Here is a 57,671-nt window from a genome sequence, read left to right as displayed (position 1 = left end):
AAACATGAAAATTATTGTAGCGTCCCGGTAAATAGGTGGGGTTGATAGAAGAGTTATAGCTATAACCAGCCTTTTCTACTTCGCGTTCATCAACGGGCATCATCCTCGCCATGCGGTAACCGATAATTTCCTGTCCCGAAAGTTCTTCGAGTTTTAATTTCGATTGCAATAAATGTTCAGGCTTAAAATCAGAGTGGTAATAACCATGCGAAGCCAACTCATGACCGGTATCAACAATTCTTTTGATCAGGTCGGGAATATTTTCTGCAAAGGTTACGGTGCAGAAAAATGTAGCTTTTACCTGGTGTTTATCCAAAAGATCTAAAATAGCAATGGTCCCTACCCTCGAAATGGAGATCTGATCTTCAAAAGAAATCGTTTTTCCATATTCAAAAGGCATATCGAACTCTTCGATATCGAAACTTAACAGAACCATTTATTATTGCTTAATATTAGTTGAACGGATAATGTAATTGGGACGGTTTTTAGCCTGCATAAACATCTTACCTACATATATGCCTATAATGCCCAAAATAATAAGTTGTAGCCCCCCGAAAAATACTATGGTCATAATTACCGATGCCCAGCCCGAAACCTCAACATGGTTAACGAATGCGTAAATAATATAGGGTACGTAGAGCACAGAGGCAAAAGACAGGATAAAACCGAGATAAACTGCTGTGTAAAGCGGCTTGATGCTGAAAGAGGTAACACCATGCAAGGCCAGCCTAAGCATCTTTTTTAAGGTGTATTTACTTTGCCCCGAGAAACGTGCTGCAGGATTATATTTAATGGCATATTGCTTAAAGCCCAGCCATTTTACCAGGCCGCGGAGGAAAGGTTCATTTTCGTGAAAATTACGGAAAACATTAACCACTCGCTGATCGAGCAGACGGAAATCTGCAGCTCCGGGTTCCAGATCGATATCTGAAAGCCAGTTTAAAACTTTATAGAACAGACTCGATGAGCTTCTTTTACCTTTAGATAAATTTTTATCTTCTTCGCGGATGGTGTACACTACCTCATAACCGGCTTCCCATTTGGCAATCATCTCCGGAATCAGTTCCGGCGGATGCTGCATATCGCAATCCATAGAAATTACACAATCTCCAAAAGCATGGTCCATACCCGCCTTAACTGCTAGCTGGTGACCAAAGTTTTTAGAAAATTCGAGAAAGAATACATTTTCGGCCGTGGCTGCATATTCTTTTATTTTTTCGAGCGTATGGTCGGCACTGCCATCATCAACCAAAATGATTTCGTAATTGTAACTAAGCGTAGCAAAAACCTTTTTAATACTTTCGGCTATTACAAAAATATTATCGGCCTCGTTATACGCTGGGATGACTATAGAAACTAATTTCTTCATTTATCGGCAATCAGATAAGACTCAAAATCTTCCTTCATCATTTGGTAAACAATGGTAAACCAAATCAACACGCAAGGTAGGGCTTTAAGTGAATATAGACGAATAAATTCTTTAACTGGCCTTGGGAAAATATCGGTTGGCGACAAGCTGGTAAGGATAAAAGCGAAGACAAACAATGCAATTATCCAGCCTTTTTTCTCTTTCTGAATGCTAAACCAGATGGCTACACCAGCAAAGGCAATAACATAGGTAGGCGATTCTGATCCGCTGCTGAAAATAACGGTAAAGATTAATGTAGATGCCAGAAGCATCAACCTGAAACCGGTATGTTTAAACTGAGCAATCCTTAAATAAGGTAAGCCAAACAAAATTACCCCACCCAATAAAAAGGGCATGTTCGGAATAGTTACATCACCCGTTATCCTTCTGGCCATGCCCATCAGCGAAATATCCTGAAAAGAAGTTAACGATGCATTTAGCTCATTTTTATGGGCGAGCGATTGATACCAATCGCTGTAAGATTGTATAATGAATGCCGGCGAGGAAATAAGCATAGGCAATGCAAAGAGTAAAGCGAATGCTGCCAAGCCTGCCAAAATAAATTTCAACTTGTTTTTGGTAAAGAAGAAGAAAGCTAAGCCAACAATGCCGTACAACTTAACTAAAGTACCTAAAACAATAAAAAAGGCCGATTGTATTTCTTTCCTTTTAACGAGATAGGAAAAACTCAGCAATATAATTCCGGTCAGCGCAATGTTAAACTGAAAGCTAAACAGTGCCGTAAGTGTTTCGTGGGCGCAAATCCAGGCGATAACCGATCTCGTTTTAAGATTAAGTGGCAAACTGTAAATACCCCAAAGTAATACCGCTACGTTGGCTATGTTCCAGAGGATAGAACCTACGCCATCGGGTAATAAAGCAAAAGGAGCAATGAGTACCGAAAATACAGGGCCATAATGGTTACTGTCGTTATATTCGGGGTAGTTGAGGTATAAGTTTTGTAAATCGGTAGTATGCCAATACACATATTTAAAAATAAGGTAATTGTTATACGAGTGATGATGGTATTGTTTATACCCCGCTACAATAGCCAGAATAAGGTAAATAGCAATCAGGCATTCCTTTTTTAGCAGGAATGAGATTAGTTTTTGACGTTTAACGTTTTGAGCAGGAATCATTGTTTTTGGCGCTGCAATATAACTATTTTAACAGTTCCGCCGATAATATATTCTGTTTAGGGTTGGGTTGATAAGAGAGATTGTCAGGGAATCATCTTTATGGTTTAAATTTAATCACGGTAAACGAATAAGCCGGTATTTCGAGCGGTTGCCCGGCGGTAAGTGTGATGTTGCTGCTTACAGGCAAAACTTTTTTATCGGCAGGGTTTCCAGATAGGACTGTTTTGGTGGCCTTAAAGCTTTGTTGTTTCAAATTTAAATCCAAGGTGGTATTTACTGCTACCGGAAGCAGGTTAACCAGTTTAACGGTAATTTCGCCGCTTGTTGCATCTTTAACCATTGAGCAGGCTACCCTTTTCTTAGCTGCTTCCTGATTTGCGGAAAGTACTACAGTAGAGGGTATATAAGTATCGCCACCATTCTGTCCATATAATTGTTGTACATAATAGCCAATAGTAGGCTTCACCTCGGTATTGTTAAAATAAATTAAATCCGGATTCCATTGCGTGTGGCCCTCTTTGGCAATCAATGGTGCGTAAGAAGCCATACTCACCACATCGCCATTCCGCTCAAGCGAAATCAGGTATAATGCTTCGGATAAGGAGGTTTCCAGATTGGTTTTATTTCCGCCGGGAAGACTTGCTGCATATTCGCCCAGATAAACTTTTGATTTATTGCGATCGTAATTATCGTAATAATCCTGATTGTTAATAAACCAACCCGGCGATTGATAATAGTGTTCATCAATAATCGGAACGTTTAGATGAGAAGCAATTTGCCAGCCTGCATCGTAATCGCTGCCTTCAAAAAATGGTCCGGCAGTGCCGATAACGGTAATCTCAGGATGAGCTTTTCTCAGTGCTTTATAAATCATGGCAAATCGCTCGGCAAATACTTCGGTAATCTGATCTTCGTTACCTATGCCAATGTACTTTAAATTAAAAGGTTTTGGGTGACCGGCCTCCGCCCGTTTTTTGCCCCATTTGGTTTTAATATCGCCATTGGCATATTCAACCAGGTCAATAATATCCTGGATGTAAGCATCCATCTCACTCATTGGAATACCGCCCTGTTGTCCGCCACCACCTGTTGATGAATTCTGGCAAGGTACGCCTGCTGCAATAACCGGAACAGGAGCGGCACCTATATCTTCGCAAAACTGAAAGTATTCAAAATACCCCAGTCCCATGGTTTGGTGGTAGCCCCAAAGGTTACGGTCGGGTTTGCGCGATTCGAGCGGACCGATGGAGTTTTTCCATTTGTAAATATTGGCAATGCCATCGCCATGGGCCAGACAACCGCCTGGGAAACGCACGAAACGTGGCCTGATGCCAGCAATTGTTTCGGCCAGGTCGGTCCGCAAACCATTTTTACGGTTTTTAAAGGTGTTTTGCGGAAATAAAGAAACCATGTCAACTGCAAAACGGCCCGGAGTTTCGATTACCAGCTCAAGTTTGGCATCTGCAACATCAGCACCAGGTGTGAGGGTGACTGCTTGTTTTTGCCAGTTTGCAGCACCAATTTTTAAGGTAGCCTGTGCAATAATACCAGCTTTGGCGCTGGTAAGCCTTATTTTAAGGTTTAACTTTTGTTTATCCAGCAATTTTGTAAACATCGAAAAAAGATAAGCCTCGCCTTTTTTTAGGGCTATACCGTCAAAACCACTGTTACTTAAAGTAGCACCTGCAGCAGTAGCATTTATCGCTGCGTAGTGTGGATTGTTAGGGTGAATTGGCGAAACCGAATCGATTTTCAAACTGGCACCTGTTATTGTCCAGGCATAAGTACTGTTCCAGTTTTTGTCGTTAAAACCTTTGTCGAGCGGGTGATATTCAAAATCACGGTTTTGGATCAGTTCTGCATAAAGTCCGCCGTCGGCAGCATAGTTTAAATCTTCGAAAAAAACACCCGTAAGCATATTACTGATGGCTTTTGCTTTTTCAGGCTCGAAAGCTATTTTGGCCGTCACCTGCTTTAAGCCACTGAAACGGAAAGCATCATCTTTAGCTTGCTCTGCATTCTGTTTACTTTTATAGTCCTGCAGTTCGAAGGCTTTTTTCAAGGCTAAAATATCGCTCCAGGGCAGATAGAACATTTGTCCATCCTGTTTACCATCCATATTAATTGCAGTACTTGCATTACGATAGGCCGATGCGGTTACAGGCTTTGCGGAGGTGTAATGACTTAAATCTTTAGATTTTACTTCGAAATATTTTCCTTCAGCATCGGTATATATGAGGGTATATTCATCAGTACCCGCATTATAGCTAATTACTGGTCGCAATACATTTTTGCCACCTGCTACGTATGGATAGCTTTGTGGTTTCCAGTTAATCAGATTAGCCGATTGGGCAGTGGCAAACTGCATGGCTTGGTTATTTAAGCTCCAGGCACAAATCCATTGTTTATTTTTCCCCTGGATGAGATAGGGACTGATCATTTTCTTTTCGCTACCCCAACGCCCGTAATCGCTTTTTAAAAAGATGTAATTATTGCCAACCGGCGTCCAGTGTTGCTTATCCAAACTCCAGGCAAAGCGTAACCCATTTGTATTGTATGCAAAAAGGTATGCAGAGTCCGGTTCATTTTTTTTCAGTGCGAATACATTTACGGCAAGGAGTAAAAGAATGGCGAGTGGCAATAATCGTTTATTCATCTGTTTGAGCTGATTCGTTAAAATTTCATGTCTAAATTCCAGTTGCGGGCCAGTGCTGTGGCTTCTTTTTTGGTGAGGTGTATTACTGCACCGTGTTTGGGCGAAGAGAAATTGGTCGATTTCATTACGCCTTCGTTAAAACGCCCCAGGTTGGTGAAATTGGTAAAGTCGCTGGTTTCGCTAAAGCCAAAATTGTGTGGTGTAATGCGGTAGATATCGTAAATGAGCACCCATTTGTTTTCGCCAATGCGTTTGTAAACCGTCGGGGCTTCACAGCCTACTTTTTCGGGATCATACCAGCGATCGTCGTACTCATAATCTTTATTGATAGATGAGGAAACCGCTTGTTTAACACCCGAGGTGCCATCATGCGGAACATAAAACATGTGGAAACGATCGCCAACTTTGGTAATATCGGCATCGATATAAGATACATCTTTAGGGTATTGAAAAAGTAGCTTAGGTTGCGATTCGAATTTGGTAAAATCTTTATCCATGTAAGCATAATAAAGCTTGTCTTTACCATTGGCAAAACGCATGGTAAAATAAATCATCAGCTTATTTTCTTTTTCGTCGAAAATGAGTTCAGGAGCCCAGGCACAGCCAATATCGGCCAATTCGGGGAAAGATTGGTCTACGCGTAAAACCCGGTGCGACCAATGGATGAGATCTTTCGATTTCATGAGCACCAGCCCGCGGTTATTGCCCCAGCCATAAGCTTTGCCATCGCGTTCCCATTCAGTGTTGCGGTAACCGGCCTTTTGGCCGTAAATGTGTAAATCGGTTAAAGCCATGTAAAACATACCATCCGGACCGCGGTAAATGTGCGGATCGCGAATACCTTTTTGCTCAGCTATAGTATCGCCGGCAATAACGGGTTTGGCCTGGTTTACATCGGTAAAGCTGTAGCCATCTTTACTCAGGGCCATGTACAAACCATGTGTATCGTCTTTAAAATACACCATCAGGTAGGCAGCCATGTCTTTTTCGCGGGGTTGCCGTTTTTGTTGCGCACAAAGACCGATGGAGAGGAGCATGCAGATGAGACAGGCCGCCGTACGGTAAAAAATAATCATTGGCTTTTATATTTGGTTTAGCAGATTGATTCCACTAAAATAATAAATAATCGTCATTATAACGATTATTTATTTCCAACAATAAAAGGTCTTTTAAATTCCTTCTGCCAGGGGAGTGGGAACAACCTGAGTTTCCTTATGCAGTTCTTTGCTCCTGATGCGGCTCAGGGTTTCGAGGCGCATACCCAGATAACTGGCCAGGTAACGTTGCGGAATCCTGCTCATGTCTATTTTTTTGCTTTCTTCGAGCGTGCGGTAGCGCCGTAATGCATTTGGAATTCTGGCCAGGATCGATCTTTCTGAAGCTGCATAATAATGTAAGGCCAAAAGTTTGCGGCCAATTACGTTGGCTTCTTCGTATTTGGCGTAGGTGGCATCAATTAAAGTATAAGGTATCCGGATCAGTTCGCATTCTTCCAGTGCCTGAAGATATTCTACCGAATGATAGGCTTTGTGATCGGGATGGCGGATGGCGCCAACAATGTTATTACCGAAACTGAACCAGGTGGTAATATCTTTCGTGCCGTCTTTAACAAATCCGCGAACGATCCCGCTTTTTACAAAATATAGGGCCGCGTTACTGTCAATCGGCGAAACAATGTGTTTGTTTTTTCTAACCGTAACCAGCGAACAATGTTTTTCATAGTCGGCAATCAATGGTTCAGAAACAGGATAATACTGTTCAAAGAATTGAATCAGTGGCTGTACAAAAGAGCTGTTTTTGGGATGGAGCATCATATTGTAACTTTTTTTATTGAATAAATTTTTACAAAAGCAAGCATTTAAAGTTGCTAATGGGTTAAGAAGGCTGGTTTATAAACCAGATGGCTGCGATTCATCCATTAGAAAATGATGTTTTTGCTGTGTTTGGTTAATTAGATCTTACCTACGAAAAATATAGCCAAGAGGTTTTTTTAAATAGGATTATTTATACAAAAAATGTTGTAATAATAAAGTTACGTAATTTATCTGGTAAAAAAATATGTGCAGTAAAATTCGCTTTCTGAATTTAACTAAAACTATCTGTCGGCGATCAGGTTAGAAATAATAAGACAAATGAAAGATATGGAAAAAAAAGATACTCAAAGACACGTGATTACCGAACTTACCACTACCGGATTACAAGCTGCAACAAAAAAACTGGGTGCTACAGCGAGCCGCAGGCAGATTAGAAAAGGTGTTTCCGAAAATATTGGTTTTATAGATCAGTTATTGCGGTTAACTTTAATGAAAAACAATGATCCTGAAAAAAAAATGCAGCGGAACATTGAATTGGGTGCATTGGGGGTAATTGCCCTGAATAGTTTTTATAAAGGCTTTAAGCGAAAAAAGAAATTATGGGTGCTAGAGGGCGTTTTTTTAACGACCGCTTTGGCTGGGGTAATTTTAATGCTGGAATTGCGCTATAATCAGAACCAGACCGGAAAAACCAATTAAGCCATTTGTTTTAACCTGGATGTTTTAGCTTGTTTAATATGGTTCTCCAGAAACTGGCCAATACCTGTTGTCGCATAGCCCATCAATCGTGAATTTTCACCCAGTTCTGACGATACAATGGTTGTTTTTTCTCTGATTTGGGTCATACAATAGGTATTAATGGCCTGTTGCATGGGTAAGGTTATGTATTGCTTTGCTTCTGCAATTTTTCCGCTTAAGATAATCAGTTCGGGATTAAACAGTTGAATAAGCATGGCAATACCTTTGCCCATATGTGTACCAATATTGGAAAGCAACTGAATTGCATATTGATCGCCTTTGTTTGCAGCAGCAATGATAACGGCAGGTTCTATCCTTTCGAGTTCTTCGTTACTGAGTTTATTCAGCATGGAGTTTTTGCCCGATAAAATCCCTTTTTTGGCCATTTCTGATAGGGCATTGCCAGATGCAATGGTTTCCAGGCAGCCGTGTTTGCCACAGTAGCACAGATCGCCATTTTCTACAAAGGGGATATGTCCCAGTTCGCCGGAAAAGCCACAGGCCCCGGGCCTCAATTTACCATCCATGATGATGCCCAACCCAACGCCCCAATCCATCAGTAAAATAAGTGCGTTTTTTTTTCCTTTGGCCATGCCATGCGTAGATTCGGCCATGGTAGAGCCGTTTACATCATTCTGTATCACTACCGGCAACTTCAGCATATTTTCAAAAGCAGCAGTTAACGAAATGTTTTCTACATCGTTTAGAAAATAGCTGTAATTCTCTCCCCGTACAGCATCAATCAGGCCAGGCATACCCACACTGCAGCCAATCAGTTCATTTGTAGAGATATTTTGCGATTCAAGAATTTCCTGTAAATGTGTATTTAAAATGTGGAAGAAATCGGCCCGGCTTTTTGAGATGGGGAGTGCGATGGTTCTGGGGCCAAATATGAAATTGTAATTGTTATCCATGATGGCTATTTTAGTGTGGAAAAGCTCGATATCGATACAAACAATCAGGATTTTTTTATCCTTTAAACGATAAAGATCCGGTTTCCTGCCACCCATTGATACGCCATAACCTTTCTTCTCTATCCAGCCTTCATCTGTTAAACTGCCAATGAGTTTCAAAATACTGGGTGTACTCATATTCATCATATCGCATAATGCCGAAACCGGCGAAGGGCCCATGCTGAAAAGGTATTTAATCAGCTCATATTTCTGAATTAGCCTTTTATTCCCTTCATGGTTAGATATGTTATTTAATAGGTTAAGATTCATGGATATTTGGTTCAGTTTGGCTAAATATATAGAACTTCTATTAAAATTTTATAAAAGTTTTTTTCATACGTAAAGAAATAAACGATGTTTTGTCTTTTTAACAATTTCTTCCTAACATTAACTAACCAAATATGCTAGTTAGTGCCCCCTATACCCTGTTTTGAAAAAAGTATAATGCATTGCTACTAATTTTAAACTGAACCGTCAGATAAGTTTATTTCTACACAACAACCAAAATGAAAACTAAAGAAGAACCACAAACAAACTCCAGAAGAGATTTTATTAAAAAAACGGCAGTTGGCCTTGCTGCCTTTACCATTGTGCCCCGTTATGTATTGGGCGGACAAGGCTTTATTGCGCCCAGCGATAAGTTAACCAAAGCGGTTATAGGTGTTGGGAGCATGGGAAGAGGGCATTTTACTTACGATGGCACGCAGGTAGTTGCTATTTGTGATGTGGATACAAGGCATATTGCCAAGTCGTTGCCAATGCTGGATAAAGGCGTAAAAACCTTTAGCGATTACCGCGAATTATTGAAACTACCCGAAGTAGATATCGTACATATTGCTACCCCGCCGCACTGGCACGGTACCATGGCTATTGATGCGGCCAATGCCGGCAAAGATATCTGGTGCGAAAAACCCATGACCCATACCATCGGCGAAGGTAAAAGGGTAATGGAAGCCGTACAGCAACATGGCCGTATGTTCCGTTTAAATACCTGGTTCAGGTTTAAAGATACTTTTTATGGAATGGGGACTACCGTAAAACCCATTAAAAAACTGGTAGATAGTGGCTTGTTAGGCTGGCCTTTAAAAGTTACTGTAAGTAAGCATACCGGTTACGATTGGAAATTTTACTGGGTAGGTAAAGAAAATTTACCTGTAGAGCCTGTACCGGCTGAATTGGATTACAATTCCTGGTTAGGCCCGGCGCCATTTAAACCGTACAGCACCCACCGTGTACATGGTACTTTCCGTGGATATTGGGATTACGATGGTGGTGGTTTAAGTGATATGGGCCAGCATTATATCGACCCGATTCAATACTTTTTGGGTAAAGACGATACCAGCCCGATTTCGGTTGAGGTTGATGCCCCACAGCAGCATAGTGATGCAGTAGGTACCTGGAGAAGGATTACCTATACCTATGCAGATGGTTGTCAGATTATTTTAGATGGCGAAGGTAAAGATGCCAATGTGCCTTATATAGAAGGACCAAAAGGAAAGCTATATCCAGGCTTTAAATCCGATATTCCGGATTTGGAACGTAAACTGGCTGCATTCCCTGATCCGGCACCACAAATGACGGATTTTGTTACCTCGGTAAAAACCAGACAGCAATTTGCCCTGAATGAACAGAACGGACACCGCTCTTGTAATATCGTAAATATTGGTTTGGCAGCACTCCGCCTGGGGCGCTCGTTAAAATTCGATCCGGTAAAACAGGAGTTTATTGACGATGAAGCAGCTAATAAACTGATTAACCCGGTTATGCGCGCACCATTCACCATATAGTTCACCTCAACCAAATTCTACAACAATTTTTAATTGATAACAATGATCAAGAAATTAATATTTGCGCTGTTGGCTATTGTGATGTTGCAACAGGCGATATATGCACAAGATAAAACCGACCAGCGTACCACAACTACCCGTATTGCCGACTTGCTGGCCCAGCTGCCTGCACGTGATGGCAAACAGCTGAAAAGAAATATGCAGGAAATTGCCGATTTAGGCGAAGAAGGCTATGTAACCCTGGTTGGTGGCTTAGCCCCGGGAGCTAAAGAAAATGCTGTAATTGAATATGCTGTGAGCGGATTTTCGGCTTACGTGAGTCAAACCGGACAAGAAAACCTGCGTAAAATGAGTGCTGCTGCCTATTGCAAGGCGCTGGCTAAATTGAGCGATAACCCGAACAAAGCTTTTGTAATCAGTCAGTTCGAGTTGGTGGGTAATGATGCCGCTATTGATTGTATTGCACCTTATTTAAAAGATGAAGTACTTGCCGATCCGGCAGCGAGATCTCTTGCCAAAATTAACACCGAAAATGCTACCGCTGCTTTACTGGCTGCTTTGCCAGCAACAAGTGGTAAAGCACAACTGGCTATTGTAGACGCCTTGGGACACAGCCATTCTAAAAAAGCAGCTGCAGCCATCCAGAACCTTTTTGCTGGGAAAATGAGCAGCGATGTGGCCAAAGTTTGCCTGTATGCACTCGCTAACATTGCCGATCCGGCTTCGAAAACAGTGCTGGCCAATAGTGCCAACAACGTAGGCTTTAAACCCGAAAATACCAATGCCGTTGATGCTTACATCGTTTATGCCAATAACCTGATGTTAACCGATAAAGCATTGGCTACAAGCATTGCGAAAGAAATATTAGAAAAAGCAAAAGGCGACGATTTGGTACATACCCGTACCGCTGCACTAAAAATAATATCAGCAACGGAGCCCGATTATTTGTTAACTGCCTTAAACGACCCGAATTTCCAATACCGCGCAGCTGCCCTGAAATTTGCAACTGCCAATTTGCTTGCCGGTAAAGGTACAGCCGATACCTGGCTAAGTAAACTGGCTAAAGCCGATGCCGAAACACAAGTAGCCATTATTAAAATGCTGGCTCAGGCTAAAGTACAAACTGCATTACCGGCAGTAAGCAAACTCATAAACAGTAAAGATGAAAGTGTAAAGTTAGCGGCGATTGAAGCTACCGGAAGTATCGGGCAGGAGACTGCGTTAGCTACTTTACTCAAATCGATGGCTAAGGCTGATACCGCAACATTAAATGCCTACAGCAATGCTTTGCTGAGAATGAAAGGCAATGGAGTAACTACTCAGGTAGCAGCCTTTATTCCAAAAGCTAAACCAGCTGCTCAGGTGGCATTAATTAATGTACTGGCGGCCCGTGCAGCGCACAGTGAGTTGCCAGCCATTTACAGCCTGCTTAAAAATAAAAAACCTGAAGTTAAAAGTGCGGCTTTCAAGGCTTTATCAACAACTGTAAATGCACAGGATTTGCCTCAGTTGTTTACTTTGTTAAATGAAACTGCCGATCAGGCAGAACTGGTAAGTGTACAGGATGCCATTATTTCGGCTGTAAAAGGAGGGAACGATGCTCAGGTAGATGCCATTTTAAAACAAATGGATGCTGCTACAGCCGAGAAAAAGCAATTGTATTATAAAATATTGGCGAGCCTGGGTGGAAAAAAAGCCTTATCAGCTGTTTCAACAGCTTTCAGTAATGGTAGCGAAGCCGATAAAAACGCCGCGTTACAGGCTTTATCATCATGGAACGATAGCGGATCGGCTGATGAGCTGATTAAAATAGCACGTACCACCACCAATACGGATTATTTGAATCAGGCGCTTGCGGGTTACTTAAGGTTGATTAATACTTCAAATGCTGCTCCAGAACAAAAATTGTTAATGTTGCGCAATGCCATGGCTGTAGCCAAAACCACGCAACAGCAGCAGGAGATTTTGAGATCTGCCGATCAGGCCAAAACTTTCAATACCCTGGTTTTTGCAGGTAAATACCTTGATAATGCACAACTGCAACAAGCCGCTGCCACTACAGTAATGAATGTGGTTATGGCCGGAAAATACAGTGGTACCATTGTAAAAGACCTGATTAATAAAACCATTGAGGTGTTAAAAGGTGCCGATGCCGAATACCAGAAAGAAGGCTTACGCAAGTACCTGGCAGAAATGAAAGCGGGCGAAGGCTTTGTTTCAGTATTTAATGGTACTGATTTAACAGGCTGGAAAGGTCTGGTTGCCGATCCGATTAAAAGGGCTAAAATGGATGCCGCTACGCTGGCTACTGAGCAGGCCAAAGCCGATGCTGAAATGAGAGACAGCTGGAAAGTGATTAATGGCGAACTGCAGTTTCAAAGCCATGGCAACAACCTGGCCACCGTAAAAAAATACGGAGATTTTGAAATGCTGGTAGATTGGAAAATTATCGACGATAAAAAAGGAGAGGGCGATGCCGGTATTTACCTTCGCGGTACACCACAGGTACAAATCTGGGATAATGCCCGTGTAAAAGTAGGTGCCGAGGTAGGCTCAGGTGGTTTGTACAACAACAGGGTAAACCCAAGCAAACCATTGGTAGTGGCCGATAACAAACTGGATGAATGGAATACCTTCAGGATTTTAATGCATGGCGACCGTGTTACCGTGTATCTGAACGGACAACTGGTAACCGATAATGTTGTGCTTGAGAATTACTGGGATAAAAACCTGCCTATTTTTGCCGAAGAGCAAATCGAATTGCAGGCGCATGGATCGCCGGTAGCTTACCGCGATATTTTTATCAGGGAAATACCAAGACCAAAACCTTTTGAGTTAAGTGCGCAAGAGAAAAAGGAAGGCTATAAAATATTGTTCGATGGTACCAACATGCATAGCTGGACCGGTAACACCACCGATTACATTATCGAAGACGGCAATATTGCCATCAGACCAAAACCAGGTAAAGGATCAGGTGGTAACTTATTTACCAAGGATGAATTCAGCGATTTTATATATCGTTTCGAGTTTAAATTAACCCCGGGTGCCAACAACGGTTTAGGTATCAGGGCTCCTTTTGAGGGCGATGCTGCTTACGAGGGCATGGAACTTCAGATTTTAGACAACGAAGCACCTATTTACAAAGATTTGCATGTGTACCAGTACCACGGTTCTATTTACGGTACCATTCCAGCCAAAAGAGGATTTTTAAAACCCGTAGGCGAATGGAATTATGAAGAAGTTGTTGTAAATGGTCCGAAAATAAAAGTAATTTTAAACGGAACTGTAATTCTGGATGCTGATATTACCGAAGCAAGAAAAAATGGTGCTGCAGATCATAAACCACATCCGGGTTTGTTACGCGATAGCGGGCATATTGGTTTCTTAGGTCACGGCTCACCGGTAGAATTCAGAAACATCAGGATTAAAGAACTTAATAAGAAGAAATAAACAAATCAATATTTATGACTGAAGAAGTAAAAGATTCAGCTGCCGATAGTTCGAGAAGAAATTTTATTAAAACCACTGCCCTTGCGGCAGCTGGTTTTATGATTGTACCACGCCATGTGCTGGGCAAAGGTTATCTGGCGCCAAGCGACAGGTTGCAGGTAGCCGGTATTGGTGTTGGCGGTAAAGGCGAAAGCGATTTAACCGGTGTATTTAAAGGAGGAAAATCTGATATCGCTTTTCTATGCGATGTAGACGACAGACGTGCGGCCAATTCGGTAAAACGTTTTCCTAAAGCCAAATATTATAAAGATTACCGCCAGATGCTGGATAAAGAATCCAAAAACATTGATGGCGTAGTCATTTCAACGCCAGATCATAACCATGCCATGCAAGCCATGGCTGCTATGCAACTGGGCAAACACGTATATGTACAAAAGCCGTTAACCCACGATATTTACGAAGCCCGAATGCTTACCGAAGCGGCAAAGAAATATCAGGTAGTTACGCAAATGGGTAACCAGGGAGCATCTGGAGAAGGGGTACGCAAACTGAAAGACTGGCTGGATGCCGGGTTAATTGGTAAAGTACACACCGTTTATTGCTGGACCGATCGCCCGGTATGGCCGCAAGGTATTTCCTGGCCGGCCACAGGTGGTAATATCCCTGCAGAATTGGATTGGGACTTATGGTTGGGCAGTGCGCCATTTAAACCTTATGTAGATAAACTGGTACCTTTTAACTGGCGCGGCTGGTGGGATTATGGAACAGGTGCCATAGGCGATATGGGCTGCCATTTGGTTGAACCACCTTTCCGGATATTAGAGCTCGATACCCCAACCAGTGTTGAGTGTAGCGTAGGCAGTGTGTATGTGGATGAGTTTAAGCGCGGTTATTTCCCTGAAAGCTGTCCGCCTTCGAGCCATGTAATTATGACTTTCGATAAAACGAAAAAAACAAAAGGAAATTTGCAAATGCATTGGATGGACGGTGGTATTAAACCTGAGCGTCCCGAAGAAATGTTGCCAAACGAATCGTTCGGCGATAACGGTACCTTGTTTATTGGCACACGCGGTAAAATGATTTGCGATACCTATGGCGCCAACCCAAGGCTATTGCCGTTAACCAAAAATGCAAGCGACCGTACCAAACCTAAAGCGCCGCGTGTACCGGGCGATGTAGCAGGACATTATACCCAATGGGCCGAAGCCGCTATTGCCGGTTACGGTAAAATAGAGTTGAGCTCGCCTTTCGAAATAGCCGGACCGCTTACCGAAACCCTTTTAATTGCCAATCTAGCCATTCGGGGTATCGATGTACAACGTGCTAAGGCTGATGGTAAGGGGTATACTTTCCCGGGCAGGGACATTAAAATGCTTTGGGATAAGCAAAATATGCGCGTAACCAATTTTGATGAAGTAAACCAGTTTGTAAAACGCGAATACCGCAAAGGCTGGAGTCTTGGGGTATAACCTGAAATAATGAGTTTAAAACAGAACAATATAAAAGTATTGGTGGTAGGCTGTGGCAATATGGGGGCATCCCATGCCGTGGCTTATCACATTTTAGATGGCTTCGAAATCTGTGGATTGGTTTCTACCGGTAACAGTAAAAACGTACTGAACGAAAAACTAGGTGGAGGTTATCCGCTGTTCAGCGATTTTTACGAAGCCCTGGCTGCTACCCAACCCGATGCCGTATGCATTTCAACATACCCCGATACGCACGAAGCCTATGCTGTAAAATCTTTTGAGAGCGGTTGCCATGTGTTTATCGAAAAACCATTGGCCGATACCGTTGAAGGCGCCCAACGCGTTGCCGAAGCCGCTAAAAAGGCAGGTAAAAAGCTTTTGGTAGGTTATATTTTACGTTACCATCCTTCCTGGGAAAAGTTTATCGAACTATCTAAAGATATGGGGAAACCACTGGTGATGCGGATGAATCTGAACCAGCAAAGCCATGGCCCTAAATGGACAGTACACCGCAACCTGATGAAAAGCCTGAGCCCCATTGTAGATTGTGCCGTGCATTATATTGATGTGATGTGCCAGATGACAGGATCGAAACCGGTACAAGTGAGTGCCATTGGTGCGCGCTTAACGGATGAAGTGCCTGAATGGAATTACAATTATGGGCAGTTACAGATCCGTTTCGAAGATGGCTCGGTAGGTTGGTACGAAGCTGGCTGGGGGCCGATGGTGAGTGACAACGCCTTTTTTATTAAAGATGTTTTCGGCCCAAAAGGTGCGGTATCTATCGTAGCTAAAGCTGCGGGTGCTGCAGGCAATTCAGATAATATTGATGCCCACACCAAAACCGAATCGATAAAAGTGCATCATGCTACTTTAAACGAAGCGGATGAATTTGCAAAAGCGGATGAATGGATCGACCTCAGCGATGAACCCGACCACCAGGAACTTTGCAACCGCGAACAGCGCTTCTTCTTAAAAGCCATACTGGAAGATATTGATCTGACCCGGCCAACAGAAGATGCTGTTAACAGTTTAAAGATTGCCTTCGCTTGCGATGAATCGGTTAAAACTGGAGAAATGGTGAGGTTGTAGGGGATTTTTAGTAACCCGCGACACTAACATAGTCTGTCATCCTGAGCCTGTCGAAGGACCATTAAAAAATGTAAAAATTATTTAAGGTCAGATGGTAACATCTGACCTCACTTAATAGATTTCTCCATTCCGCTACACTTCAGTCGAAATGACGATTTTTTGTTAAGCATCCGGAATATTAGGCTCTACCAGCTTAGTCAGTTTTTCTAAAGATTCCTGCCAGCCCAGGTAGCACATCTCAGCAGGGATCATTTCCGGAATACCTTCCTGCAATACTTTCAAATCGGTACCCACCATTGTTTTTTCCAGCCAGATCGAAGTAGTCATTACTCCTGGTAAATTTGGATCATCGAACTTATCTGTATATTTTAAAAATGCATTGGGTTTAACCTCCAGATATTCGCCGCCAAAAGAGTGACCATTACCGGTAGTGAAATTATGAAACGACATTTTAAAACTGCCACCTTCCTTTACGTCCATATGGTGTACAGTACAAAGAAAACCGTATGGTGGTAACCACGATGCAATGGCTAATGCTTCGGTAAAGGCTTTGTAAACTTTTTCAGGCGATGCTTTAATCACCCTGTGCAATGAAACTTTATTGGTTGACATAACATTATTTTTTTTATTTTCTACTCATCTGGCTTTTCGGTTCGCCCGTTTTTTGTAATGGTTGCTGCTCCACCGCCCATGTTGCCCGGGCTATAACAAAGGTGGGATGAAAAACTGGTTTTAAGCGTGGTAGTATGCGACAATTTTATGGGTAATTTAAGACCGGTTTTACTGCGATGTCAGAAATAGAATTGTCATCCTGATTTCTATGATAAAACCAAATCATTTTTATAGATGGTTTGGTTTTTTATTACTGCAAATATTCTGTGGATGATTTTGTTTCTTACAGCGTTCAAAGCACTCATTTTATTTTTCCCCTCAGCTACTTTTCTCTGGTAATATTCTCTCAGGTCATTTTTTAAGCGGATTGCACTCATAGCAGCCAGGTGAAGAATGGATTTAATTACCTTATCTGCATAGCTTGATATCCTGTTCTTTCCTCTAATGGAGGTTCCCGATTGATATGCAAAAGGTACAACACCGCTGTAACAAGCCATCTTACGTGGATCGGTAATCGTTGTAAAATTTTCAGTTTTTGCCAATATCATCCAGGATAGCACCTTTCCAACTCCAGGAACGGAACGTATAAGTTTTGCCTGCTGATCCATCCTTTCATCTGTTTTGATAAGCAGTTCTATTTCCTTTTCAATCTGAACAATCTGGCGATCAATCAAGTGTAATTGCTCTCTATTAAGTCTTTGCAGAGATTTGTCCAAACCAACATGCTTCATCTTAGCATAATCGTATTGTTGTTTAAGAAGCTGTCTTTTAGATTTAATGCGGGCATTACGTTCGGTAAGCAGAATTTTTAGCTTTTGAATCGCTGGTGATGAGGGTTTCCATCGGGGTAAATCAGCATGGTTCTTCGAAATGAAAGCGGCTATTCTTATCGCATCAATCTTATCGGTTTTACCTCGTACCAACCCCATGCTCTTTTTTAAGTGCAGCGGTGAGACCACATAGACCTGGTGATGAAGATTTTTTAATACTTCATATAAAGCCCAATTATAACGCCCTGTATTTTCTATCCCAATAAGTAGGCATTCTAGTTTATAGACATTAAAAAACTTACGGATTGCTGCCTCTTCATTTTTGATCACGAAAGATTTCCCCCCCCCTTACCACTTACATGAATATCTAATGTAGCACTGCTAACATCAATACCAATAATTGTCTGATTTTGCATAGTTTTGTAGTGAAAGTTTATTAATTGAGAACTTCAACTCTACTCAACTCCTTAATAATGGGTCTCTAGCCCGAATTTCTATTTGAGTTTAAAGTTGAAGAAAAGAAGCAGGGGCTTCATCAGGATATGAGGTATTAACTCGGAGCCTAGTCATAGTTCACCCTGCTTCTTCTCAATTTAAATATCCAATAAATTTAATTATGCAAATCTAAAGGAGCCTGTCGAAGGACCTGCCCAAACAATTCTTAATGGTTCTTTTGCTATATTGAGATTGCCAGTCAAGCTGGCAATGACGATTAGTAAAAGGGGAATTGCAATAGATGGCCTGTACCTTGGCAAAGCTAGACAGCCTGACCCCTGCAATAACAACCATTGCTACCAACTTGCAGGCAGCTAAAGTATAGTATGCTTTAGCTTTTACCCAAAAACCGCCTTTACGCTACTTTTTAGGTGACAAAAGGGTAACGCCAGGGTAACCAGGAGGTAACCAAAAGGTAAAGAATAGGTAACCAAAAGGTAGAGAAAAGGTAACCAAAGGGTAAGGAAGGGGTTAACTTGGTACCAAGAAAGGGTAAAGAACAGGTAAAGGAAGGGTAAAGAAAAATCGGGTTATTTTGGCTGATTTTTGGATAAATCACCTGATTGATTATTGGATGTTCGAATAATTAGGCGTTAAAAATGGTTAAATATTAAGACGAGAGCGTATTATAAATAAATTATCAGCTCTAAACGGATCGTCATTGCGAGAAGGCTTTTTCAGCCGCCGAAGCAATCTTTACAGTAAGAATCGCTAGCATGAAAGATTGCTTCGTCGTTCCTCCTCGCAATGACGATCTATCTATAGAAAACTGCATTAATACATTCGCATTACTCACCCATGTAAAAAATCAAACTACCACCATTAATCAGTTGCTGATGGGTAATTTCATTTTTACTCAACTGCTTTCCGTTTAATGTAATCCGTGTTATATAATTAGCATTTTTGGTTTCCCTCTGTGTTTTAATCAGCAATGTTTTACCGTTTTTAAAAGTAATGCTGCTTTGGCTAAACAACGGACTGGTAATCTGGTAAACGCCTGAGACAGGATCGACCGGATAAAAACCGAGTGCTGCAAATACATACCAGGCCGACATCTGGCCGGCATCATCGTTGCCGCTCAAACCTCCGGGGCCATCGCTATATTCCTCTTCCAAAATACGGCTAACCTGTTGCTGTGTTTTGCGTGGCGATGCCGTGTAATTGTATAAAAACGGAATCTGATGCCCGGGCTCATTGCCATGCCAGTATTCTTTTTTAGCAAATAAGGAATCCAGCTCATTTTCGAGTTTTTTTGCTCCACCCATCAGTTTAATCAATCCGGGCATATCCTGTGGCACATAAAAAGTATATTGCCGCGGCGTACCTTCTGTAATGTAGGGCTCGCGGTGGTCGGCATGAAAAGGGCTATACCAAGTACCGTTTTCAAATCTGCCCCGTACCATGCCCACAGCCGTATCAAATACATTTTTATAGTTTAGCGCCCTTTTCATCAGGGCTTCATAATCTGCCTTTTTGCCCAGGTTTTTGGCCACGGTGGCCAGGGCATAATCATCATAAGCATACTCTAGCGTACGGCTTACCTGCTCTTTGGTATGGAAAGCATTAACAACAGCATCCTCCATCGGAATATAACCATATTTAAGGTAGCTGTTAATGGCACGGCGGCCCTTGCCCTGAAGGTAAGTAGCCGAATCGGGCATTTGAAATGCATTTTGCCGCATCAGGCGGTAGGCTTCATTCACATCGAAACCGCGGATGCCCTTGTTATAGGCCGAGGCGAGAAAAGCAGTGGCATGATCGCCAATCATGGCTGCGGTATAACTGTTCCAACAAGGAAATATAGGTAACCAGCCTCCTTGCTGCCCCTTTAATACCAAAGCACTTGCAAAATCGCCAACCAGACCGGGGTTTAACAATTCCATTAAGGGTAATTGCGCACGGTAAATATCCCACATGGAGAAATCATCGTAATAATTACCTTTTTGCATTACTTTTCTGGTATAATTGCCAGCAAATGCCGGATATCCACCGTCTACATCGTTAAATAAACGCGGATGTTGCTGCGCATGGTAAAGTGCGGTGTAGAAAATCCGCTTATTTTTTTCACCAGGATCATTAATCTTAACCTGACCAAGTGATTGTTCCCAAGCCTGGCTTGTTTTGGCCACAACTGTTTCGAAACTGGTGGCATTAATTTCTTTTTCGAGGTTAAGCTTTGCTGCGGCTATACTGGTAAAAGAAGTCCCGGCGTAAATGCTGATGGTTTCGCCTTTTTGCATTTTAAAACCGAGGTAAGCTCCCAGGTCTTTCTGGTTTTCGATGCTTTGATCTGCAGATACCCGGCTCTCGCTGAACACGCCACTGATGGAGAAATTCTTTTTAATGCGGATAAAGAAATAACCACTAAAACCGGCAGGCTGGCCCCAGCCCTGATAAATGCGATGAACGGGGTTGTAACCTGAAATTTCACCTTTCTGGCGGTCAATTTTAATATAGCCTTTAGCCTGATCGCTGTTTGGGGTAATTAAAAGGTAAACACTATCTGCTTTTTGCGCGGTAATTTTAATCAGGCCACAACGCAGTGTTGCGGTGGCTTCGGTCAATAGGTTATATTCGGGTAGATTAGCTTTGTAATAAGCGGGGGTTGCAATTTCACCCTCATGGGTATAACTGGTAGCGTAATCGGTCGCACGGGTTTTAAGCTTACCCGAAATGGGCATAATGGTAAAACTGCCGTAATCCTGCGTGCACGAACCGCTAATCCAATGGCTGGCCCTGATGCCGTAAAACTGCTTATTGTTGTAATAATAGGGGGCAAGGCATTTTTTTTCCGAAAGCTGTGTTTGAGGAGTCCATTGCGTCATGCTAAAAGGTGGGGCAACGGCAGGAATGGTATTGGCCAGCTGCTCACTTTTGGCTTCTACATGCTGACTGGCCAGTGTGGTACTGGTCGAGGTACCTGAAAAAGGTTGTACATAGCGGATCAGCGATTGCTGGGCAAATACCGAGCTGCTGCTACCTATCAAAAGAGATAAGCAGGTATAAAAAAGTACTGATTTAAGATTATGGCGCAACTGGAAAAATGACTTCAGGATTTTCATAACGGTAAAGATAAATTATGGCAGCGTTTTTACCGCCTCCTTAATATTAGCCGGTTGTTTGGTGTTTTTAATAGTTGTATGATCTGTTTTTTTCAAAATGATGGTATGGGGATTTTCCGATTGCGCTATTTCAAGCCCGTCTATGTTGAGGGTACTCACCTCATCAAAAACAAAGGCAGGTCTGAAGTCGGTAGCTTTGTAATTCAGCTTAATGTTTTTAAATGAAATGCCCTTAGCATGGCGTACATAAAAGCCCCAGGCCGGCAACTCGCCAAACATACTAAACTCGGGATAACCTGCTTCGTTTTCGGTTACCTGATCCAGCTGCTCAAGCGGAATGTGGGCGATAGATTTGGACGCACCGCCACCATAGGTAATTTCGATATTTTCGAGGCTAACATTTTCAATAAAATGGCCAGGTACGCCGGCAATAACTGCCGGTAATAAATTATGCGGGCCTGTTTTCGGAAGCGGTCCTTCAATCGGATAGCCGGCATCTGGTTTGGCATTTGGAATATCAGCTTTCAGATCTGCAATGCGGATGTTCTTTACCGAACTGTATTGCGCATCTTTATTGCGGTGACCAAGGCGGATAAAAACCGCGTTTCCCGTATACTTTGCTGTAACCCCTGCAATATCTACATCCTCAATAAAGCCCCCGTCTACAGCTTCGAGAGCAATAGCAGATCGGTAGGTATTGTAAACGGTTATATTCCTCACTTTAATGTTCCTGAAGCCTCCATAAGAACCTGTACCGATTTTAAAACCACTGGCACTTGAGCGGATGGTGCAATTTGCTACGCTAATATTTTCGCAAATGCCTGGCCGCCCTTCCGATTTCAGGCAAATGCCATCGTCAGCGGCATCGATATTGCAATTGGTAATGCTAACATTTTTGCTGTTTACCAGATCTATACCGTCGTTGTTCCAGTATTCGGTACTTTCTACGGTTATACTATCAATCATTATTTTATTGCATCCGGCAAAATCCTGTACCCAGCCCGCGCTATTTTTAATGGTAAGGTTTTTTACTTTAATTTCTTCGCAATCAGTAAAAGCAATTAAACGTGGTCGGTTATATTCTGACGGACGTTTAACAATCCAGGTTTCATCCTGTAAAGTGCCATCGTGCAGCAACTGTAATAAACTTTTAACGATTTCGCGGCCTCTGCCATTTATGGTGCCTTTGCCGTTTAGGGCAATATTGTGCTGCCCATTAGCCGAAATGAGCGCAGCTGCAGCGGCTTTGCCATAATCGAGCCGGTTGATACTGCCCAGTAATTCTGCGCCCTCATTCAGGTAAAGTTCAACACCTGATTTTAATTCAATCGGGCCGGTAACAAACTGACCCGATGGAACAATTACCCGTCCGCCTGATTTGCCGGCGGCATTAATTGTAGTTTGAATTGCTGTGGTATTTAAGTGCTCCAATCCGGGTTTTGCGCCAAAATCAACAATGTTGAATGTTTTGGTTTGTGCATTAACCGCAAGGCAATAAAATAAACAAATAAAGGATAAGCTTAATGTTTTCATGAAATCTGGATGCTGTTTATTGGTACGTTGTACCCATGGTTTTACGGTATTTCTGATACATTTCAAGCGCAACATTCACCGGGTTTCCGATAGCTTTAGTCGGGTATTCTTTATGCTGGTTTACCCATTTCCATTCCCAATTGCTTACTTCTTCTTTAAATAAACTGGCGTTAAAATCGCTTTGCTGGTTTAACGATTGCCGGGCACGGGCAAAGAAAAGTTGCCACCTTGGTTTATAAAAATCATTAAGCAAGCCACTCCATTGCCTGCAGGCATATTCGTTTAACGGACTTTTAGCGTCGCCCCAGAGGGTGATCAGGTCTTTGGCATTCATTTCATAAAGTGCTCTTTCGGCCGGAGTTTCTCCCCACTGGCTGGCTGCGCTTACCCATGGACCCAGCATAAAATCTTTGCGGGTAGCCAAAAGGCGGTCCATATCATCAATAAGCTGTATAAACTTGCCGCTTTCGCTGTTAAAGGCAGCGAGGTCTTTTTTGCGGTAAGCCATTACAATTTTTCTTTGTACAGGTAAAGCGTAGTTGGCCATTACCTGCCGGGTTACATCAACCAGATCGTATTGAAACCCATCGCTGTTTTTGCAAAGCGGAGCTGCTTTAACCAATTCATCCCAACCGGGCAGCAGGTCTTGTTCGCGATAGTTTAAAGTAGTTTTAGCCCAGCGGGTTAGCGAGTCGAAGGTAGGACGGGCCTGGATAATCGATTCGGCACCATCTCTGATGTATTTGTCGGCAGGTACATGATAAACGGTTTTGCGCAATATTTCCCAGCCTTTCAATGCGTTTGCATTGCTTTTTCCGTAGCGGTTGCGCACAAATTTGGGCAGCCAGCTATTCAGGTCGATAGGTTTGGTCCGCCAGGTGTTATCCATCATCAGCTCGTAGAGTACGGGATTTTGTTCTATGCCTTCCATACTCAGGCCTATGCCTTTCATTTTGCCGCTTTGCGGATTGTTGAGGGCCTCGGCTGGTGCGGTAGCCACCACATCCATCCGCCCGAACAGGTTGGTATTTCCTCCAAAATTGTGTAGCATATTCCAGATCCAGGGTTTGCCGTAAAAACCTTGTGTGCGTTTCCAAACCGGTTCAATTTCAGTAGCCAGATCGAGCAAAATCATCTTATCATTGGGGACTGCATTGAGCAAGGCTTCGGTTTGGGCTTCTTTCCAGAATTTACGGTCGCTGTAAAAAAGCCATCCCTGCATTACCCAAATAGCCTTCGGGTCGGCGGCCGACATGCCATCGTATATCCGGGCGCTGAGATTGCCCAAGTAGGCCGGATCTGCAGAAGGCGGTTCATTTTCGTTAAAAGTATCGGCCGAGTAAAGGTGATCGGTGCCCAAGAGTTCGGTTTGCTTTTGCAAAAATTGTTTTCCAATCTGCGCAAACATAGGATCTTCCGAATCGAGGATATAGGTATCGGCAAAGCCATTGGTCCAGTTGGTGGCTTTGAGCCTGGCCTGGGGGAATTTCTTTTTGAAGGCTGCGGGTACATGACCGGTAAAGGCCGGCAATACGGGTTTCATGCCCAGTGCGCGTTGGCGGGCCAAAATTTTCTTTTGCAGTTCGAAGTGGCTTTTCATCCAGGCAAGCGGGAGCGGACCTCCCCAGCCATCGATGTTACCCATCCAAAACCACGAAAAATAGGCTGGCCCGGTAAAGAAACCTTTAAGTTCCTCATCCGAAAAGCCCATTTCTTTATAAACAAGATACCAGGTATATTCCTCGCCGGTAATGGCAAGGGGCATGTTAATGCCATGCAACGCCATCCAGTCTATTTCCTTTTCCCAGCGAGGCCAGTCCCACCAGCTCATGCTGTAATTAAAGGTGCAATAATTTAAATAATAACGGTAATCGTAAGGACTTTCTTTCCTTACCTTTCCTTTTACAGCAGGAAGTGCAGCCGGCAAGGTTAAGTTGGTGCCGTTCCAGGTAACCTGACAATGCGCATATTCAGTTAAATAGTAATAAAATGCCGAAGCGAGGGCAACACCGCTGCTTCCGCTTAAAATAATTTGTTTATTCCGGCTCTCCAGTTCAAAAACATCTTTGCCGTTTACGGTAGGAATGCTTTTAGTAATGAAAGACTGGTGCCTTTTGGGTAAAACGCGTTCAATAAGTTGATTGGAGGCCGCCAGATAAGATTGAGACCACAGGTTGGTCGTCAGCAGCATAAACACTACGGCCGGGAACAGTATTTTTATTTTCATATCAAATTTTTAGGAACCACTTTTTATCGAAGAGGAACTTTAAGCCAAACAATTGTATGATGAGTACGCCAGTCCATAAACCGGCCTGTTGCCATGCCGTAGGGATGATTCTAACAATCCCACCAAAGAGGAAGGATGAAGTGGATTCGAAATTAAACAGGCCATGTGCACAAACATAAATTAATATCGAATTGGTACCTATCCAAACCATGGGCATGCACCATTTTTGGTAACTGAGCACATCGATCAGGTAATAAAAAAGTGCAAACAGTAAAATACTCCAGCCACCTGCAAAGAGTACGAAAGTGCTGGTCCACATGATTTTATTGATTGGGAAAAAGAAGCTGCCGGCTAGCGCGATTAACAGCAGTACAATTCCTGAAAGGATTAGATACCCTACTTTTTTGGTTGGATTGGGGCAGATCGTTTTGTCCTGCATAAATTTTCCGGTAAATATGCCCAGTAAGGCCGAGCAAACAGCCGGAATTGTACTCAGCAAGCCTTCAGGATCGTAAATGGTGCGGTGCAGTTTTCCGGGAAGCAATAAGCGATCCAGATAGGCCGAAAGGTTGCCTTCAGGGGTAAATATTCCGCTGCCAAAACCGGGAACGGGTATATATTTCATCAGCAGGAAATATCCAGCCAGAATAGACACAAACCAGATAATTTGTTTTTTAAGTGAGGTGTTGAGGTAAATTAAGGCAGCGAAAAAAGTGGCAAGGCCAATGCGGCCCAGTACACTGGCAAAACGGGTATGCTCATAGCCTTTCCATTGCAGCATGCCATTAACCACTGCACCCAGTAAAATTAAAATTAGTGTTCTTTTAATCAGCGCGTAATAAATTTTACCTGTTGAAGCATTTCCGGTTTCTTTTTCGGTAAAATACTTTTGATAGGAAAAGGGCATTGACACCCCTGAAATGAAGATAAATAGCGGGAAAATGAGGTCGTAAAAGGTAAAGCCATTCCAGGGCGAATGGTGGAGCTGGTTACTGATGCCTACCAATATCCTTTCGAACAGGGAAAGGTTCGGGTTGGTGGCGATAGTCCAGTTGTGTGGATCCTGTATCAGTGCATGATCCTCCTTAATGCCATTAGCCAGCCCATGAAAAATACCTTCGCCACTTACAATCCAGAACATATCAAAGCCACGCAGGGCATCGAGCGAAAGCAACCGTTTAGGTTTATCTGCAGATTTTACGGTAGCAGGCGGTAGGTTACTGGTTGGTTGATCCATTATTGAGGTGATGTTTTATTTTGGATGGTTTTAATCAGACTTGTACAAATGTTCCTGAGTTTTATATACACGTAAGATACAGATATTACGCCAGCCGGGTGCTAATTAAGCAAATCCCCCCTCCAAAGTGGAGAGGGGAATAAAATTCTAATAACTTTTAAACTAAAGGTCGGTTTTAATAACCTGTGTTTTGTACCAATGTATTGTTGGTAGCTATTGCTGTACTTGGAATCGGGAATATACGGCGATAGGTATCGGTATTGGTTTTCGATAAACCATAAGCGTTTTCGAATTTCCCAAACCTGATCATATCGTTACGGTGCCAGGTTTCCCAGGCAAACTCTTTCGAACGTTCGTTATACAAAATATCTAAAGTTAAGGCGCCGAGCGGGGCAGATGTGGTGCGGTTACTTCTTACGCTGTTAACCAAACCTAGGGCAGTTGCGCCAAGGGTTGGTGTGCCGCCTCTGAATATGGCTTCGGCTTTCATTAATATAATATCCGAGTAACGGAACAAAGGCATATCGTTGTTTTGGTTGCGGTTGGTTGGATTGGTGTAATCGGCTAAAAATTTAATGTTGCGGTAACCGGTATTCCAGGCAATTTCATCTTTTCCTAAATCGTAGGAATTGGCGCCTAAACGCGAGCTGCTTAAAGGCGTTAAATTTAGCTGATAAACATAGGTTGCAGCCGGCGAACCTCCGGTGTAAAACTGATCGTAGCCTAAATTGGTGGTGCTCACCATAATCGGACTGCCATCCTGCCAGTATTGCGGGCCGGTAAGCCATTGTTTGTTTCTAATGTCGTTGGCATCGTTAAAATTAGCATAAAACTCAGTGGTGGTCATTCTTGGTCCGCTGGGCTTATTGTTGGCGAGGCCACTACCGCTGCTTTGGTTCATTACCGGGTTGGTAAACGAGCCTGGGGTTGAGCCCGAATACAGATAGCGGATGCCCAGGTTACGGTTCAGGTCGTAGCGGGCCAAAAACATGTTACCCGAGGTTGTGGCAGCATCAAAAGGAATGGCAAAAATAAACTCCTTTTGCGATGGCCCGTTGGTGGGGTAAAACATCTGCAGGTAGGTAGACATGGGTTCTATAGCATATAAACCTGAGCTGATCATTTGGTCGCAGGCCGCTATACAATCATCGTAACGCGCTGTACCAGTATAAACCGCTGCATTCAGGTACATTTTGGCCAGAATAGAATAAGCCAGGTATTTGGTAGGTAAACCATAAGTTGCTACGCCGGTAGTTGATTTGAGGTAAGGGATAGCTGCTTTTAATTCACTTTCTACATAGGTAAAAACCTGTGCCCTTGGCGAGTTTGTTTTCAATTGGGTAGCACCATAAAGGGTATCTAAAGGTACATTGCCGTATAAATCCATCATCATAAAATACGCCATGGCCCGCATAGTTTTCAACTCTGCAAGGTTGGTGCTTTTTGCTGAACCAGCAGGCGCCGATTGGTTGATAATAGAAATGGTTTGGTTGGCGGTACCAATTATATTGGTCAGATAAGACCATCCTGCAGCCACCCAGGCGTTATCTTTGGTCCAGGTGTGTCGGTGCAATTCCAGGTATTTGTTGCCGTCAATCCAATCAGAAGCAAAGATGGGTAATACCGACTCATCTGTAGAGCTGCTTTGCAAAAAGAAATAGGTTGTGGCATAATCGCTTCTTAAATTAATATATACCGGACCTGATGCCGAAGTTAACTGTGCTGCAGTTTGCGGATAAGACTCAGGGGTAAGTTCAGATGTAATGGGTACCTCCAGTTTTTGGCACGAGCTGAATATCAATGCCCCGCTTAGTGCACACAATATTCCAAATAATATCTTTTTCATGTTTTTAAAATTTATTCGTTTTAAAATGATGCGTTAAGGCCTAATAAAAAAGTACGGGTTCTGGGGTAGAAGTTATTGTAATCTACACCCGGAGCAACACCGCCCTGGTTAATTTCCGGATCGATACCTTTGTAACCGGTAATGGTAAACAAGTTGTTGGTTGATACATAAACCCTGATGTTGCTTACGCTCTTAATCGGGTTGCGGAAATTATAGCCCAGGGTTGCATTATCCAGTCGCACGTACGAACCACTTTCAATGTAGCGGTCGGAGTAGAATGAATTTCTCGTATCGGTAATTTTATCGTCGGCTGCGCTGTTTAAGATGTTATTTACTGTAGCTCCTGCTGTATAAGATAAATCGGCCCTTGTGGCGTTAAAGATTTTGTTGCCGAAAGTACCCCTGATAAATACATTCAACTCCAGCTCTTTGTATTTAAAGGTGTTGCTCCAGCCCATTAACACTTTGGGTTGTGCACTGCCCAGGTAAAAATAATCGGTACCAATGCTTGGTGTAGTGGTGGTAGAACCATCGCGTTTATAAAATAACGAGTTACCACTGGCATCTTTACCTGCATATTTTAGCGAGAAGAATTGCCCAAGCGGGTAGCCTACTTTTAATATTTGTAAAGTGGCATTAGTTTGTCCGGGGCCTTCAGGATCGGAGTAACGGACAGAATCGCCGCTTGAGTATGGGCCTTTTAAACTGGTAATTTTGTTTTTGTTATAAGCTGCATTAATGGTGCTCGACCAGCTGAAGTTTTTGCCCGTTACCGGCGATGCACTTAAGCTTACCTCAATACCTTTGTTGTTAATGCTACCACCGTTTGCCCATATTGCTCCACCCGGAACAAGGGATGCTGAAACATTGTATTTGAAAAGCATATCGGTGGTGTTTTTATCGTAAACATCTACACTACCGGTAATTTTGTTATTCAGGAAGCCGAAATCAACACCAATGTTTTTGGTTGCTGTTCTTTCCCATTTCAAATCAGGGTTCGAACCCTGAATCGGTGCATAAGCTGCTGCCTGTACACCATTGTTGTAATAGGTGCCGCTAATGCCATAAATTAACTGACCGGTATAGGCACCAATACCAGAAGAGTTTCCGGTAACACCATAACTGGCACGGATTTTTAAATCACTGATAACCGATTGACCTTTCATGAATCCTTCTTCACTCACCCTCCAGGCTAAACCAATAGAAGGAAAATATCCCCACTGGTTGTTTTTACCAAATACCGAGCTACCATCACGTCTGATTGATCCCTGAAACAGATATTTGTTTTTATAGTTGTAGTTTAACCTGAAAAAGTCTGATATCATCAATATCCTGCCATAGGTAAGGTCGTTACCCAGGTTAATGCGGTACGAAGAAATGGCGTAAGGATTTCCTAACGAGAGGTTAGAAAAACCGATGTAATCGCTTGGGAAATTGGTGCTTGAGGTCTGGAAACCATCTCCATAAACATTATCCTGGTAGGTATAACCCAATACTGCATTAATGCTGTGGTCGCCAATTTTCTTATCCCAGGTTAAAAATGTTTCGAGGGTTTTGGTTGTATTTTCGTAGTTGCTGCGCAAAGCCGAACCATTGGTGCCAAATAAACCACCAATCAAAGTGTGGGCAATGCCAATACCCGGATCAGGATTGTTGTAAAAGTTAGATGTTGGGTATTTACCAAAATAGCTGCTGTAAAACTCGCCGTGGTTGGCAGTGGTTTTCTGGTAAGACAGGTTAAGGTTGTAGGTAAAACCAAAAGGTAATTTCACTTCGGTGTTAAAACCGCCTAAAAGTACATTATATTTAGTTTCGTCCTGCGCATTATCTGAGATGGCAATCGGGTTAAAATAGCCTGAGTTGTTCAGGTTTTCGAAATAGCTGCCATCGGCATTGTAAATCGGCGAAATGGGTAAACGTTTAGCAGCCTGTAGCAAAACAATGTTTTGTAAAGGTTCGTTTATTGATTTACTGCTCGAGTTAGAAAGGTTCAGGCTAAACTTTACTTTATCGTTAAAGGCATATTGATCGACATTTAAACGGCCGATAATGCGGTTAAGTGAACTTTTAGATAAAATACCCTCCTTGTCAAAATAGTTAAGACTGGCGCTGTAATTACTGTGATCGGAACCACCGCTAAAAGAAAGGTTATGGTTTTGCGAAAAAGCAGTAGAACGCTCAATCGATTTCATCCAATCGGTATTGGCACCCAGGTCATCGTTTGGCGAGAAAGCTACCTTGTTGGCCGTAACATAAGCCCTTAACTGATCGGCATTCATCAAATCGAGCTGACTGCTTATTTTTTCAGCAGCAGCATAACCGCTGTAAGCCAGCTGTGGTGCTCCTTTTTTGCCGCGTTTGGTGGTAACCATAATTACACCACTGGCTGCACGGTTACCATAAATGGCTGTTGCTGCGGCATCTTTTAATACGTCGATGGATGCAATATCGGATGGTGCTATGGCGGCAATATCTGCTCCTGGGATTCCATCAATTACATAATATGGTGCTCCCGGGCTATTTACTGTAGATGCACCGCGCAAAATTACCGCAGCAGGTTTATTCGGGTCGCCACTGGCACTGATATTCATACCTGCAACTTTACCCTGTAGCAACTGGCCAACATCGGCTATTGCACCTTTGTTCAGTTCTTCGGGTTTTACCGAAGTAATGGCACTCGATAAGGTTTTTCGGGTACTTTTACCATAACCTACCACCACTACATCGGTAAGCGATGCGGTAGCCTCGTTTATAGTTACATTGTAGTTAGAGCCTGCACCAATAGTGAGTTCTTTAGGCTCGTAACCCATAAAGGTGAAAACTAATTTGTCGCCCGTTTTAGCGGTAATACTAAATGCGCCCTTGTCGGCGGTAACAGTTACCTTGTTGGTTCCTTTTACCGAAACAGAGGCCCCAATTATAGGCATATTGGCGTTATCCAATAAATTACCGGTAATTTTTCGTTCAGTTTGCGCAAAGGCAACATTGAACGATTGGCTGATCAACAGAAAGAGCAAAATAATGCAGCCATAATTTAAGCTTTTGAATTTTGATTTCATGATTCGTGTAGCATTAGGTTCATAATTTGGTTTGTTAGTTTGGTATATTAATATTTGGTTTTTAAAACTTAATGCTGGCAGGCAGATACTTGGCCACAAGTGCCTCGTAGTAAGGTTTTAATTCGGCCCAGCTTTTTTGGTTGGGATTTTTCGAGTACAGGTCGTAGGGGTTAAAAAGCCTTACCCATTTAAACATTTCGTGATCTTTCTCGTTCATTAAATGATCATAAGCATTTTCGCGGTGCTGCGAATAAAAAGAGTGGTACCTGAGCATGTACAAACCCGGTTCAGGGATGTAGGGCTTCATCATGTGGTACACATATTCATCGTGGCCCCACGACATGTGAACGTTATCCAAGCCGCAGTTTTGGCTATATACGCCTAGTTTTGTTTGATAGGTAGGGTTGTTAATATCAGGGTTGAGCTGAAAGAACTCGGGGTACACAATTTTGTCAGAATAGGCACAACCTATCGGAAAAGTATCGCCCACTACAGCCCATTGTGGCTCACCATACAGACAAAGTACCTTACCCATATCATGTATCAGGCCAACCAGCACCATCCAATCGGGGTGACCATCATTGCGGATGGCTTCCGATGTTTGTAAAAGATGCTGCATCTGGTCCAGATCGGTATCCGGGTCAGAATCATCAACCAGTTTATTCAGGAAATCAAAGGCACTCCAAATGGGCATTTCTTCCTTATCAAATTTCAGGTATTCAGCCTTTTTCTGCTGAACAAAATCATAGGTCTGGTAAGTGTGGTTTAATTTGTAAAATTCCTTTACGCCATCTTTTTCCGTTTCTTCGTAGTTTCTGAATTGCTCTTCTTTTTTATCCGCGTTAATGGTTGTTGGATCGGGGTAGCGGATTAAGATATCCTCTTCCCATTGGTCGAGATTTTTCAATGGATTCTGATTGTCCTTCGAAAGTGTGTTTTCGTTACTCATAAGACTAGAAATGATTTGGTTAAATAATATGCTTTGGTTGTATAAAGTTGAGTTTTTGAAAATTTAAACTTTTATGTTTAGCCAATTTTATTTACTTAAACGATTACGTAAATTTTTACTTTTTGTTTGTTGTGTATTGATATTCAGTTGTTTAATATGTTTTGGGTAGATGCTTGCCCATTGCTCTGTTTAGGAAAATAGAAATGTTAAATAACCGTTATTGTTACGATTATTTTGTATTTTCGTATAAACGGATCGGATTTGTTGCATGCAGCAGCCAGCCCGTTATTGATAACCAAATAGTTTACCCTGTAAAAGAAATGCAGCAAGTTTAACCCAATGCATTTTAAGTTTTTCTGTTTTTGACCAGGCCTCAAAACATGCATGGCAGTTGAGTGACTGGTGCTGCAAAAAAAAACAGGGTCGATAAGCGTTGTGGTTGTCGATAAAACCAAACAAGAACTAACAATACTTAAGGAGATTTAAAGATGTCGGGAGAGGTGAATATCAAAAGGCTTGCGCAGGAGTTGAATATTTCTATAGCCACAGTTTCTAAAGCGCTTAATGATAGCTATGAGATTAGCTTAAAAACTAAAAACCGGGTATGGACACTGGCCAAAGAACTAAACTATACCCCAAACCCGGCAGCAAGCAACCTCAGGAGCAATAAAACCAAAACCATTGCGGTAATTATTCCTTGTGTGGCCAATAACTTTTTTTCGCTGGCCATTAAAGGAATTGAAGAAATTGCCCGGCAATACGGCTACCATGTGCTTATTTACCAAACCCACGAGGATACCGAAATGGAAATGTCGTTTACCAACAGCCTGCTTAATGGCCGTGTGGATGGGATTTTAACATCGGTATCGAGTAACGAATACAATAATGAGTATTACAAGAACCTGGTTAATAAAATTCCCATGGTATTTTTCGACAGGGTTTACGAAGAACTGGACACTTTTAAGGTAACTACCGATGATTACCAGATCTCTTTTACCGCAACCGAACATTTGATTGAACAGGGCTGTACTAAAATTGCCTATTTGTATGGGCTCGAAAAGCTGCCTGCGGGCAGGGCCAGGTTTTTGGGCTACTGCGATGCGCTGCAGGCACATGGTTTGTTAGCGGCCGAAGACCTGGTAGTGCATTACAGCGAAGATGAAGCAAGCAACCTGCAAAATATCAAAACCCTTTTTCAGGAGCAGGCACCCGATGCACTTTTCTCATCAATAGAAGAATTTATTATACCGGCTTACTCAGCCTGCCAGGAATTACAGTTGCAGATTCCAAAGGATGTTAAAATCCTGAGTTTTTGCAACATGAGCTCGGCCAAACTGCTTAATCCTTCGTTAACCACCATTACACAACCCGCATTCGAAATCGGAAACGAGGCCGCCAAATGCCTGTTTAAGGTTTTAAATAAAAGGGGAATTGGCGATGATAAAGATATTGTATTGCAATCAACATTGATTAAAAGAGCTTCGACAGGTGGGTAATTACGGTGCGTTTTAAGGGCTGTAATCCGAAAACGTTTACGTAATTAAATAAAAGCAATGTGCCTTTAACGTTGGGGATTTTTTCTGAATTTTAAAAAAACCAAATATAATCATCCCTTTATGAACCACCTTTCTGCGCTCGATTGTACCGTATTTTTTATCTACTTTATTATTGTATCGGCCTATGGCTATTGGGTTTACCGCAGTAAAAAGCAAAAGCAAACCGATACCAAAGATTATTTTCTGGCTGAGGGTTCATTAACCTGGTGGGCAATTGGGGCATCTATCATTGCGTCAAATATTTCGGCAGAGCACTTTATTGGCATGTCGGGTTCGGGTTTTGCCATGGGGCTGGCCATTGCCAGTTACGAGTGGATGGCAGCCGCCACACTGATTATTGTAGCGGTGTATTTTCTGCCCATTTACCTGAAAAACAAGATTTACACCATGCCGCAGTTTCTCTCAACACGTTACAACAATACGGTAAGTACTTTAATGGCGGTTTTCTGGTTACTGGTGTATGTATTTGTGAATTTAACTTCTATTTTCTTTCTGGGAGCCATTGCCATCGAAACCATTACCGGCATCCCTTTTAATACCTGTATTGTATTTCTGGCCATTTTTTCGGCCATTATTACCCTTGGAGGGATGAAAGTAATCGGTTATACCGACGTAATCCAGGTGTGTGTGCTGGTGATTGGCGGATTGATTACCTGTTACATGGCTTTAAAACTGGTAGCCGAAAAACTCGATACGCACACCGTGCTGGGGGCGCTTCCGCTTTTAAAAACCGAAGCATCCGATCATTTCCACATGATTTTTTCGAAAAGGGATAAGTTTTACAATGAGCTGCCGGGCATTGCAGTGCTGGTTGGTGGTCTTTGGATCAATAATTTAAACTACTGGGGTTGCAACCAATACATTGTACAGCGGGCCTTAGGTGCCGATTTAAAAACAGGCAGGAGCGGATTAATTTTTGCTGCTTTTCTAAAATTACTCATTCCGGTAATTGTGGTTATTCCGGGTATTGCAGCTTTTGTATTGTATCAGCGCGGCTATTTTCAAGCCGAAATGCTCGATGCAGCTGGCGTGGTTAAACCTGATCATGCCTATCCCGTATTGATGAATTTGTTGCCTGCAGGCATTAAAGGATTGGCTTTTGCGGCTTTAACCGCGGCTATTGTGGCTTCTCTGGCCGGAAAATCGAACAGTATTGCCACCATATTTACGCTCGATATTTATAAAAAATACATCAAACCCGAAGCATCCGAACGCAGATTGGTTGCCGTAGGAAGATGGTCGGTGGTAATGGCTTCGCTTATTGCCATTGTGGTAGCACCCACTTTAAGGAGTTTCGATCAGGTTTACCAGTTTATACAAGAGTATGTAGGTTTTATTTCGCCGGGAATATTTGCCATTTTCCTGCTGGGCTTTTTCTGGAAAAGAACAACCTCTCGTGCCGCACTTGCTGCAGCGCTGGTAACTATACCTTTGTCCATTTTGTTTAAATTTCTGCCAACCCTGAGCAATGGCTCAATTGGTAACATCCCATTCCTTAACCGGATGTCGTGGGTTTTTGGCATCGTTATTTTACTGATGGTGGTGATTACGTTAACTGATCCGAAGAGTAAAGATAACAAGCAGGGGCTCGAGGTAGACCGCTCTATGTTTAAGGTTACCCCGGCATTTGCCGTATGTTCGGTAATTATTTGTGGTATTCTGGCGGCGCTGTACATTGTGTTCTGGTAAGCTGTTTTATTAATCAAGTCAATTCAACAATAATGAAAATTAAAGTATTCATTGTGCTTGCCCTGCTGTTTTCCGTAAGGGTAGTTGCGCAACAACAGTATAACATTATAAAATTCGGAGCCATAGGCGATGGAAAAACCAACGATGCAGTGGCTATTCAGAAGGCCATTAATGCCTGTAGTGCTGCTGGCGGCGGCCAGGTGATCGTACCTTCAGGCCACGTGTTTTTAAGCGGGCCTTTTGATTTAAAATCTTTTGTTGAACTCAGGGTAGAAGGAGGTGCTAAAATTCTGGCCAGTCCAGATGAAAGCCTGTACACCAAAAGTGCTTTCCGCGAAAATAAGGGAGAGGGTACCATTTGGATTGGCGGCGAAAAGCTCGAGCAGGTGAGTATTACCGGCACGGGGGTAATTGATGGGAATGGTATTTCTTTTATGGGCGAAGAACTGAGCGATTCTTATGTGTTGAAGCCTTTTAACATTGTAGATCCGCGCCCGCACCTGCTTACTTTAATCGACTGTAAAAAACTAAATATAGATGGGGTAACTTTTCAGAATTCTGCTTACTGGACGGTTCATCTGGTAGGCTGCAACGATGTTTCTATTTCGAATATTACCCTGTTAAATAGCATCAAAATACGAAATAGCGATGGTATTGATTTAGATCACAGTAAAAATGTACGGATCAATAACTGTTACATCGAATCGGGCGATGATTGCATCTGTCTTAAAAACCGCCGCGAATATGAAGCATATGGTGCCTGCGAAAATATTGTGATAAGCAATTGCACCATGACTTCGAGTTCCTGTGCCATTAAAATCGGGTCAGAAAATATGGATCGCATTAGCCATGTGCTCATCAACAACTGCAATATCCGCAACAGCAACCGTGGCCTGGGCATTCAGAACCGCGATGAAGGTACCGTAAGTGATGTTATTTTCTCTAATAGCTTAGTCGAATCGAGACTTTTTACTGATGTTTGGTGGGGCAAGGCAGAGCCGATTTACATTACAGCCTATCCGCGCGCTACTGCCAATAATAAAGATGCCGGCTGGCGTTTGCCTAAAGGCCAGACCAAAGGCAAGGTAGGGGCTGTTAGCAATATTTATTTCAGTAATATTCGTTGTACGGGCGAAAGTGGCGTATACGTTAGCGGCGAAAGCAAGGATAAGATTTCCAATATTTATTTTGATCAGGTAAGTGTGCTCCTCAATAAAAGTACTAAAGAAACCGGTGGGGTATACGATCGCAGGCCAAGCAATGTAGAAGGTCTGGTAAAAAGCCCTATAGCCGGATTTTATTTCGAGAATACAGGATACATCAGTTTAATAAACAGTTCAGTAACCTGGGGAACACAAAAACCTGCTTATGCGGGTAAAGCCCTCGAACAAAAGAATACAGCCGAAACCCGCGTTGTAAATTTCCATGAAAGTAAAATGGTTGAATAGTGCTGATTGTAAAGGAAAAGTGACGAAGTGGAAGCCGATTTACTTAAACGCTTTAGTAAGTCTTTAATCGAATAACTTAAACGTTTACGCAAATAAATAGCTGTATTTTGGATTTAACAACCCAAATTTTTTAACAACTTAGCCTAACAGTAGTGCCGTTTAAAGCGTTTATACTGTGTATTTATTGGTTTGAGATGAAAAAAAGTATAAACGTGTTGGTCGATTTATTTGGGCAGTCGATTATTGAACTGCTGGTTACCTACACCATTAGCACAGACGAAGCCAGACCCACCGAAGCGATGGTAATCTGCAAAATTACGCTGGCTGATGAGGATGTTCCCGGGTGGCTTTACGCCCGGAATTTCAGTTTCTTTTTCTCACAAACCGATAACGCAAATGGCTCAACACTCTCTATTTGCCGGGCGGCCGGAAAACAAAATGTTTATTATGAGCAGATGCTCAATGTAGTTTCTGATTATATCTGGTTAAAGGAATTTTATCCGAAAAAGCAGGATAACAAAGTGCTATGCTAAAACCGCTCGCCTTCTGACTATCCAAATTGATTTATGACAACCCAATATAAAAAATTAGAACAAACCTGGCGTTGGTATGGGCCCAACGATCCGGTAAGCTTACAAGATGTAAAACAGGCTGGCGCAACAGGTGTGGTTTCGGCTTTGCACCATGTTCCGCATGGCGAAATATGGACTGTTGCCGATATCATGGAGCGCAAATCAATTATCGAAGCTGCAGGGCTAACCTGGTCGGTAGTAGAGAGCGTTCCGGTGCACGAAGCCATTAAAACACGCCGGGCAGATGCCGGTAAGTACATCGAAAATTATAAAACTTCGCTACAAAACCTGGCAAAGTGTGGCTTGAAAACCATCTGCTATAACTTTATGCCGGTATTGGATTGGACGCGGACGCAGCTCGATCTTGAAATGACAGATGGTTCGAAAGCACTCTATTTTAACTGGATAGATCTGGCGATTTTCGACCTGTATATCTTAAAAAGACCAAATGCCGAAGCTGATTATCCTGCTTCAGTTCTGACCCGTGCCAAAGAACGTTTTAATACACTCGATCAGCAGGCGTTGGATGCGCTGCGGGTGAATGTGTTGATGGGCATCCCGAACGAAAAAGAAATTGAACTCGAAACGCTTCAAAACAGTATTCAGGAATATCAGGCCATAGGTTTTGATGGTTTAAGGACCAACCTGGTTTATTTTCTATCAGAAATTGCCGGTGTTTGCGAAGCAGAAGGTATTAAAATGACCATCCACCCCGACGATCCTCCTTATCCCATTTTGGGCTTGCCACGCATTGCCAGTACTGCCGATGATTTTGAATTTATATTGAAAAGTGTAGATCAGCCTTTTAACGGAGTATGTTTTTGCACGGGCTCGCTGGGCGCAGGGGTAGATAACAATGTGCTCGAAATTTTCAACGTGGTAAAATCGCGTACCTACTTTGCGCACCTGCGTAATGTTACCAAAGATAGCGACGGAAGTTTCTACGAAGCTGATCATTTGGGCGGCGATGTAAACATGTACGAAATCATGAAAGCATTGTCGGAAGAAAATGCATTGAGAGCTACTGCCATTCCTTTCAGACCCGACCACGGTCACCAGATGCTCGATGACCTGGGCAAACAAAGCAACCCGGGTTATTCTGCCATTGGCAGGTTAAGGGGGCTGGCCGAATTGCGTGGTTTGGAGTTGGGTGTAACCGGAAACTATTAACAAGCCAATTATCATCCATGCAGCAAAAGGTATCGATAAAAGACATTGCAAACCATGTTGGAACTTCCATTACGGCAGTATCTTTTGTGATTAATGGTAAGGCCAAAGAGAAATACATCAGCGATAAATTAGCTGCAAAAATACAAAAGGCTATAGATGAATTAGGCTATCAGCCCAATTTGCTGGCGCGGAGCCTGAGAACTGGAAAGTCGAATATTATCGGCTTTCTGGTTGATGACATTTCAAAACCTTTTTTCTCTGGCCTGGCCAGGGCAATAGATGAAAAGGCTGCCGTTCATGGCTATAAAATTATCTTCAGCAGTACGGGGAACGACCGTGAAAGAACAACCGAAATCCTGAATATTTACCAGGAAAGACGTGTTGATGCTTATGTTGCAGCCCTTGCCGAAGGTTTAGAAACCGAAATTGGCGGGCTTATTGGTGGTGAAACACCGGTTGTACTTTTCGACCGTTACCTGCCCGGACTTGATGCCGATTATGTATTGACCGATAACTTTTGGTCGACTGCTGCTGCCACACAACACCTGATTGATAATGGCTTCGAAAATATAGCTTTTATTACTATCGATACCCGGCAGCAACAAATGCTTGATCGTTTGCGTGGATATAGCGAAGTGATCGATCGGTCGGGGAAAAAGCAGGAAGTACTGAAAATAAAATACCAGGATTCCGAACACGCCACACAACTAATTAAAGCCTTTTTACAAAAACACTCACATTTAGATGCCGTAATTTTTGCTGCCAACTACCTCACTATGGATGGGCTTAAATTATCGCGCACCAGCGATGAAGGGCTTCTTCAAAGCAAAGGGGTAGTTTCTTTTGATGATTTTGAACTGCTTGAGTTTATCAGGCCATCCATTACGGCGGTAGAGCAACCCATCGAAGCCATTGCCGAAAATATTATTCAGCTCCTTCTTAAAAAACTAGCTGGTGGCGCTACAGCCAAAACGGCCAAACCTTTAGTAATTAACCTGCAGGCCAAATTAAATGTAAGGCAATCGAGCAAACCCCAAAATGCTCAGACTTAAGGCATATTGCCCCGCTGCTCCCCCATTAAATGATATTGCTATACTATTAAGCTAATTTGTCAAAAAAAAGATTTCTCAGCAGAGATCATTACCTTTAATTGTGAGGTAATGATCCGATTGTCGTTTAATCACTGTCATCTCAAATAATTTTTAACCAAATAGAAAGATTTAGCAGCTGCGTGTAGCTTTGGAGCTGGGTTGCTGAATGATGGGGAGCACCTGGTGTATCTCCGGTTTTGCAAAGCAAGATATTCAATGGAAAATCAACCATCAGGGCGCCGTGCGTTCATTAAAAAAACTGGTTTACTGGGTATAGGAATCATGGTTGCCAGATTTCCGGTATGGGGGAGTAGTGTATTCGCTACCGGCTATCCAAAGCACAATATACCGGCAGAAAAAAATATAGACCCCAGGTGGATTGCAGGATTATACCAGAGGGCTACTGCTACTACCTATAAAAAAAGCAGGAATGAACTGCGCTATATCGGCATGCCTGTTGGCGGGCTTCACGCCGGCACAGTATATGTTGGTGGCGACGGGCGTTTATGGCTGTGGCAGATCTATAATGAAACCTTTGAAGGTGCACAGGAAGGGATAGAACCCAAAATCGTAAACTGGAACGATGGTACCACGGTACGTAAAATAAGGCCCAGAGATGGATCGGCCTACATAGAACCTGCCATTGCCGATAATAAACGGATACTCGATCAAGGGTTTGCGCTAAAAACCACGGTTGCCGGTAAAACCATTATAAAAGAACTAAATGCCGACCATTGGGACGAAGTGGTATTTACCGGTTCTTATCCTGTTGCCGATGTTGTTTATACGAGCAAGGATTTTCCCCTCGAAGTAAGATTGAAAGTATATTCGCCTTTTATCCCGCTTGATGCGGAGAAATCGGCGTTACCCGCTACCATACTCCGTGTTCAGGTGCTCAATAACAGTACTAAGGCACTACCGGTTGATTTAATTGGCTGGATGGAAAATGGTGTAAACAAATTGAGTGGCAAACCTGGCTCAGGGAGTAAAACCAATACCGTAAGTTTTGGCGCTGCATCGGTTGATATTGTTTCGGGTTTTACCACTACCGATGCCAACCTGAGCAATGCCAGCGATCATGGTAGCATGTGTTTTACCTATCATGGCAACGGAGGCAAAGCCAACCCCGCACTCGATCCATGGCCGGTTGAAACTGTCGATTTTAATCCGCTGAAAACACTTGAAGCAAAGGTTGATGGTGATGAGAAACTGGTTGGGGGGATCAGTGTATCGCAGCTGCTGGCACCGGGAAAAACCATGCAGGCAGATTATTCAATCAGCAGGCATTTTAACAACGTAAACCCGAAGCTTAAAAAGCTGGTTAAGGATGCAGAGCAGGGTTATTATTATGCCAGCCGCTTTAAGGATGCCAGGGCGGTATCGGATTTCATTAAAACTAATTTTAATGAGCTTACCAACAGTACAGAACTCTGGAGCAACACCTGGAATAGCTCAACCTTACCGCATTGGTTTTTAGAACGTACTTTTCTCAACATCGGAACATTGGCTACGGCCAATACCTACCGTTTTGCCAGTGGACGTTTTTGGAGCTGGGAAGGCGTAGGTGCCTGTGCCGGAACCTGTACACATGTTTGGCAATATGCCCATGCCATGGCCAGGATTTTCCCCTCACTCGAACGCGACCTGCGCGAAAGGGTAGACCTCGGCATTGGTTTCGATAAAGATACTGGTGCCATTATTTTCAGGGGAGAGAACGAGACCAGGCCTGCTATCGACGGACAGGCGGGTACAATTTTACGTTTCTACCGCGAACACCAGATGAACCGCGATAATGCCTTTTTAAAAACAAACTGGGCAAAAATAAAACTAGCCGTACAGTTTATGTTGGCGCAGGATAAAAACGGCGACGGCATGACCGATACGCCCATGGAAAATACCCTGGATGCGGTGTGGGAAGGAGAAATTGCCTGGATAGTTGGTTTATGTATTGCGGCTGCAAGCGCTGCCCAGGCCATAGCTACAGAAGTTGGCGATACCGGCTTTGCCGCGCTATGCAAAGCCTATGTAGAAAAGGGACGCAATAATATGGAACGCGAATTGTTTAACGGCGAATACTTTATCCACCGGCCTGACGCTGTTCAGGGAAGAAAAAAACTGGGTTCTTACAATACCTGCCACATTGATCAGGTGTATGGGCAAAGCTGGGCCTTTCAGGTAGGGCTGCCACGCGTGCTCGATGAAAAGAAGACGCGCAGTGCACTCCGTGCGCTCTGGAAATATAACTTTACCATGGATGTTGGCCCCTATATTAAAACGCATATCGGTGGCCGGCCATATGCGTTGAGCGGAGAGGGTGGTATGGTAATGAATACCAATCCGCACAATGAAGAAGCGCCGTTTGGCGAAGATGTAAGCTGGCAGCTTGGTTATTTTCATGAATGTATGAGCGGATTTGAGCATCAGGTGGCTGCCCACATGATGGCTGAAGGCATGCATGAAGAAAGCCTGATCCTCACCAACCGGATTCATGACCGCTACCATGCTGCCAAACGAAACCCTTACAACGAGATTGAGTGCAGCGACCATTACGCCCGTGCCATGGCCAGTTACGGTACTTATCTCAGCGCTTGTGGTTTCAGTTACCATGGCCCTAAAGGGATAATTGGTTTTGGCCCTAAGTGGAACAAAGATAATTTTGCTGCTGCCTTTACAGCTGCCGAAGGATGGGGGAGTTATAGACAGAAATTGCAGGGAGCAGCTCAGGTGCATCAGCTCCAACTCAAATATGGCACATTAAGGTTAAATGAAATCCGGTTAGAAAAAATCGCAAAGCTCGATCCAAAGCGCGTTAAAGTTAACCTGATGGGGAAAAATATTAATGCGGTTATAGCTGGTAAAGGTGCGCAGCTCAATATTATGTTGGCTCAGGAAATAACCATTCAAAAAGATCAGACACTCGAAATTTCAATTAGTTAAGAACAGTATGAATAAGTTCAAAAAAATAAAACAGTCAGGATTGATGGGCTTGCTGGTCTGTGTCATCTGGCTTGCTGCATGTACAAGTAAAACCGACACAAATAAAAACGAACAAACAGCTGACTGGAAGACTGAATTTAGAAAGAAACTACCTCTCCTTGGCCATCGCAACTGGATTCTGGTGGTAGATAAGGCTTTTCCCTTGCAGCAATCGGCAGGTATGGAATATATTTATGCCCCCGAAGGTATGGAGGCGGTGTTGCGCGAGGTGATCCTAGGGATCAAAGCTTCGGATCATATAAAGCCCATTATTTACCGTGACAGGGAACTCGAATTTGTTAAACGGCTCGTAGGCGCTAAAGCTGATCAGTTAATTCAATCCACTCAGGCCATATTAAAAGGAACTGCCGTTAATACCATGTTGCACGATTCTGTTTTTAAGCAACTTGATCGCGAAGCCGGACTTTTTAAGGTGCTGGTAATCAAAACCAACGAAACTGTACCTTACAGCTCAACCTTTATCAAATTAGATTGTGGTTACTGGGATGCTGCTAAAGAGGCAGCAATGCGTAAAGAAATGACCGGGCATTAATTTGCCAAATCAATACATATTAAGCCCGGATTGATAGATGTTAAAATCTATTAATCTGTGGCTTTGAGTAACACACGAAATGCTGTAAACATTTTAATTGAAATCGCATTTGGCTTTAAGCCTCAGGAGCTTTATTTTTATAAAACGATGAGGAAGAAAAAAGCTGCAAAATTAAAGGAAGAAGAATTTTGGACTAACTTCTTTTATTTCAATATTCCCGACCACATTAACGAAGTCCCCAGCCGCCTCGAACGGGCCAATTTTCGGCGCTACAATGTAGATGATGAAGAAATTGGATGGATGATTGAATATGTACGTAGCATTTACCAGCTGGATTTGGATGAAACCGAAATTACCAACGCAGGGATTGCCTTGCTCAGTACTTTGGATGCCGTAAATGAACTCCGGCTTAAAAACTGCCCCAATATTGATGCAGGCTGTTTGGAAGATTTACAGCAAATTAAAGACCTCGAGTTGTTGCACCTCGGTGGCACCAGCATTGGTGTTGATGACCTGATTGCAGCGCCCCTAAAATTTAAAAGTTTAAAAATCCTATTGCTGGATGATTACGAACTTGATGAAGCAAAATTACAGCAGCTTTATATTTCATTGCCTGGCGGGTGTGCGCTAAATATTAACCACCAGCTTTATCCCTTTTAAGCTCATTATTTTTTGTTTTTTTCACCACCTAAGACATGTAAGGGCATTTAAGACTTTCTGTAATTTATATGCCTTATATGGTTAACTATCGCGCAATTTTTTTTCACCACCTAAGGCATGTAAGCGAACTTAAGACTATATGCATTTCTATGTCTTATATGGCTAAATTATTGTCCAATTTTTTTTCACCATTAAGAGAGGGGAAAGACATAAAACTTTATGAACTTATATGTCTTATATGGTTAATTATTATGCTGATTTTTCACCATCTAAGAAGTGTATGGGCATTTAAGACTATATGCACTTATATGTCCTATATGGCTAAATTATTGTCCAATTTTTTTCACCATTAAGAGAGGGAAGGACATAAAACTTTATGAACTTACATGTCTTATATGGTTAATTATTAAACTAAATTTTTCCATTAAAAAATTAGCCATTCATAAGTAAATAAACAGATCAGGTATCTTTTTTTGCCTGTTAATCGCATTTATAGCCAGTTTTAACCGATTTTCTACCCTTTTCCTTTCAATTTTCATCTTTTTTTAAAGACGAATATCACAGCTTTGGTTTAAGCAAACAACAAGTCGCCACAGTTAACATCGTGGCGGTTAACTAACCAAATAAGCGCATTAACAATGTAGCTTATCAACAAAACTAAATACTAATGATGATTAAAGAACAGTTACTTCCTAAGGATGGCTTTTTGCCGGTTCCTCAAAAGTGGCCATTACTCCTTTTGTGCTGCCTGCTATCGTGCGCCGTTTCATTTGCTGGTACCCCGGTACCCGCGTCAAGCGCCGCAATGGTAAAGACCAAAAGTCTGATTGTAAAAGGTACCGTAAAAGACAGTAACGGACAGCCGCTGCCGGGAGTAAGCGTGCTGGAGAAGGGAACAAAAAATGGAACAGCAACCAACGGTAATGGCGAATTTACCATTACCGTAAATGCTAAAGGTTCGGTGTTGGTTTTTTCTAATATCGGCTATATCACTAAAGAAATAGCTACAACCGGCCCAACATTAAATTTAACGCTCGAAGAGGATAAAAAAACACTAGATGATGTTGTAGTGGTAGGTTATGGTACGCAGAAAAAGGCCAACCTTACCGGTGCAGTAAGTCAGATCGATTCTAAAATGCTCGAAAACCGCCCAACAGGTAATTTGGGACAGGCGTTGCAGGGTTTGATGCCAAACTTTAACGTAAACATCTCTAACGGGAGCCCAAATACGGCACCGAGTTACAATGTGAGGGGTGGAACATCGTTCTTTAAAGATGCCAATGACGGAAACAAAATCAAGTTTTCTGCCGGTTCGCCTTTTATTTTGGTAGATGGGGTAGAAATGGATCCAAATCTGCTTAATCCCGAAGATATTGAAAGCGTAACCTTGCTGAAAGATGCAGCCTCTGCTGCCATTTATGGAGCACGTGGTGCTTTTGGGGTTTTGTTAATCAAAACCAAATCGGGTAAAAAAGGTAAATCAACAGTTAATTATTCCAATTCTTTCCAGTGGAGCGCACCAACTGCCATTCCCGATATTTTAGATGCCTACAGCATTCAGGAAGCCATTGTAAAAGCGGCGGCGCTTGAAAATAACTCAGCGGGTAGCAGTGAACTGGTTAAACTCCAGAAAATTAAAGAATATATGGACGATCCTGAGCATCAGGAACCTTATTATTTTGAAAATCCGCAGACTAACACCAACACCATCGTTTGGCGGGGTAATGTAAACCCTTACAAAGAGGCATTGCTCGATTATTCGCCTATGCAAAAACACAACCTCTCTATTTCGGGTGCTAATGATAAGAACAGTTATTATGGTTCGTTTGGTTACCAGAACCAGGATGGTTTATACCGCATCAACACCGATGTGCTGAAACGCTACAATGCTTTACTTAATGTTTCCTCGCAGGTAAATAACTGGTTTAAAATTGATTTTAAAACCGGTTTCAATACTTCTACTTATACCGAGCCTGTTAACCCGGCAGGTAAAGGCGGCTGGTGGACAGCCATGTCGCAAGAGCCTTCGCGTAACGTAAGTATGCCGATGCTTGTACCCGCTTCATTGGGCGTAAAAGCCAAATACACAGATAATATTTTATCATTTATGGATTATGGTTCTTCGAACAAAGAAACCAATTCGAACTTAATTTTAACAGCTTCACCCACCATTACTTTAACCAAAGACTGGTCGGTTAAAGGCGATATTTCTTATTTGAACAATACTTCGGTTCAAAAAACGATTTTGCCTACTCTAGAGCGTTTAGAAACTACACGGAATGCTACCACCACGGTGCAAACCAACCCCGATTACATTTACCGCTATAACTTTAATTCGAACAAATACACGCTAAACTTATATACCGATTATAAAAAGACTTTCGGTAAGCACAATTTTACAGGGTTGCTGGGTTATAACCAGGAATGGTATGTAGACCAGTCGGTATCGGCACAGCGTAATGGTATTAATGTAAACGTACCAACCTTAGGCCAGGCACAAGGTGAAAGAACAGTAGGCGATACCGAATCGCACTGGGCAGTACAAGGGGCGTTTTACCGTTTAACTTATAATTATGCCGGTAAATACCTGTTCGAATCGAACGGCCGTTACGATGGGACTTCTAAATTTCCTTCGGCCTCGCGCTTTAAGTTTTTCCCTTCCTTCTCTGCCGGCTGGCGATTGAGCGAAGAATCTTTTGCGCAGTGGATGAAACCTGTGGTAAACGATTTTAAATTACGTGCATCATACGGTAGTTTGGGTAATCAGAACGTAAGGAACTACCTGTATATTTCTAACTATGGTACTTCTTCGCAGCTGCAATACCTGCTTAACGGGGTAAGACCAGTTGGTACAACACCTCCCAACCTGATCGATCCTAATTTAACCTGGGAAACCGCTACCACCATTGATTTTGGTTTTGATTTGGTTACCCTTAAAAACTTCGAAATCAATTTCGATTGGTACAGAAGAAGAACAACCGATATTTTAACCGATGGTTTAAAATACCCATCAGTATTAGGCGCACCCTCACCACAAGTAAATTCAGGTACTATTGATACACGTGGCTGGGAGTTGGTAATGAAGTACAGTAATACAACCGATTTTGGTTTGGGTTACGATGTTTCGGCAACCCTTGGCGATTACCAATCGAAAGTAGTAAAATTTGATAATAACCCCAACAATCTGATTAGTGATGCTACACTTTATGAAGGGCAAAAAATGGGCGAAATCTGGGGGTACGAAACCTATGGGATCTTCCAGAGCCAGGCAGAAATTGCCGCTGCTCCATCACAAAGCTTAATCTCATCGGGACTTTGGTTCCCGGGCGATGTGCGTTATGCTGATGTAGACGGCGACGGCAAGATCGGTTTTGGAAATAACACTGTAGGTAACTCTGGCGATAGAAGAATTATCGGAAACAGTACGCCAAGGTACCAGTACGGTATCAATACCAACCTGCGTTACAAAAACTTCGACCTTAATTTCTTTATACAAGGTGTGGGCAAACGCGATTTATGGATTGGCAATAACCTGTATTGGGGAGCTGGTACTACCGGTACTTACGAAACCTACAACAACTCATGGACTCCTGAGCGTAACGATGCCTTTTACCCGGCTTACAAAAACGCCTCGCGTAACCGCAATGTGCAAACCCGTTACCTGGCCAATGGTGCTTACCTGCGTCTTAAAAACCTGGCATTGGGCTACAACCTGCCAAACAGATGGGTAAATAAAATCGGCTTCCAGAAAATCAGGCTAAATGCTTCGGCCTATAATCTGTTCGAGTTTAAACATCTTCCAGATACTTTCGATCCGGAACTGGTAAGCATGTCGTACCCGATTATCCGCTCTTACGCTTTTGGCGTACAGGCTATTTTTTAATTGCCAAATGTGAAAAAGATTAATTTTTAAAATTGAAGGAAATGAAAAATACAATAAAAATATACCTGGCAGGCCTTTTATGCGCAGTAAGCTTATTTGCCTGTAAGAAAGATTTTTTAGACAGGTACCCACTCGATAATATTGTTGACCAGAATTACTGGAAAAACGAAAATGATCTTAAACTATATGCCAACAGTTTGTATCCGCGCTACATTGTAGGCTTCGGTACCGACTTTGCCGATGGTACCGTACAGCCATGGGGTGTAAACGTAAATACCCTGGTGTATGGCGATGTAATTACTGATAATGCTGCGCCATTAACCTATTCAAAAGTAGGCACCAACGAGTACAATACTTACCTTTCTGCTGCAAGCGGATCAGGTGGATGGGATTTTACCGGTATTAAGCAACTGAACTTTTTTATAGATAATTATAAAAGAGCAGAAATATCCGCCGATGTAGCTAACAAATACCTGGGTGAAGTTTACTTTTTCAAAGCCATGGATTATTTCACCAAGGTTAAACTTTTCGGAGACGTGCCCTGGTTAAGTCACGCGTTGAATATAAACTCGCCAGAGCTTTATGCGCCAAGAACGCCAAGAGCGCAGGTAATGGATTCGATCATTAACATCCTCGATAAAGCCATTGCTTACCTGCCTGCAAAAGGAAGTGAAGAAACTAACCGCGTCAATAAAGATATGGCGCAGTTCCTGAAATCGAGAGTTGGTCTTTTTGAAGGTACTTATCGTAAATACCATACTGAACTGGGTTTAGATCCGGTTAAGTTCTTAAAATATTCTACCGATGCTTCGGAAGCCTTATTGCCAAAATATACCTTAGTGCAGGGCGATAAAAACACGGTTTACAATAGCTTATTTGCTACAGAAAGTTACCGCGGCAATACCGAAGTAATTATGTGGCGCGAATATTCTGCTGCTTTAACCTATGGTGCCGCTTTTAGCCGTTACTTTGCGCAAAATTTAAGGCACCAGTTTGGCGCAACACGGAGTTTGGTTGATGAGTATTTGTGCAGCGATGGACAAACCATTTCAACCAGTCCCGTATTTCAGGGTAAAGGCTCTATTCAGGCTGAGTTGCAAAACCGCGATCCGCGTTTAACCCAAACCATCTGTAATTTTGGTACCTATGCTTTGGCGAGTACCACCATTCAGGGGGCTAACAATGCACCCTTACCTAACTTACCAGGTTTAAGCGGTAACAAATGCCCTACAGGTTACCGCTTGGGCAAATGGTTTTACAACAGTCCAACTGATTGGGATCGTGTAACCAATGGACAACAAGCGGCACCTATATTCCGTTATGCCGAAATTTTGCTTAACTACGCCGAAGCCAAATACGAACTGGGCGAGGCTACGCAGGCAGTAATTGATCAAACCATTAACAAATTGCGCGACCGCGTGGGTATGCCTCGCTTAACCATTGGCAGCGAGCCGGCCGACCCAAGACTGGATGCCATTTACCTCACTTATGCAGGTAAAACCATTGCACCCTTGTTACGCGAGATCAGAAGAGAGCGCCGTGTAGAAATGGCTTTCGAAAATACCCGCTGGGATGATTTAATGCGCTGGAAAACCGGTAGGTTTATTGATGTGCCTGTAGAAGGAATTAAGTTTGTACAATCGCAGTTCCCAACGGTAGTGGTGAATAAGGATATTTATTTAAGCACCGAAGGTTATATTCTGCCATACTTTAAAACCATTCCGGCAGGCCGTAAATTCGACGAAAGTAAAGCATATCTGTTCCCAATACCGAACGAAGATATTTTATTGAATAAAAATCTGAAGCAAAACCCGAACTGGTAAAAGCTTATCGGCTCTGATATTTACCGGTTCGTTATTCCCGCGCAGGCGGGAATCTTAAAGCATCAGATTACATGATACAATTAATCGTGGTTCCTGTTAAGTTGGGAGCCACGATTTTTTTAGTTATAGCCAAAGCTAAAACTAAAACCAATAACTTGCCTAAAATACCTCAACTGCTGTAATCCCATCCGGACGGCCTACCTCAAGTTTTTGAATTACTTTCCGGCTAATCAGATCAATTACCGATACATAGTTGTTTGGCGTACAGGAAATAAACATGCGGTTGCTTGCTGCATCCATAAAAATACCAGCACCCTGGCCTACATGTTCTTTTTGTTCCAGCTGGTAACTTTTTTTATTGTAATAAAGCAGTTCGCCGGTTTTAACACTAACCACGCATACCGTTTTTTCGTCAGGTGTAATTTTTAAGCGGTGTAATCCGGTAACATGGGTATCAATTGTTTTTTTAATTTTCTGCTGGTTTAAATCAACTACCACTATCTTTCCATCCGGGCGGGCTGTCCAAAGTTCGTGCTCTTCCTTATCAATGTCGAATCCTTCAGCGCCGACTCCAACAGGAACTAGTGTTTGCCGCCACTCTGTTCTGGGTTTGGCATTGGCAGGTAAAACTCCGGTGGGGGGCAGGTAAGGTGGCAATGTTTTTTGCTCATAAATGCTCAATGTACCCGATTCTACGTTGGTGGTATAAAACCGTTTGCCGGATTTTGAAACAGATAAAAGATGTGTAAAATCCTGTCCGGTACCGAAAACCTGCTCTATTTTGTCGGTTGTGGTATTATCGACAGCCACACTTTTCGAGCCCTGTGCAGTAAACCACAATTTCCCTGGCTGGTAAACCAAACCATGCGGAATGTAAAAGGGCCGGGTATCAATCACTTTTAGTGGCTGTAAAGTTTTAAGATCGAGCACATCAATTTCATGTCCGTGATTATTCATTACCGGTACTGATACATAAGCCAGTGCGCCATCAGGTGTGGTAACCACTTCGTGCGGATCATCGCCAACGGGTATCGCCGCAATTTTATTTAAAGTGGTATAATCTAAAACGAGCATCTTTTTCTCCGCCTTAGCTAATACCAAAATATATTTTTTAGCCTGTCCGAAGGTATATTCACAGGAGAGGGTTAACAGGAGGAGGATAATTGGTTTTAAATACTTCATCATAAATCTAGTGACTGCTAATAACGATAAAAGGTTTCGGATAGGGCTGTAAGCGATGTCATTTTTGCATTTGCTTCAACATCTTTACAAAAGCAAATGAACAAGCTCATTTGGTATAAATATTCTTTATAGCAAACTGTGCAAGTTGTTTGAGCCAGATTACCAATCAATTGAACGAATAAGCCAAGTGACTTTGCCATACGATAGCCAATTTTGTAAGCAACAAATCACTTAACAAAAAAGACTATGGCACTAACAGCATTAGGAATTTTTCATACCATTATTGGTATCGCTGCCATTGTAGCAGCAATCGTTTCGTTTGTACGCTTTGGCAAGATTAATTTAACGCAGCTCAGCGGTAAAATATACTTTTATACCACTACCATTACCGCTTTAACTGCACTGGGAATCTCCAAACACGGGGGCTTTAACGCCGGGCATGTTTTTTCGGTTTTCATTTTTATTTTGGTAGTAGTGGCTTTCTGGCTTTCGGTAAAGCGCAGTGCCAGCATCAAGGCCCGCTATGTAGAGAATTTCTTACTCTCTTTCAGCTTCTTTCTGTCGCTTATCCCCACCGTAAACGAAACTTTTACCCGAGTACCGCTGGGGCATCCGCTGGCTAAAGGCCCATCCGATCCGCTGATTTCCAAAACGTTGCTCGTACTTTTTATCGCATTTATTGCTGGTGCCGTTTACCAGTATATTAAACAACGCAGGATGGCAAAATTGAATTAAGAACAATAATTAACAGACTAGTGCACGGGCCTGAAAAACCAAACCCTGCATTAGTTTTACTATTTTTATAGCCGAAGGTTTTTAAATATGATTATCGACCATAAAAAATACGATCTGTTTGGCAAATCCATGGTGCAAAACATCACGATTAAGGCACCCTTTACCTTCGATTTTCCCATTACCGATAATGCCTGTTTTTTGTACATGTTACAGGGCGAAATGCAGTACCACCGCGATGAAGACCGCGTAAACATACCGCATAAACATGCTTTGTTTTTAAATTGTGTCCAGGCCAGCAAAACTATCAGTAACCTCAATGCCGGTAGCGTTAACGAAATAATGATCGTTAATTTCCACCCCGATATTTTAAAACGGGTTTACGACCGCGAGATGCCGTTTATTTTACAAGCTTCCGAACGCATGGTTTCGAACAAGAGCGTAGAGGTGTTAAACAACAATTTCTTAATCGAAAAGTACATTGAGGGGTTGTTGTTTTACTTTCAGCATCCGGCATTGGTTAACGATGATATACTGGTTTTAAAGCTCAAAGAAATTATCCTGCTCCTGGCCCAAACCCCTAATGCCAGGGCCGTACAAACCATATTTACGCAGCTCTTTTCGCCCACCACGTACACCTTTAAACAAATTATTGAAGCTAACCTGTTTGCCCAGCTCAGTATCGATGCCCTTGCCCGGTTGAATAATTTGAGTGTTTCTTCTTTTAAACGCGAGTTTGCCAGGCATTATAACGATACGCCTGCCAATTATATCAAAACCAAAAGACTCGAAAAAGCTGCCGAACTGCTGCTCCTTTCAACCGAAAGGATTAAAGACATTGCTTTTAGCTGCGGTTTTAACGATCTGGCTAATTTTACCAAAAGCTTTCGGGAGAAGTATCAGTGTACGCCGGGTGAGTTTCGTTTGGGCTAAGGTTTAGGTTAGGCCTAATAATTTTTAAGCAAAAGCTTTATAACGTAAAAACCACCCTACCGCAGGATAGGATGGTTTTTATGCAATGGGTTTGCCATTATGGTTTTAGCTCAGGCTGGTCATCTACAAATACATAAAGCTTTTGCACTTTGCCGTTTTCAATTACAAACAAATCCATACCTGTTGTGAGAGGTGCTTTTCCGGCTTCGCCAAACTGCCAGAATAAACGGGCAACATCATGATGCGTATCTGCAGGTTTGCGACTGGTGAATCTGGCATTCGGATTTTTCTGTTGTAAACCGTTTACGAAATTGTTAATCTCAGCTGCTCCGGCGGCGATAAAATGCCTGTCCACCATTTCAATATTGCTGGCATAAGCCGCTGTTATGATCTTGTTTCTAGCAGTAAGATCTTTTTCGTTCCAGATCTGAAGGTGTTTTTCGATAACCGATAAAGCGCTGTTGTTTTCCATGTTGTGGTTTGTTTTAGTAGTATTGATAAGCTGATCTTTAGGCGACCATAACTTTATTTGAGGGTTGTTTTTTTCGTATCCTTTTCCATTGGGATAAGATACCAGCTCCATTTTAGATTGCCAGGGCGTAAGGAAGTATATCCAGCTTTCACCAGCGGTATCTCCGGCAGGCGTAGTAAATACTTCGCCTAAAAACTGAACGCCTCTGGTTTTTAGATAAGCTACAGACTGGACGATATCAGGTGTGTAAAACGCAATGTGCGTAGCGCCGGCATCATCGCCGCCCGGCTGTTTCAGGTTGCCTTTGTTTGGGCTGAAGGCAAAAAGCTCGATGTTGGCACCATTTTCACCCGAAACCATTTTAATGGTAACAGGTCCCGTTGCCGGGTTAATGTTGTTTGCCTTTTTCCATTGCGCATCTAAGGCGATGGGGCCAATTTGGGTAACGGTTTTAAATCCCAGTACATCGGCAAAGAACTTTTGTGCCTGCGCAAGATCCGGCACATTGATACCGATATGATCTACCCCTAAAAGTTTAGGGCTTTGCGCTGCGGCAGGTAAGGTATTGAAGAAAGCTATCGAAGCCGAAAGTACAGTTGAAATAGCTAGTTTTTTATAATGTTTCATGATATATCAAAAAGATTAAGTGTATTAATTGGTGTAAGCGGCTAACCATTTGGCTTTAATGGCGGCACGGGCATCAATAAATTCCTGATCTGTTCCCTGTGCAATTGCATCAAGCGGGAAGCGCAAAGGACGTTCGCCTTTTTTCATGTTAACCAGCTCGAGTACACCATCGGCAATGGTTTGTGGATTCATATCGAATTGTTGCATTTTGCCAAACAGCGCTGTGCCCAGGGCGTTAAACTTATCGGTAGCTTCTTCGCCGTATTCGGCAATAACATTCGCTTTATCTGCATGTACCCCTGCTTTACTACCATTGTTCATCTCGGTTGGGTACACACCCGGTTGTATGCTTACATTTTCGATGTTATAGGCTGCAAGTTCATCCTGAAGTCCTTCCGTAATGCTCTCTACCACCAGTTTTGAAGAGATATAGGGAATCATAAAAGGTAGGGTGTGTCCGCTTGCACCAGTGGTGATGTTAATAATCAGGCCTGATTTTTCTTTTCTCATGGCAGGCAGTACCGCCTGATAGGTGCGCAATACACCGTAAACATTCACCTCGAACATTTTGCGGATTTGATCTAAGGAATAACCTTCCAGTAACCCGAAACCGCTTACGGCCGCATTATTGACCAATACATCAATTTTACCGTACTTGTTCAGTACATAGTTAATGGCTTCCGTTACCGACTTGTCGCTTGTAATATCAATATCTACTACTTCTATATTGGCTATGGCCGAAAGTGCTGCTGCCGCAGCTGCATTTGCACTGGTTACATTACGCATGCCGGCAATAACTGAGTGGCCTGCATTGGCCAAAGTGGTGGCAGTAAGTTTGCCGAATCCTGTACTTGTTCCTGTGATTAAAATTGTTTTTGACATTTCCTTATTTTTTAATTTGTGATTGATTGCTTTGAACACTACAAAGATGGCTGATGCCTAAAAGCTGCACATTGATTTGAAATAAGAAAGAAATTGATGTAGATCAAGCGGATGGCTGCTTATTCGAATTGTTTAGCGTTAAAAAGGGATTTTGTAGTAACTTTAACGCCAGTATGTACGAAGTTTTTCAGCATTATATTGAGCAGCAAGCCACACTTAGTCCTTCAGAGTCAGACCGCATCCGTTCGGTGGCCGTAATTAAAAAGCTGCGGAAAAAGCAATACCTGTTACAGGAAGGCGATGTATGGAAATACAATGCCTTTATTGCGAAAGGATGTCTGCGCACTTATTCTATTGATGAAAAGGGCAATGAGCATGTAATTGGATTTGGTACTGAATCCTGGTGGATGGGCGACCGCGAGAGTTTGCTGTCTGGTGCTCCATCCCGCTACAACATCGATGCGATAGAAGATAGCGAGCTGGTGTTATTTACCAAAGCCAACTTTGATTTGCTTACCGCAGAAATCCCCGCATTTAATGAAATGGTAAATGCCATATTGCAGCGTAGCTTTATCGCCTCCCAGAACCGCATTAATGCTACATTGAGTCTTACAGCAGAAGAAAAATACCTTAATTTTATTCAGAAATATCCGGGTTTTGCCACGCGAATTCCCCAGGCCATGATCGCATCATTTTTGGGAATGACCCCCGAAACTTTAAGCCGGATCAGAACCCAAACACTAAAAAAGAAGTAGCTATTAACCTGTTAAGGTTCCTGAGTTACCTTTTAAATTATTTGAATACTGGCGATCATGTTTTGGACAGCAGTAAGTTCAGTCTCATGAACAGGCAGAAACTTCTGGGCGCTATCAATGGTGAAGGTGCAGATAAAAATATCGTTATTCTTTCCCGTTATCCAGTAATAGGTAATATGTCCCTCGCCATCTTGCACCGATTCTTTTTGGTAATGTGCGCAGTTGTAATTGCCTAATCTGATGCTTTGACCCCCCTCGTTTTCTTCTATCTCGCTGGTAATGTATTCGGCTGCCCGATCTACATCAGGGTTTGTAGTATCAGGCCATCGGAAAGCAGTAATTCTTAAATTCCCCGTCCATGGCGATTCTGTTGCATGCCAGAAAGCATGCGTAGCCTCATCGTCGTCATCGTATTCTGCCCATCCATCTGCTAGTGCGAAACTAAATGAGCCATCTCTTGAGATATAGTTATTTTCCATGTATCAGGTTAATTGGAATAAGCATCAAGTATTTATATCCCGCCAAATTTGTGCTCTGCATAAACAAGGCCATTCTGTTCGCTATCAAATTTATAAAATACGGTAAGTCCTCCACCATTTCTTAAATCAAATCTTTTTCGCTTATACGTTGTATAAAAAGGTATTAAACTAACAGAGAAGTCATTATTGCTTACTTTTAGGGGTATTATACGAACCAGTGTAACATGCCCACCATGAGTTTTTATTAATTTTTTTAATTGGATATAGTCGGGATATTGAATTTCTATATTGTTTATTTGTTTTGGTAAACTGTCTGTTAGTAGATAATTCGGTTCTACATAAATAACTTTATTGTTTCCATTATTTTTTTGGATAGCATTACAATAAATGGCTAACGCATTTCTGTAAATATTGGTAGTGTCACTTTTTTCGGTATTAAATAAATTTTGTGCAAAACAAAAGTTCGAAAATAAGATCCCGAATAAGATAAATAAGTTTTTATTCATTTAAATTGCTTTTAATAATGGGTGAAATATGAACCGATAGAACCGGAGGGATAATTTAGCACTCCGGTTCTATATTTCTTTTTTTATCTTTATTGATGTTTTTGTTTTGCGACTGGTTGAAGAGGTTATCTTTCAGTAAATCTTGCTTCGAAGTGCTCTTTTGAATATCGCTACTTATTAGCCATTTTCATCGAAATCTTTTCATACCACTATAAACCTAAATTTGATGCATATTTCTGAAATAATTCTGTGCGCTAGCCAAGGAAATAATCCAAATAATTATAAATGGAATTAGGATTATAAAAATAAGACCCGACATAAGTGAAAATGCTAGAACAAATAGTGGAGGTAATAGATAAAGTAAAATCCTAAAATTTTTATTGCCAATTAATAAAGGCAACAGAATAATTAGAATATGGACTGGTAATATAATTAATTTGAGTATCAAATAAATTTTCTCTCCAGTCAAAAACTTAGGGTAGAAGAGGTTGAATTCAAACTCATATAGAAAAACCCATCCTTTAATCGGAACTCCTACAAATAACGAACTTAATGTTAAGAGTACTAGTGTGATAATTAATTTATTCTTCATAGGTATAAAAATTAGTTACATGCGCCTTTGCTACTCATACCATACCCCCCATTTTTATTAGCATTACTTTTGTTTCGTAGTGCTTGTCCTAAATCACCAGGAGTGTTATTAAACAAACCTCTAGGGGCATTAGCTAAATTCGCCCCTGCTGCATTCATCCAGCCCAATGCTGCATCTGTACAATTATAGGAGGTCAGGTTATAATTAGCACTGTTAAAGTCACTTGTCATTGCCTGTAAGGCTTGGTTAAATTGTAAGGCTGTCACAGAAATTGTATAGCTAACATCGAATGCATGCCCGCTATTGTCCTTGATTTTTCCTTTTGAAGCGGTACTGCTAGCATCTGGATCCGGGTAAAACCCTAAAACTTGTCGAACATTACTCCCGTCCGAGTTGTTTTTTTCGAACCCTATAAAAGTATGACCTACATCTAAATCTGTATTTTGGGTCTTGATCAATATACCTCTCTGAGGTGTAGGTGTAGTTGTTTGATATGTAGGGGGTACGATAACCCATTGGGAGTTTAAATTGGCAACTGGTTGGTCTACATATATTGTCAAAGTATAACTATTTGCCGGCTTTCCATCTGCAAAACAGTCAGTATACTTTTTAATGTCGTTAATTTTTATACTTTGATCATCGATATAAGTTGATAAGTCGAAATCATTTTGAGAAAATTGTCCAGTTTCGCCACCTCCATTTGTGCACTTCCCAAAATTCAGACCAGTTAAAAGTATAATTCTAGACCGAGCGCAGCGAGGCTATTAGAAAAAACTATTAATTTTAATTGGTAA

General features: G+C 42.3%; 41 protein-coding genes (1 of these 41 running past the window's edge). 19 read left to right on the top strand and 22 right to left on the bottom strand.

From position 1 onward, the window contains the following. The 6 genes from BLR37_RS23595 to BLR37_RS23570 form a co-directional block, all read right to left on the bottom strand. A protein-coding gene (locus tag BLR37_RS23595) for a polysaccharide deacetylase family protein (protein WP_090772997.1) crosses the window boundary here: on the bottom strand, positions 1–436 show its 5' portion. 362 nt of this gene lie to the left of the window's left edge; the window shows 436 of its 798 coding nt (coding positions 1–436); its start codon is at positions 434–436; its stop codon lies beyond the left edge, outside the window. 3 nt (positions 437–439) lie between these two features. Then, entirely contained in the window at positions 440–1,369 is a 930-nt protein-coding gene (locus BLR37_RS23590) for a glycosyltransferase family 2 protein (protein WP_090772995.1), read from the bottom strand. After that, positions 1,366–2,547: a glycosyltransferase family 87 protein gene (locus tag BLR37_RS23585; protein ID WP_090772993.1), complete on the bottom strand. Its 1,182-nt coding sequence runs from the start codon at positions 2,545–2,547 to the stop codon at positions 1,366–1,368. Before BLR37_RS23585 ends, BLR37_RS23590 begins: the two co-directional genes overlap by 4 nt. Positions 2,548–2,644: 97 nt before the next feature. Continuing rightward, the gene (locus BLR37_RS23580; RefSeq protein WP_090772991.1) at positions 2,645–5,203 is read right to left on the bottom strand and encodes an alpha-L-arabinofuranosidase C-terminal domain-containing protein; all 2,559 of its coding nucleotides are present in this window, start codon (positions 5,201–5,203) and stop codon (positions 2,645–2,647) included. A 17-nt stretch (positions 5,204–5,220) separates the two neighbouring features. Then, complete coding sequence (locus BLR37_RS23575; protein ID WP_143009661.1) at positions 5,221–6,279, bottom strand: glycoside hydrolase family 43 protein; 1,059 nt, start codon at positions 6,277–6,279, stop codon at positions 5,221–5,223. A gap of 93 nt (positions 6,280–6,372) precedes the next feature. Continuing rightward, positions 6,373–7,017: a Crp/Fnr family transcriptional regulator gene (locus BLR37_RS23570; RefSeq protein ID WP_039474575.1), complete on the bottom strand. Its 645-nt coding sequence runs from the start codon at positions 7,015–7,017 to the stop codon at positions 6,373–6,375. A gap of 327 nt (positions 7,018–7,344) precedes the next feature. Here BLR37_RS23570 and BLR37_RS23565 point away from each other — a divergent pair, with 327 nt between their 5' ends. Further along, positions 7,345–7,716: a hypothetical protein gene (locus BLR37_RS23565; RefSeq protein ID WP_143009660.1), complete on the top strand. Its 372-nt coding sequence runs from the start codon at positions 7,345–7,347 to the stop codon at positions 7,714–7,716. Here BLR37_RS23565 and BLR37_RS23560 read toward each other — a convergent pair. After that, a complete protein-coding gene (locus tag BLR37_RS23560) occupies positions 7,713–8,978 on the bottom strand; it encodes an ROK family protein (protein ID WP_090772985.1) in 1,266 nt (421 codons plus the stop codon). The genes BLR37_RS23565 and BLR37_RS23560 overlap by 4 nt on opposite strands. A gap of 236 nt (positions 8,979–9,214) precedes the next feature. On the opposite strand from BLR37_RS23560, the gene BLR37_RS23555 reads away from it, so the two are divergent. Genes BLR37_RS23555 through BLR37_RS23540 form a run of 4 tightly spaced genes read left to right on the top strand, consistent with a single transcriptional unit; the run spans position 9,215 to position 16,506 of the window. After that, the gene (locus BLR37_RS23555) at positions 9,215–10,495 is read left to right on the top strand and encodes a Gfo/Idh/MocA family oxidoreductase (protein ID WP_090772983.1); all 1,281 of its coding nucleotides are present in this window, start codon (positions 9,215–9,217) and stop codon (positions 10,493–10,495) included. Between the two features lie 42 nt (positions 10,496–10,537). Next, positions 10,538–13,945, top strand: a complete 3,408-nt coding sequence (locus BLR37_RS23550) for a 3-keto-alpha-glucoside-1,2-lyase-like domain-containing protein (protein WP_090772981.1) — start codon at positions 10,538–10,540, stop codon at positions 13,943–13,945. A 14-nt stretch (positions 13,946–13,959) separates the two neighbouring features. Further along, on the top strand, positions 13,960–15,414 hold the full coding sequence (locus tag BLR37_RS23545; protein ID WP_039474567.1) for a Gfo/Idh/MocA family protein: 1,455 nt from the start codon (positions 13,960–13,962) through the stop codon (positions 15,412–15,414). Positions 15,415–15,423: 9 nt separating this feature from the next. After that, positions 15,424–16,506, top strand: a complete 1,083-nt coding sequence (locus BLR37_RS23540; protein ID WP_090772979.1) for a Gfo/Idh/MocA family protein — start codon at positions 15,424–15,426, stop codon at positions 16,504–16,506. 162 nt (positions 16,507–16,668) lie between these two features. Here the strand turns inward: BLR37_RS23540 and BLR37_RS23535 are convergent, their stop codons facing one another. The 9 genes from BLR37_RS23535 to BLR37_RS23495 all read right to left on the bottom strand — a co-directional run bounded on the left by BLR37_RS23535 (position 16,669) and on the right by BLR37_RS23495 (position 32,296). Further along, positions 16,669–17,118, bottom strand: a complete 450-nt coding sequence (locus BLR37_RS23535) for an SRPBCC family protein (protein ID WP_039474563.1) — start codon at positions 17,116–17,118, stop codon at positions 16,669–16,671. 206 nt (positions 17,119–17,324) lie between these two features. Beyond that, on the bottom strand, positions 17,325–18,218 hold the full coding sequence (locus tag BLR37_RS23530; RefSeq protein ID WP_090772977.1) for an IS110 family RNA-guided transposase: 894 nt from the start codon (positions 18,216–18,218) through the stop codon (positions 17,325–17,327). Positions 18,219–19,171: 953 nt separating this feature from the next. Beyond that, entirely contained in the window at positions 19,172–21,445 is a 2,274-nt protein-coding gene (locus BLR37_RS23525) for a GH92 family glycosyl hydrolase (protein ID WP_090772974.1), read from the bottom strand. A gap of 15 nt (positions 21,446–21,460) precedes the next feature. Next, positions 21,461–22,978 (bottom strand): glycoside hydrolase family 28 protein, encoded by a 1,518-nt coding sequence (locus tag BLR37_RS23520; protein ID WP_167356671.1) that lies wholly within the window; start codon positions 22,976–22,978, stop codon positions 21,461–21,463. Between the two features lie 16 nt (positions 22,979–22,994). Beyond that, positions 22,995–25,205: an alpha-N-acetylglucosaminidase gene (locus BLR37_RS23515; RefSeq protein WP_090772970.1), complete on the bottom strand. Its 2,211-nt coding sequence runs from the start codon at positions 25,203–25,205 to the stop codon at positions 22,995–22,997. Between the two features lies 1 nt (position 25,206). Further along, a complete protein-coding gene (locus BLR37_RS23510; RefSeq protein WP_090772968.1) occupies positions 25,207–26,442 on the bottom strand; it encodes an acyltransferase family protein in 1,236 nt (411 codons plus the stop codon). A gap of 175 nt (positions 26,443–26,617) precedes the next feature. Then, positions 26,618–28,288, bottom strand: a complete 1,671-nt coding sequence (locus tag BLR37_RS23505) for a RagB/SusD family nutrient uptake outer membrane protein (protein ID WP_090772966.1) — start codon at positions 28,286–28,288, stop codon at positions 26,618–26,620. A 20-nt stretch (positions 28,289–28,308) separates the two neighbouring features. Beyond that, positions 28,309–31,347, bottom strand: a complete 3,039-nt coding sequence (locus tag BLR37_RS23500; protein WP_090772964.1) for a SusC/RagA family TonB-linked outer membrane protein — start codon at positions 31,345–31,347, stop codon at positions 28,309–28,311. 61 nt (positions 31,348–31,408) lie between these two features. Then, complete coding sequence (locus tag BLR37_RS23495) at positions 31,409–32,296, bottom strand: inositol oxygenase family protein (protein WP_090772962.1); 888 nt, start codon at positions 32,294–32,296, stop codon at positions 31,409–31,411. Between the two features lie 488 nt (positions 32,297–32,784). Between BLR37_RS23495 and BLR37_RS23490 the strand changes: the two genes are divergently transcribed. From BLR37_RS23490 to BLR37_RS23440, 11 genes are all read left to right on the top strand, one after another. Beyond that, positions 32,785–33,792 carry a LacI family DNA-binding transcriptional regulator gene (locus BLR37_RS23490; RefSeq protein WP_090772960.1) on the top strand — a complete coding sequence of 336 codons (1,008 nt, stop codon included), beginning with the start codon at positions 32,785–32,787 and terminating at the stop codon, positions 33,790–33,792. A 120-nt stretch (positions 33,793–33,912) separates the two neighbouring features. Further along, positions 33,913–35,541, top strand: coding sequence for a sodium/sugar symporter (locus tag BLR37_RS23485; RefSeq protein ID WP_090772958.1), 1,629 nt, complete (start codon positions 33,913–33,915; stop codon positions 35,539–35,541). 32 nt (positions 35,542–35,573) lie between these two features. Further along, entirely contained in the window at positions 35,574–36,989 is a 1,416-nt protein-coding gene (locus BLR37_RS23480; RefSeq protein ID WP_090772956.1) for a glycoside hydrolase family 28 protein, read from the top strand. Positions 36,990–37,183: 194 nt separating this feature from the next. Then, positions 37,184–37,522, top strand: a complete 339-nt coding sequence (locus BLR37_RS23475) for a hypothetical protein (RefSeq protein WP_090772954.1) — start codon at positions 37,184–37,186, stop codon at positions 37,520–37,522. A 33-nt stretch (positions 37,523–37,555) separates the two neighbouring features. Further along, positions 37,556–38,731, top strand: a complete 1,176-nt coding sequence (uxuA, locus tag BLR37_RS23470; protein ID WP_090772952.1) for a mannonate dehydratase — start codon at positions 37,556–37,558, stop codon at positions 38,729–38,731. 17 nt (positions 38,732–38,748) lie between these two features. Then, on the top strand, positions 38,749–39,783 hold the full coding sequence (locus BLR37_RS23465) for a LacI family DNA-binding transcriptional regulator (RefSeq protein WP_090772949.1): 1,035 nt from the start codon (positions 38,749–38,751) through the stop codon (positions 39,781–39,783). A gap of 255 nt (positions 39,784–40,038) precedes the next feature. Then, a complete protein-coding gene (locus tag BLR37_RS23460; protein ID WP_090772947.1) occupies positions 40,039–42,759 on the top strand; it encodes a GH116 family glycosyl hydrolase in 2,721 nt (906 codons plus the stop codon). 7 nt (positions 42,760–42,766) lie between these two features. After that, on the top strand, positions 42,767–43,351 hold the full coding sequence (locus BLR37_RS23455; protein WP_090772946.1) for a hypothetical protein: 585 nt from the start codon (positions 42,767–42,769) through the stop codon (positions 43,349–43,351). A 147-nt stretch (positions 43,352–43,498) separates the two neighbouring features. After that, positions 43,499–44,011: a hypothetical protein gene (locus BLR37_RS23450; protein ID WP_143009659.1), complete on the top strand. Its 513-nt coding sequence runs from the start codon at positions 43,499–43,501 to the stop codon at positions 44,009–44,011. Positions 44,012–44,678: 667 nt separating this feature from the next. Continuing rightward, positions 44,679–47,894, top strand: coding sequence for a SusC/RagA family TonB-linked outer membrane protein (locus BLR37_RS23445; RefSeq protein WP_090772943.1), 3,216 nt, complete (start codon positions 44,679–44,681; stop codon positions 47,892–47,894). A gap of 41 nt (positions 47,895–47,935) precedes the next feature. Then, on the top strand, positions 47,936–49,717 hold the full coding sequence (locus BLR37_RS23440; protein WP_090772941.1) for a RagB/SusD family nutrient uptake outer membrane protein: 1,782 nt from the start codon (positions 47,936–47,938) through the stop codon (positions 49,715–49,717). A gap of 159 nt (positions 49,718–49,876) precedes the next feature. On the opposite strand, the gene BLR37_RS23435 is transcribed toward BLR37_RS23440, so the two are convergent. Continuing rightward, a complete protein-coding gene (locus BLR37_RS23435) occupies positions 49,877–50,902 on the bottom strand; it encodes a YncE family protein (protein ID WP_143009658.1) in 1,026 nt (341 codons plus the stop codon). 243 nt (positions 50,903–51,145) lie between these two features. Between BLR37_RS23435 and BLR37_RS23430 the strand changes: the two genes are divergently transcribed. Continuing rightward, entirely contained in the window at positions 51,146–51,634 is a 489-nt protein-coding gene (locus BLR37_RS23430; RefSeq protein ID WP_090772937.1) for a hypothetical protein, read from the top strand. An 87-nt stretch (positions 51,635–51,721) separates the two neighbouring features. Continuing rightward, positions 51,722–52,564, top strand: coding sequence for a helix-turn-helix domain-containing protein (locus tag BLR37_RS23425; RefSeq protein WP_090772934.1), 843 nt, complete (start codon positions 51,722–51,724; stop codon positions 52,562–52,564). A 97-nt stretch (positions 52,565–52,661) separates the two neighbouring features. Here BLR37_RS23425 and BLR37_RS23420 read toward each other — a convergent pair whose 3' ends face one another. Beyond that, positions 52,662–53,663, bottom strand: coding sequence for a VOC family protein (locus tag BLR37_RS23420; protein WP_090772932.1), 1,002 nt, complete (start codon positions 53,661–53,663; stop codon positions 52,662–52,664). Positions 53,664–53,687: 24 nt separating this feature from the next. Beyond that, positions 53,688–54,545, bottom strand: coding sequence for an SDR family NAD(P)-dependent oxidoreductase (locus BLR37_RS23415; protein ID WP_090772999.1), 858 nt, complete (start codon positions 54,543–54,545; stop codon positions 53,688–53,690). A gap of 173 nt (positions 54,546–54,718) precedes the next feature. On the opposite strand from BLR37_RS23415, the gene BLR37_RS23410 reads away from it, so the two are divergent. Then, positions 54,719–55,300 carry a Crp/Fnr family transcriptional regulator gene (locus tag BLR37_RS23410; RefSeq protein WP_090772930.1) on the top strand — a complete coding sequence of 194 codons (582 nt, stop codon included), beginning with the start codon at positions 54,719–54,721 and terminating at the stop codon, positions 55,298–55,300. Between the two features lie 32 nt (positions 55,301–55,332). On the opposite strand, the gene BLR37_RS23405 is transcribed toward BLR37_RS23410, so the two are convergent. From BLR37_RS23405 to BLR37_RS23390, 3 genes are all read right to left on the bottom strand, one after another. Further along, positions 55,333–55,779 carry a DUF3805 domain-containing protein gene (locus BLR37_RS23405; RefSeq protein ID WP_090772928.1) on the bottom strand — a complete coding sequence of 149 codons (447 nt, stop codon included), beginning with the start codon at positions 55,777–55,779 and terminating at the stop codon, positions 55,333–55,335. Between the two features lie 32 nt (positions 55,780–55,811). Beyond that, positions 55,812–56,285, bottom strand: coding sequence for a hypothetical protein (locus BLR37_RS23400; RefSeq protein WP_090772926.1), 474 nt, complete (start codon positions 56,283–56,285; stop codon positions 55,812–55,814). A gap of 603 nt (positions 56,286–56,888) precedes the next feature. After that, positions 56,889–57,335 (bottom strand): hypothetical protein, encoded by a 447-nt coding sequence (locus BLR37_RS23390; RefSeq protein ID WP_143009657.1) that lies wholly within the window; start codon positions 57,333–57,335, stop codon positions 56,889–56,891. Positions 57,336–57,671 lie beyond the last annotated feature (336 nt).

It is taken from the genome of Pedobacter soli, from assembly GCF_900101435.1.
Taxonomy (GTDB): Bacteria; Bacteroidota; Bacteroidia; order Sphingobacteriales; family Sphingobacteriaceae; genus Pedobacter; species Pedobacter soli.
Note: the sequence above shows the minus strand (reverse complement) of the source record. Positions and strands in the feature narration are given on the sequence as shown.

Bases quoted from the DNA above. Each gene is read 5' to 3' on its own strand.
- BLR37_RS23500 (WP_090772964.1), bottom strand. From the start codon at position 31,347: ATGAAATCAAAATTCAAAAGCTTAAATTATGGCTGCATTATTTTGCTC.
- BLR37_RS23425 (WP_090772934.1), top strand. From the start codon at position 51,722: ATGATTATCGACCATAAAAAATACGATCTGTTTGGCAAATCCATGGTG.
- BLR37_RS23575 (WP_143009661.1), bottom strand. From the start codon at position 6,279: ATGATTATTTTTTACCGTACGGCGGCCTGTCTCATCTGCATGCTCCTC.
- BLR37_RS23480 (WP_090772956.1), top strand. From the start codon at position 35,574: ATGAAAATTAAAGTATTCATTGTGCTTGCCCTGCTGTTTTCCGTAAGG.
- BLR37_RS23545 (WP_039474567.1), top strand. From the start codon at position 13,960: ATGACTGAAGAAGTAAAAGATTCAGCTGCCGATAGTTCGAGAAGAAAT.
- BLR37_RS23525 (WP_090772974.1), bottom strand. From the start codon at position 21,445: ATGAAAATCCTGAAGTCATTTTTCCAGTTGCGCCATAATCTTAAATCA.
- BLR37_RS23570 (WP_039474575.1), bottom strand. From the start codon at position 7,017: ATGATGCTCCATCCCAAAAACAGCTCTTTTGTACAGCCACTGATTCAA.
- BLR37_RS23555 (WP_090772983.1), top strand. From the start codon at position 9,215: ATGAAAACTAAAGAAGAACCACAAACAAACTCCAGAAGAGATTTTATT.
- BLR37_RS23585 (WP_090772993.1), bottom strand. From the start codon at position 2,547: ATGATTCCTGCTCAAAACGTTAAACGTCAAAAACTAATCTCATTCCTG.
- BLR37_RS23435 (WP_143009658.1), bottom strand. From the start codon at position 50,902: ATGATGAAGTATTTAAAACCAATTATCCTCCTCCTGTTAACCCTCTCC.
- BLR37_RS23510 (WP_090772968.1), bottom strand. From the start codon at position 26,442: ATGGATCAACCAACCAGTAACCTACCGCCTGCTACCGTAAAATCTGCA.
- BLR37_RS23495 (WP_090772962.1), bottom strand. From the start codon at position 32,296: ATGAGTAACGAAAACACACTTTCGAAGGACAATCAGAATCCATTGAAA.
- BLR37_RS23455 (WP_090772946.1), top strand. From the start codon at position 42,767: ATGAATAAGTTCAAAAAAATAAAACAGTCAGGATTGATGGGCTTGCTG.
- BLR37_RS23490 (WP_090772960.1), top strand. From the start codon at position 32,785: ATGTCGGGAGAGGTGAATATCAAAAGGCTTGCGCAGGAGTTGAATATT.
- uxuA (WP_090772952.1), top strand. From the start codon at position 37,556: ATGACAACCCAATATAAAAAATTAGAACAAACCTGGCGTTGGTATGGG.
- BLR37_RS23560 (WP_090772985.1), bottom strand. From the start codon at position 8,978: ATGAATCTTAACCTATTAAATAACATATCTAACCATGAAGGGAATAAA.
- BLR37_RS23475 (WP_090772954.1), top strand. From the start codon at position 37,184: ATGAAAAAAAGTATAAACGTGTTGGTCGATTTATTTGGGCAGTCGATT.
- BLR37_RS23540 (WP_090772979.1), top strand. From the start codon at position 15,424: ATGAGTTTAAAACAGAACAATATAAAAGTATTGGTGGTAGGCTGTGGC.
- BLR37_RS23465 (WP_090772949.1), top strand. From the start codon at position 38,749: ATGCAGCAAAAGGTATCGATAAAAGACATTGCAAACCATGTTGGAACT.
- BLR37_RS23580 (WP_090772991.1), bottom strand. From the start codon at position 5,203: ATGAATAAACGATTATTGCCACTCGCCATTCTTTTACTCCTTGCCGTA.
- BLR37_RS23440 (WP_090772941.1), top strand. From the start codon at position 47,936: ATGAAAAATACAATAAAAATATACCTGGCAGGCCTTTTATGCGCAGTA.
- BLR37_RS23405 (WP_090772928.1), bottom strand. From the start codon at position 55,779: ATGGAAAATAACTATATCTCAAGAGATGGCTCATTTAGTTTCGCACTA.
- BLR37_RS23430 (WP_090772937.1), top strand. From the start codon at position 51,146: ATGGCACTAACAGCATTAGGAATTTTTCATACCATTATTGGTATCGCT.
- BLR37_RS23565 (WP_143009660.1), top strand. From the start codon at position 7,345: ATGGAAAAAAAAGATACTCAAAGACACGTGATTACCGAACTTACCACT.
- BLR37_RS23485 (WP_090772958.1), top strand. From the start codon at position 33,913: ATGAACCACCTTTCTGCGCTCGATTGTACCGTATTTTTTATCTACTTT.
- BLR37_RS23505 (WP_090772966.1), bottom strand. From the start codon at position 28,288: ATGAAAAAGATATTATTTGGAATATTGTGTGCACTAAGCGGGGCATTG.
- BLR37_RS23400 (WP_090772926.1), bottom strand. From the start codon at position 56,285: ATGAATAAAAACTTATTTATCTTATTCGGGATCTTATTTTCGAACTTT.
- BLR37_RS23410 (WP_090772930.1), top strand. From the start codon at position 54,719: ATGTACGAAGTTTTTCAGCATTATATTGAGCAGCAAGCCACACTTAGT.
- BLR37_RS23415 (WP_090772999.1), bottom strand. From the start codon at position 54,545: ATGTCAAAAACAATTTTAATCACAGGAACAAGTACAGGATTCGGCAAA.
- BLR37_RS23515 (WP_090772970.1), bottom strand. From the start codon at position 25,205: ATGAAAATAAAAATACTGTTCCCGGCCGTAGTGTTTATGCTGCTGACG.
- BLR37_RS23420 (WP_090772932.1), bottom strand. From the start codon at position 53,663: ATGAAACATTATAAAAAACTAGCTATTTCAACTGTACTTTCGGCTTCG.
- BLR37_RS23550 (WP_090772981.1), top strand. From the start codon at position 10,538: ATGATCAAGAAATTAATATTTGCGCTGTTGGCTATTGTGATGTTGCAA.
- BLR37_RS23450 (WP_143009659.1), top strand. From the start codon at position 43,499: ATGAGGAAGAAAAAAGCTGCAAAATTAAAGGAAGAAGAATTTTGGACT.
- BLR37_RS23520 (WP_167356671.1), bottom strand. From the start codon at position 22,978: ATGAAAACATTAAGCTTATCCTTTATTTGTTTATTTTATTGCCTTGCG.
- BLR37_RS23535 (WP_039474563.1), bottom strand. From the start codon at position 17,118: ATGTCAACCAATAAAGTTTCATTGCACAGGGTGATTAAAGCATCGCCT.
- BLR37_RS23590 (WP_090772995.1), bottom strand. From the start codon at position 1,369: ATGAAGAAATTAGTTTCTATAGTCATCCCAGCGTATAACGAGGCCGAT.
- BLR37_RS23445 (WP_090772943.1), top strand. From the start codon at position 44,679: ATGATGATTAAAGAACAGTTACTTCCTAAGGATGGCTTTTTGCCGGTT.
- BLR37_RS23460 (WP_090772947.1), top strand. From the start codon at position 40,039: ATGGAAAATCAACCATCAGGGCGCCGTGCGTTCATTAAAAAAACTGGT.